A 48696-nucleotide genomic window follows, 5' to 3' on the forward strand; every position below is an offset into this window, starting at 1 on the left:
GGGGATAGGGGATATCCCCGGTATTGTGCTAACATGCTAACTATCTTATGTTTTTTCTCTTTTCTCTTTTCTCTTTTCTCTTTTCTCTTTTCTCTTTTCTCTTTTCTCTTTTCTTTTTTTTATTTCTTTATTCCTGTATTTCTTACGCTATTCCTCCCCTTTTCATCTCTTTGGCTTATGGGAAGCCATTAATACACCTTTATCGATGGTCGTGGTGAATGAAAATTCTGGATATAAAGTAGTAAGTAACAACTCACAGGCTCTTTTGTGGAAAAGAGAATTTTAAGAATATCACGTGAGTGTTGTGAACTGGGTGTTTTGCCATCACGGTGATGAATGACATCATTTGAGCCAAAGTAGTAAGTAACAACTCACTTGTTGAGATGGGACGGCGGCTGCTGACGATGGAGGTGGGGTGACGGGAGTTAGGAGGGGTAATGGAGGATAACTGGTTGTATTGGTGTGATGAATGGATGTTTTAGATGCAAAGTAGTGAGTAACAACTCACGTGTTTCTTAATTAAGTACAGGTAAGTCAATAAAATTAAATGGATATGGTTTTTTGATAATTATCTATTACTCCAGAGAATGTAATTACTTGAGTCAAAGTGGTAAGTAACAGCTCACGTGTTGAAGAGCGTGCGGAGACAAGTGATGGCTGTGGGGTAAAAAGAGCTAAGAGAGAGTTAGGCTAGGTAATCGATAGGTGACTCTTAGTGGCATTGGCTCTGTGAATGAAAACTTTGGATATAAAGTAGTGAGTAACAACTCACTTACTTCTTAATTAAGCGAAGTAAATCTAATAAAATCAAACGGATATGGTTTATTGATAATTATCTATTACTCCAGAGAATGTAATCACTTGAGCTAAAGTAGTAAGTAACAGCTCACATTTTTTAGTAGCAGAGGAATAGAGGGAGATAATATGGGAGAAAAATAGATAGGAGGATTGTATTTACCCCGGTTTATTTAGGTGGTGAATCCGATAGAAGGGAACAAAGTAGCAAGTAATTAACATGTTTATCATTTCAAAAGAAGAGTAAAAGAAGAACAGAACATTTTTGTGTAAAATTTAAAGACCTTATAGTTAAGATGGTGGTTATGCTAAATTTGATAAGCTATAACTACTCAAATTTGATATACTGCACACAGTAATTAATCAAAAATTATAAGATTTTCATTATTTCTCTGTGATATAGGGACTTCAAATTTGGCCAAAAGAACCTATTCTGTTCGGTATATTGCAGGTGAGCCCGCTAAACGTATTCAGCCCATGCCTGTACATATGTTAGGTGAATCACTTCCAATAGGTTTACCTCTATTCGCTGCGGGTGAAACCCTAGATGTGGTTACATGGAATATTTACAAACAGCAACGGCCAAATTGGAAGCACACTCTTAATGAGTTAGTAAAAGATAGAAAACTTATTTTGTTGCAAGAGGCTCAAATGTCACCTGAGCTAATATCTTTTGCTGCATCACACAAATTAATTGCTGATCAAGTACCTGCATTACCTTTTTCACCTCATCCAGCTGGAGTGATGACACTTGCGGCTTCACATCCGATATATTGCTGTCCTTTAAGAGAAAAAGAACCACTTTTACGACTGGCTAAATCTGCGCTGATTACAGTATACCCGTTACCAGATGGGAAGCACTTGATGGTCGTGAATGTTCATGCAATTAACTTCAGTTTTGGTGTGGATGTATATACGCGGCAACTAAATAAATTGGGTGTTCATATTGCTAAACATGTGGGGCCAGTGATCCTTGCGGGTGATTTTAATGCATGGAGTAGGCAACGGGTAAATGCACTAAAACGGTTTATTCGTAGTGTGGGTCTAAAAGAAATAGCATTTAGTGATGATTACCGTACTAAGGCTTTTGGCCGTCCTTTGGATTACGTGTTTTATCGTGGATTGAAAGTTAAAAATAGCACTGTACTACCGACAGATGCATCTGATCATAACCCTATTATGACCAAATTTACGCTTTCTAAGTAATTAAGATTATCTCCCTTATTTTCCCTCGCATTTAATTGTAGATTTGATGAGCTATTTTTATTGGGGACATCAGATTGAAATCATCGTTTTTATACATCCTTTTCTTTTTTGCACAAATAGCTAATGGATCTAGCTTATTGTTGGCAAAACATGCGGAACAGTTACCTCGTTTAGTTATTTATGACCCGTCTTATCGACAAATTTCTTATCCAAATGGTGATGTGCCCGAACACTACGGTGTCTGCTCTGATGTAGTTATACGAAGCTACCGAAAAATGGGGGTGGATTTACAAAAATTAGTACATGAAGACATGAAAGCAAACTTTCGCCAATATCCCAGCCAACGTATATGGGGATTACGTAAGCCAGATACAAATATTGATCATCGTCGCGTTCCTAATTTAGAGGCTTTTTTTTCGCGAAAAGGGAAAAATAAGTCTATCTCAAAGAATGCCAGTGATTATATTCCTGGTGATATTGTCTCTTGGCGTTTGGGTAATGGTCGGCCACATATCGGTGTTGTAACTTCGATAAAGTCATCAAGTACACAAAATTATTTAGTTATGCACAATATTGGATATGGCCAAGTAGCTGAGGATATTTTATTTCGTTGGGATATTGTTGGGCATTATTCTTATTAAGTGGGATAATTTTTATATAATATAATTACTATGGTTATAATATTTTAAATTAACTTCTTTGTGGGTTTTTATATATTTAAGTAATTAGTTTAATTTGTTGTTTTTTTGATTATATGCTAATTATTGTATTAGCATTAATTTCGCATGAACTATATTTATAAATGAATGGTTAAACATATAAAGTATAAAACATAAATAAATGGCGGTTAATTCTATGAAAAATATAGTTATTGTTGGTGGTGGGACGGGCGGGACGATGCTAGCAAATACACTTGCTAGAAAATTGAGTAAAGAAATTTTTTCAAAGAAAATAAAAATAACATTAATTACTGATAATCCAATCCATTATTATAAACCTGCATTTATGTATGTTGCTTTTAATTTATTTTTTAAGGATGAACTGAGTCGCCCTGAAAGAGAACTGTTAAGGCCTGAAATAGAGTTAGCCATTGATAAAATAGAATACTTTGATTTTAAAAATAAAGAGCTAAACTCAACACATGGAAAAAAATATAATTATGATTTTCTTGTGATAGCGACAGGTTGCGTACCTAAACCTGAGCGTATTGAAGGTTTAAAAGATATCGGTAACCACTTTTATGCTTATGAAGCATCAAGGAAGCTAGCTGACCAACTTGCTAAGATTGAAAAAGGTCGAATTTTTATTACAGTATCATTCCCTGAAACACCGAATGTGCCCCATCAGTGTGGTATTGCGCCGATGGAAACAACTTTAATGATTGATGAGTTTTTACGTAAACGTCGAGTTAGGGATAATATTGAAATCGTTTATACTTATCCAACAGTTTCACAATTATTGCGTAACTGTTTATTTATGCAACAACCTGTTTGTGAAGTTATTCCCGAGGTATTTACTGCTAAAAATATTAAAGCGCAGAGAGGGTTTACTTTAGATAAAGTTGATCCAGATAAAAAAATAGCTTATTCGAAAGAAGGTGATGAGCAAAATTTCGACTTACTGATTAGCACTCCACCGATTACCGCGGTTGAGGCAGTTATTAATACCGGATTAAGTGAGCATAATAATGGTGAAGGTTGGTTACCTACCGACCATGAAACTATGCAAGTTTATGGTGTTGATGGCGTTTATGTTATAGGTGATACCGTTGATTTACCAATCAGTAAAGCGGGAGGAAGCTGTCATAATCAGGCTGCCATTATAGCTGATAATATATGCGGAGAATTAATTTATGGTTATCCCGCAGCTATCTATGATGGGCGAGTTCAAGCTGTTGCTCAAATGGGATTAACTGCAGGGATGCCTTTACAATACGATTATAAACACGATGTTATTCCTACGCCTCCGACTAAATTAGGGGGATTACTAAGAAATGGCTTTAATAGAGGTATTTATTGGGCTGCTATTCGTGGCTTAGTTTAAGGAGGAAATCAAAATGTCTAATAATGAAAATCAAAGTAAACTAATTGAACTTCTTAATTCTGAGTCGGGTGATCATTTCGCAGACAAATTAGCACCGCTATTACAACTGAACCGTTTAGATAATATTGTTGATTTACTTTCTCTAATTTCTGACCTTATTGATATTACTGATAATAGCACAGTAGAAAAACTGGCGAACTCATTTGAGGATACTCTAGCGCCAGTCTGGGAATTCGGAACTGCATATAATATGGCTAAAATGGAGGAAATATATAATAGTAAAAATCCAAATTTTCGTTCGGTGTATGCTTTATTAAAAGATCCAAATACATTACGTGGAATTAGTACCGTTTTACGAACCTTGCAAATAATGGGTTCTCGATTGTCTTCCCCCCAAGAGGGGTAATATTTCGGAGGTGGTATGATATTAGATAGACTGTATTCTTTTGATACGCGTGTGATACATAATTACTATGATGCAGCCGAAAATTTAGGATCACTAGCTTCACCAATTTATCAAACGTCAACTTACGTATTTGATAGTGTTGAAGAAGGTGCCGCTTGTTTTAGCGGTGAATCGAACGGTTATATTTATACTCGAATAAATAACCCAACATTAAATTTGTTGGAAAAGCGGCTTGCTGATTTAGAAGAGGGGGACGCCGCAATTGCATTCTCTTCAGGGATGGGAGCAATAACATCGACTCTTTGGACATTACTGAACCCAGGTGATGAGCTGTTAGTTGACATGACGGTTTATGGCTGTACATATGCATTCTTTCACCATGGGTTAGCTCGATTTGGTATCAAAGTTCGTCACATTGATATGAGTGATCCAAATAATGTCGAACAGGCGCTCACTAAAAAAACAAGGATGATATTTTTCGAATCGCCTGCAAACCCAAACATGCGTTTAGTTGATATTAGCGCTGTGAGCCATATCGTTCGTCAATATAATCTTGCAAATAACCAAGAGATATTGGTGACCGTTGATAATACCTATTGCACTCCTTACATTCAAAAACCTCTTGAACTTGGGGCGGACATCGTCGTTCATTCATTGACTAAATATATGAATGGACATGGTGATGTGATGGCTGGGGCGGTTATTACATCTGAGGCGTTAGCTAAGCAAATCAGGTTGGTTGGACTGAAAGATATGACTGGAGCATGCCTATCCCCTCATGATGCAAACCTCATATTACGTGGAATGAAAACACTACCAATCAGAATGGAGAGGCTGGTTGAGAGTGCACAGAAAGTTGCAGAATATTTAGCCTCGCTATCTGAAGTTTCTCAAGTGATGTATCCGGGTTTACCGAGTTTTCCTCAATACTCATTAGCTCAAAGGCAGATGAAGCTACCCGGGGGCATGATTGCTTTTGAACTTAAAGGGGGACTTGAGGCGGGCAAGCAGTTTTTAAACCGCCTACAGTTATTTTCTTGTGCGGTTAGTCTTGGTGATTGTGAGTCATTGGCTCAACACCCAGCGAGTATGACCCATTCGACTTACACTGCTGAGGAACGGAAACAGTATGGGATTAGTGATGGGCTTATTCGTTTATCAGTCGGATTAGAAAGTGTTGATGATTTGATTGCGGATATTAAGCAAGCGCTCAGTTGATAACAAAAGGCCCTATATCATATAAAATATAGGGCCTTTATTTATTTTGTGGATGCGTTACTTAGTTAAGATTTTTGAAATTTACGCATAATGAAGAAGGTCACACTCAATATCGCGACCCAAGCAAACCCAACTAAAAGTGCAACTTGTGTGTCTTTAAAGAAGCCAAGTAGTGCGATGACAAAGACCATAAATGCAATAGTAACCGCAGGGCCAATTGGCCAAAATGGGACTGGGAATTTCAGGTTTTTAACTTCTTCAGGACTCATTTGGCGACGCATGGCGACTTGAGAAAGCAGGATCATTAACCACACCCAAACCGTTGCAAAGGTTGCGATTGAAGCAATAATCACAAAGATTTTTTCTGGAAGTAGGTAGTTCAAATACACACCGAGTAACATAATAACGGACATTACTAATACAGTGACCCATGGCACACCGCTTTTCGTTAACTTAGTAAAGACTTTTGGAGCTTGTCCATCTTGCGCCATTCCGTACATCATGCGTCCTGCACCAAAAATATCACTATTAATCGCTGAGATTGCCGCAGTGATGACCACGATATTTAAGATATTTGCCGCTGATTGAATGCCTAAACTATCAAAAATTTGGACGAATGGACTGCCATTTTGACCGACTTGATTCCACGGATAGATACACATCAAAATGAATAATGTTAACCCATAGAATAATAAAATACGGATTGGAACGGCATTAATTGCTTTTGGAATGGTTTTTTCTGGGTTTTGCGCTTCACTGGCAGTAATACCAATCACTTCAATACCGCCAAATGCGAACATGACTATGGCTAAAGAGGCAATAACGCCTTCAATGCCATTTGGCATAAAGCCACCGTGCTCCCATAGATTTTGGATACCCACCGCATGGTCAGTTTCTTGGCCGAAACCGTAGAACATTAAGAAAGTACCACCAACAATCATTGCGATGATGGCCGAGACTTTCACGATAGACAGCCAAAATTCCATTTCACCGAAAATTTTGACGTGACATAAATTGAGTGCGCTAATAAATAGCACGATACTTAATACCCACACCCATTGGTCGACATGTGGGAACCAGAACCCCATGTACATCCCGAAAGCGGTAATATCGGCCAAGCAAACGACCAGCATTTCAAATACGTAGTTCCAGCCAGTTAAAAAACCAGCGAGGGGGCCCATGTAATGGCTAGCGTAGTGAGAAAACGAACCGGGTACAGGATGATGCACTGCCATCTCGCCTAAGGCTCGCATAACCATAAATACAGCAGCACCACCGACCATATAAGCGAGGAGAACTGCAGGCCCTGCCGCTTGAATTGCGGAAGCAGAACCATAAAATAAGCCGGTACCAATCGCTGAGCCTAAAGCCATAAAGCGAATGTGCCGAACACTCAGTCCCTTTCTGAGTTGATTTTGTTCACTACTTTGCATGTCTTTTCCTGTCTTTTTCTTCGTTCGATATATTGTTCCGAATAGGCTTTCGGTATTGTTTATTAAGTCGGACGTACTTTATTGAACCCTAAGGTGGCTACATTATCACAAACTTCCTTGTTCGTGAGATAGATATCTGCAATATAATGCGTGCTCAGCTAACTATTTTAGGAGTGATATGAAATACCCAATTAATGAAATCTTCCAAACCATTCAGGGAGAGGGGGTTTTTACTGGTGTTCCTGCGGTGTTTATTCGTTTGCAGGGCTGCCCAGTTGGATGTAGTTGGTGTGATACCAAACAAACATGGGAAATAGAACAAGACAAAGAATCTACCCTAGGGGATATCGCACTTAAAACGATTGATTCAGATGCATGGGCGATGTCAGATAGTGAGGCATTGATTCAGTTAATGAAAGAAAAACACTTCAGCGCACAGCATATTGTTATTACAGGCGGAGAGCCTTGTATTTATGATTTACAGCCACTGACTGAGGCATTAGAACAGCATGGATATCAATGCCAAATTGAAACTAGCGGCACATATCCTATTCAATGCACAAATAAAACATGGGTTACGGTATCGCCAAAAGTGGGTATGAAAGGCGGGTTACAGGTGATTAGCCAAGCAGTAAACCGCGCTAATGAAATTAAACATCCTGTTGCTCGCGAAAAAGATATTGAGGCACTTGAGAAAATTTTAGCATTACGTACTGTCGAAATGCCGCCAGTAGTGGCATTACAGCCAATCAGCCAAAAGACGGCGGCAACAAAATTGTGTATTGAAACTTGCATTCAACGCAACTGGCGTTTATCGATTCAAACACATAAGTATTTGGATATTCAATAATAAAAAATAGCGATAAATTTTAGTAACCCCCAATAGTTGAAAAACACTCATTGGGGGCCTTTAAATTACCTAAATGGTTGGTTTAGTGGTACTTCAGGATCTGGCTCGTGAGTAATACGGTTGCGTAAGTCACGACGAATAATTTCAATAGACCAAAACCAAATTAAATGGCCAAATATTTCTGACACATTCTCATACCATGGCAGGTCGAAAAGTGGAGGGGTGAGCCCCATAAGAGGGAATGAAATCATATGGACAAATAATTGCGCCAGTGCACCCGCTAACAACCCTTGCCATAACTTAATTTTAGGAAATACTTCAGCAACGATGCAATACCCGACAGCAAACACGATAGAAAATATGATGTGAGTAACGCCCACAGAGTTAAAAACGTGCCCAGCAAAGGTGTACACTGCAGAGTTAGGATCAGCAATTCCTAACCAATCCCTTAAGAAAATATAAGGTGGATTGAGGAAGTTACGTGAGCAGTCAATTTGTTCCGCTGCACGGATCAGTGTTTCTGGCGAACAAGCTGCGTTGAACATATCCGTTGGGCTTCTTGGCGGTAATGGGACTTCAGCCCCCCATTTGACAAACGAAGAGACGATACCTGCGATTAGACCAATAAATGCTGCCAGTCCATAACGCCTTCTGGATTTTGGTGTTTGTTGAAATAAATGCATTTCCCCTGCCTTATTAAAAGTAAATAATGGTAAATAATAGATCAGGTTATAATTTAATGCACTATGTCAAATTAAAGTTTTTATATCCTTAATGTTAAAAGGGGAAATGTCAGTCACTGATTTATTTCTTGCCTTAGCCTCACCCTTGATAACGTATGTTTTTTTAGAATTTCGATTATTAAAGGTAATTAGGCAGCTTTCTATGCAGAGTTAGGCGTTGATATTGGTTTGGTCATTAGTCGAAGGTAAAGGATATAGGGATTTACCCCTCATTTATATTCAAAACCTATTAGGCTTGCCGCTAAGTCAGCGGCCTGAGGAGCGTGTATCCCTATATTATATGACTTTTTTAGCGCTTGTACTTTTAAGCTTCTCCGCGATAGACGCAACCTGCATTGCAGGTTTCTTTTACGGTAACCGCACTTAATAAGGGTAGTAAAGGTTTAGTTTGTTGCCAAATCCACTGGGCTAATACCTCACTGGTTGGGTTTTCTAACCCTTCGATATCATTTAAATAATGATGGTCTAAGCGTTCCCAGATAGGCTTAAAAGCGGCTTTTACATCAGAAAAATCAATAATCCAACCACTATGGGAGTCAACTTCACCTGTGATTTCTAAACGCACCATGAAAGAATGCCCATGGAGGCGACCACACTTATGACCCTCTGGGACGTGAGGAAGTTTGTGGGCGGCTTCGAAAGTGAAATCTTTATAGATTGTTGTACTCATATGTGGCTCCTTGTTGTGAATAAACAGCGCATTGTACTGCATTTTTAGGTGAAAATATCTTTAATTACTAAAATAGCGTTAACCGCTTTTATCAATATGATCCATCAGTTAATTGCTTTAGGCTTTTTAGTTATTAATTATGGCTATCGTTTCTTATCCCATTATCTATGGTTGTTATAACCTAACTGCATACCCTATATGTTTCAGGTACTGCGGTATTTTTTGCTTTATTACCTTAATTATTTGGGGGAATGAGCAGGTGTTAGGTTGTCGGTCTTTTTTGGGTAATGACATGGCATCGTTTTTTTAAATCAAAGATGAATAACGCTGGGGTTACAAGATAATGACAAAAAAACAGCCGCCATTAGCGGCGCTGCCAATATCTGTTGAGCAATTAGCACGTTTACAGACGGTCGTTGATGATTTTTCATCCCATCAACTCGCATGGCTTTCTGGTTATTTGTGGGGAGTGGTAAATCAAAATACGCAAGTTGATGCATCTGTCAGTGCGCCTGTGGTTACCCAAGATACGGTCACAATCATCTCTGCATCACAGACAGGAAATGCACGCCGCCTATCAGAGCAGCTTAGAGAGCGTTTAGTCGGTGAAAAAATTAGTGTGAACTTAGTGAATGCAGGGGATTATAAATTCAAACAAATCAACCAAGAGAAAGTGTTGGTTGTTGTAGCGTCAACCCAAGGTGAAGGGGAGCCAGCCGAAGAAGCGGTTGCATTGTACAAATACCTTCATTCTAAAAAAGCGCCTAATTTATCACAAACCAGCTATGCGGTTTTCGCGCTGGGAGATTCCTCTTACGAAAAATTTTGCCAAGCGGGTAAAGATTTTGATTCTCAGCTTGCATCATTAGGGGCGATATCATTAACGGAACGAATTGATGCAGATGTTGAATACCAAGCGGTTGCAGATGAATGGGTTGAAAACCTCACACAGATTTTAAAAGCTCGCGTTCCTGCTCAAAGTGATAGCCAATTATTGGCGACTCAAACAGGAAGTGTGAATGAAATTCATTCATCACCTTATAGTAAAACCGCACCATTAACTGCGTCGCTACTGAGTAATCAAAAGATCACCAGTCGCGACTCGCAAAAAGATGTTCGCCATATTGAAATTGACCTCGGTGACTCTGGTTTACGTTATCAACCGGGTGATGCGCTAGGAGTTTGGTTCGATAATGACCCTGCTTTAGTTGATGAGTTGGTGGCTTTATTGTGGCTACAAGGTGATGAAGAGGTCTTTATTGGCTCACAGCGGCATTCATTACGTGATGCGCTGATTTATCAATTAGAACTGACACAAAATACCCCAGTAATTGTCGAAAAATACGCTCAGCTATCAAAAGATGATGCACTATTGTCATTAATTAGTGATAAGCAAGCTATTTTGCACTACGCGCAAAATACGCCAATTGTCGATATGGTACGCCAAGCGGCATCTCAGCCTACTGCCCAAGAATTTGTTGAACTACTGCGCCCGTTAACCCCTCGTTTGTACTCGATTTCTTCTTCACAATCAGAGGTGGAAAATGAAGTTCACGCAACGGTTGGCGTTGTCCGCTATGAGATTGATGGTAAGGCTCGCACTGGCGGTGCTTCAGGTTTCTTAGCGGATCGCTTAAATGAGGATGATGAACTCCGCATATTCATTGAGCACAATGATAACTTCCGTCTGCCACAAGACCCAAATACGCCAGTGATCATGATTGGCCCAGGAACAGGGATAGCGCCATTTCGTGCTTTCTTACAGCAGCGTGACAATGACGGTGCGACAGGGAAAAACTGGTTATTTTTTGGTAATCCACACTTTGTTGATGACTTTCTCTACCAAGTGGAATGGCAGCGTTATGTCAAAGACGGTTTACTAACCCATATTTCATTAGCGTGGTCTCGCGACCAACAAGAAAAAATCTATGTACAAGATAAACTTCGCGAACAAGGCGAGGAAGTATGGCAATGGTTACAAGAAGGTGCGCACATCTATGTGTGTGGTGATGCAAACCGCATGGCCAAAGATGTCGAACAGGTATTATTAGATATCGTCAGTCAATACGGGAACATGGACAGTGAAGAAGCTGATGAATTTTTAAGTGAGCTGCGCGTAATGCGCCGTTATCAGAGGGATGTTTATTAATGAGCAATGAACAACAACAAAAGCCCTTAATTGTCGAAGGTAAACTCGCAGACAGTGAACGCATGAAGCAAGACAGCGATTACTTGCGTGGAACCATTAAGGACGACTTAAAAAATGGGTTAACGGGCGGTTTTGAAGGGGATAATTTCCTGTTGATACGCTTTCACGGCATGTATCAACAAGATGACCGTGATATTCGTTCTGAGCGTGCGGAACAAAAACTCGAGCCTCGCCATGCAATGATGCTGCGCTGTCGTTTACCGGGCGGCATTATTACACCCAAGCAATGGCTTGATATTGATAAGTTTGCCACAGAGCACACGCTGTATGGCAGCGTGCGCATTACGAATCGGCAAACATTTCAGTTCCATGGCATCTTAAAAGGGGATGTAAAGCCTGCCCATCAGATGCTAAGTCACGTTGGTTTAGATGCCCTTGCAACGGCGAATGACGTTAACCGTAACGTGTTATGTACCTCTAACCCAGTGCAGTCTGAATTGCACCAACAAGCTTATGAATGGGCAAAGAAAATATCTGAACACTTACTACCACGCACTAGTGCTTACGCGGAAATTTGGTTAGATAAAGAAAAGATAGTGACAACGGATGAAGAGCCTATTTTAGGGCAAACTTATCTGCCAAGAAAGTTTAAAACCACTGTTGTGATCCCACCATTAAATGATGTGGATTTGCATGCAAATGATATGAACTTTGTCGCGATTGCCCAAAATGGGGAATTGATCGGTTTTAACGTGCTGGTGGGTGGCGGCCTTGCAATGACACATGGTGATACAGCGACGTTTCCTCGCTTAGCCAGTGAGTTTGGTTTTATTCCATTAGACAAAACATTAGCCATTGCAGAAGCGATAGTGACTACCCAACGGGATTGGGGAAATCGTACTGAACGTAAAAATGCGAAAACCAAATATACTCTTGAGCGTGTGGGTATCGACACCTTCAAAGCTGAAGTCGAAAGGCGCTCAGGCGTAGTTTTCGAACCTATTCGTCCATATGAATTTACTGAACGCGGTGACAAGATTGGTTGGCTTAAAGGAATTGACAATCGCTGGCACCTAACATTGTTTATTGAAAATGGTCGATTAATTGATTTAGAAAATAAGCCATTAAAAACGGGTGTGGCTGAAATTGCGCGTATTCATCAAGGTGATTTTCGTTTAACCGCAAACCAAAATTTAATTGTTGCGGGTGTACCCGAAAGTGAAAAAGCGGCGATTGAAGCGATTGCCAGAGCTCATGGGTTAATGAGTGATGAAATTACAGCGCAACGTGAAAATTCCATGGCTTGTGTCTCATTTCCAACTTGCCCACTTGCGATGGCAGAAGCGGAACGTTTTTTACCTGAATTTGTTAGTCAGGTAGAAAATATTATGGCCGCTCATCAAGTCGCCAATGAACATATCGTTCTACGGATAACGGGTTGCCCTAATGGCTGTGGACGAGCGATGCTGGCGGAAGTAGGGCTGGTCGGTAAAGCGATTGATAGATATAACTTACATTTAGGTGGAAATCGCATTGGCACCCGTATTCCACGCATGTACCGTGAAAACATCACTAGTACAGAGATTTTAGCTATTTTGGATGAGTTAATCGGTGATTGGGCAAAAAAACGTCTACCTAATGAAGGATTTGGCGATTTTGTTATTCGCACCAATGTTGTGAAGCCCGTATTAAATTCTGCTGTTGATTTTTATGAGGTTAAGGAGGCAGTATGAGCCGACTTGAACTAGCAACGCTTATCGAACTCGATAAGCCTCAACAAATCGCTTATCTCGCTGAGTTTAATTCCCAGTTAGAAGCGATGAATGCATTACAGCGGGTTGAGTGGGCGGTTGAATATTTACCGGCAGAGTTTGTGGTGTCTTCCAGCTTTGGTATCCAAGCGGCACTAACGCTGCATATGGTGACGCAGGTTATGCCTAATATCCCAGTTATTTTAACGGATACTGGTTATTTGTTCCCAGAGACCTATCAATTTATTGAGGCGTTAACAGATAAATTGAATTTAAATTTACAGGTGTATCGCGCAAAGCAGTCACCTGCTTGGCAAGAAGCACTGTATGGCCAACTTTGGACACAAGGGCTTGATGGTATTGAGCGTTATAACCAATTGAATAAAGTTGAACCGATGGCGCGTGCGTTACATGAATTACAAGCACAAACCTGGTTTTCTGGTTTACGGCGAGAACAATCTGAGAGCCGCGCAAATTTGTCTGTGTTAGGTATCGGAAAAGGGATTTTTAAAGTTTTACCAGTGATTGATTGGAATAATAAGCAAGTTTATGAATATCTAACAAAATATGATTTACCTTATCACCCCCTGTGGGAACAAGGGTATTTATCAGTTGGTGATACCCATACAACTCGTAAATGGGAAGAGGGGATGAATGAAGAAGATACGCGTTTTTTTGGATTAAAGAGGGAGTGTGGGCTGCATGAAAACTAAATATTCGTCATAATTCAATCCGCAGCGTTGTTGGCTACGCTCACTCGCACTAGTCACATACTAGTGTATGCTCCTAGCGACTCATTTACTTGCCGCCTAGCTGCAACTTGAATTATTTAGAATATTGATTAGGTCATAATTCAATCTGCAGCGTTGTTGGCTACGCGCAATTTGAATAATTTAGAAGATTGATTTGTCATGTTCAAAGCCATGACTTGAGTTTAGAACATAAATAATTACGAATTTAATAAAATATTTGTTTAATTACAAAGGAATGCCCTTTGTTAAAAATAAGTATTTCTTATTTTTATATTATTTTTTGTTTTTCTCATAATTATTAGAAGTTTGCGTTAAGTCTTGTATTTTTGTTCGGTATTGGCTGGTTTTTAGTGTTTTTGTGCAAGAGCTCAGGCTTATGCTTTTAAGTTACAAGAAAGAGCTTTTTGTCATTTCAAACCTGTTGATTGAAGCCATATAGTCAATTGTCTATTTCTTATAATAAGTTTATATAACGATGGGTGAGCAAGATGGATTATTTACCATTATTTGTCGATGTCCGCACGCGCAAGGTCGTGTTAATTGGCGGCGGTGTGGTCGCAGCACGAAAAGCAGAGTTGCTAATAAAAGCACAAGCGAATTTAGTGGTCATCTCACCGACGTTATGTACTCAGTTACAAACTGAATATCAACAAAATAAATTTATTTGGTTAGCAGAAGATTATCAATCCATTCATTTAGATGATGCATTTCTGGTTATTGCTGCAACGGATGATGCATTATTGAATGAAACGGTTTTCTACGATGCTAATGAACGAAAAATATTCGTTAACGTAGTCGATGACCAGCCATTATGTTCATTTATTGTTCCTTCCATTATTGACCGCTCCCCGGTGATTGTGGCGATCTCTTCAGGGGGAACCGCACCCGTATTAGCACGTTTACTCAGAGAAAAATTGGAAACGATGCTGCCAACCTCTTTGGGGAAAATGGCGGATATAGCTGGTCGCTGGCGTCATAAAGTTAAAGAAACGCTAACTAATATGCGTGAAAGAAAACGTTTCTGGGAAAAAAGTTTTAGTGGTCGTTTTGCCTCTTTAGTTGAAAAAGGGCAATTCAGCGAAGCTGAACAACAGCTGGAACGACAGCTGTATGAGCCAAATAACCACGGTGAATTAACCCTAGTTGGTGCTGGGCCGGGGGATGCGGGGCTGCTTACATTAAAAGGACTGCGCGTTTTACAAAGTGCAGAAGTGGTTTTATATGACCATCTGGTGAGTGAGGAAATTCTCGAGTTAGTTCGCCGTGATGCAGACAAGATTTGTGTAGGTAAACGCGCAGGGGCCCACAGTGTTTCCCAAGAAGAAACCAATGCGCTGATCGTGAAATTTGCTCAACAAGGTAAAAAAGTCGTGCGCCTTAAAGGGGGGGATCCTTTCATTTTTGGGCGAGGGGGAGAAGAGCTACAAGTTGCAGCGCAAGCGGGGATCCCATTTCAAGTGGTTCCGGGTGTGACCGCGGCAATTGGTGCAGCCGCTTACGCGGGGGTTCCGCTGACTCACCGTGAACACTCACAAAGCATTACCTTTATTACGGGCCATTGCCGTGAAAATGGAACGGATCTCGATTGGCAGGCGCTTTCTCGAGGAAATCAAACCTTAGCTATCTATATGGGCACAGTGAAGGCCGCAAAAATCAGCGAGCAATTAATCCAATTCGGCCGAGCGAAAAATACCCCGGTAGCGGTTATCGGCTGTGGTACAAGGCGTGAACAAAAAGTAGTAACCGGAAAACTCGATGAGCTTGAAGTATTAGCACAGCAGGCACCCGCGCCTGCTTTGATAGTGGTTGGTGAAGTAGCTGCATTGCACCAACAACTCGCGTGGTTTGGTTCTCAAACTGAAGACATAAGATGGCGCAGTGCCGTATTGGAACTGGCTTAAGTAAGGGGCTATCGTGAACGACAAAAAATTGACTCATTTACAGCAGTTAGAGGCAGAAAGTATTCATATCATTCGTGAAGTTGCCGCCGAATTTGCTAACCCAGTGATGCTGTATTCTATTGGTAAAGATTCTTCTGTGATGCTGCATTTAGCACGCAAGGCATTTTATCCAGGAAAGCTCCCATTTCCTCTCTTACATGTTGATACAGGATGGAAATTTCGTGAAATGTACGAGTTTCGCGATGCAACTGCAGAAAAATACGGTTTTGAGCTACTTGTTCATCGTAACCCTGAAGGGGAAAAATTAGGGATCAACCCGTTTTTGCATGGCAGTGCTAAGCACACGGATATTATGAAAACGGAAGGCTTAAAGCAGGCTTTGGATAAGTACGGTTTTGATGCCGCATTTGGTGGCGCTCGTCGTGATGAAGAAAAATCACGTGCAAAAGAGCGGATCTACTCTTTTCGTGACCGATTTCATCGTTGGGATCCTAAAAACCAACGGCCTGAGCTATGGCATAACTACAATGGGCAGGTCAATAAAGGGGAAAGTATTCGTGTTTTCCCGCTATCAAATTGGACTGAACTTGATATCTGGCAATATATCTATTTGGAAAATATCGACATTGTTCCCCTGTACTTTGCAAAAGAACGACCAGTTATTCAGCGGGATGGGACTTTACTAATGGTGGATGATAACCGTATTGACCTACAACCTGGAGAAGTGGTTAGCCAGCAAAAAGTGCGTTTTAGAACATTAGGTTGTTGGCCATTGACGGGAGCTGTGCCATCTGAATCACAAACACTGCCTGAGATCATAGAAGAAATGTTGATTTCTACGACGAGTGAACGGCAGGGGAGGCTGATTGATAGCGACCAATCCGCTTCGATGGAGTTGAAAAAGCGCCAAGGTTATTTTTAGTGGGCAAGGTTAATACGCAAAGTCAGGAGAAAAATCATGGCACAAGCCGTTTATAATGAATCAATCGCTCATCAAATTGAACAGCAAGGTGGTGTAGAGCCTTATTTATTGGCGCAGCAACAAAAAGGATTATTGCGTTTTTTAACCTGTGGCAATGTGGATGATGGTAAAAGTACCTTAATCGGCCGTTTACTGCATGATACTCGCCAAATATACCAAGATCAGCTGTCAACCTTGCAAAGTGACAGTAAGCGGATAGGGACTCAAGGGGAAAAGCTTGACCTTGCTTTGCTGGTGGATGGCCTTGCTGCTGAACGTGAGCAGGGGATCACCATCGATGTGGCTTATCGTTATTTTTCAACAGAAAAACGCAAATTTATTATTGCGGACACCCCCGGTCATGAGCAATATACGCGCAATATGGCGACAGGGGCATCAACTTGCTCACTTTCTATTTTGTTGATCGATGCTCGAAAAGGAGTACAGGAACAAACACGTCGCCATAGTTTTATTAGTACATTGCTTGGGATCCGCCATCTTATTGTTGCCGTCAATAAAATGGATCTAGTGGATTACAGTGAAGCCATTTTTGAAAAAATAAAGCAGGATTACCAAAAGTTTGCGATGGAATTGCCGGTTGATTTAAAGGTATGGTTTGTACCTATCTCAGCCCTTGATGGCGATAACATTGTGAATGCTAGCGATAATTTTAAGTGGTATCAAGGTGATACGCTATTATCGATATTGGAAAATGTTCAAGTGGAACAAAAAGCCTCGGAGCAAGCTTTGCGTTTCCCTGTGCAATATGTGAACCGCCCAAATCTAGACTTTCGTGGATACAGTGGAACATTATCATCAGGGATTGTCGAAGTGGGGCAAAAGGTCAAAGTATTACCCTCTGGTGCGACCTCAGCAATCAAAGAAATTGTGACATTTTCAGGGTTACAAGATTTTGCAGTCCCGGGGGAAGCGATTACATTAGTGCTTGAAGATGAAATTGATATCAGTCGTGGCGACTTGATTGTTGCACAAGATGAAACCTTACAAAGCACACAGCATGCATCTGTCGATGTGGTATGGATGTCTGAACAGCCGTTAGTTCAAGGGCAACAACTTGATATTAAAATTGCGGGAAAACGCAGCCGGGCAAAAGTAGAAAATATTCAATATCAAGTAGATATCAATAATTTAACACAGAAAGTGGCTACGGAACTACCGTTGAATGGCATTGGTTTAGTGGAATTTTCCTTTGATGAACCATTGTTACTGGAAAACTATCAACGCAATGCAGACACTGGCGGAATGATTTTTATTGATAGGCTCACAAATGTGACTGTCGGGGCGGGTTTAGTCCGCGAAACACAAGCCCCTGTCTTTGAAAAAAACAGTGATTTTAGTGAATTTGAAATTGAGCTAAATAAATTAGTTCGCCGCCATTTCCCTCATTGGGGTGCACGCGATGTATTAGGTGGGAAATAATACGGATGACAAAAGAAAACCATATTGTTTGGCACCAACACGCAGTAACTCGCCAGCTACGTGAGAGTAATAATGGCCACAAAGGTGCTGTATTGTGGTTCACCGGGTTATCAGGTTCAGGAAAATCAACATTAGCGGGGGCAATAGAGCACCAACTTACGTCAATGGGAATGAAAACCTATTTGTTGGATGGCGATAATATCCGCCATGGTTTATGCCGTGATTTAGGATTTAATGAGGCTGATAGACAAGAAAATATCCGTCGAGTGGGTGAGGTGGCGAAGTTAATGGTCGATGCAGGGCTGATTGTTGCGACCGCCTTTATTTCACCTTTTCAAGCGGATAGGCAGAAAGTCCGTGACTTGTTTGAACCCGAACAATTTTTTGAGTTGTACGTGGATACCCCTGTAAGTGTTTGTGAACAGCGAGACCCTAAAGGGTTATATCAACAAGCGCGGGAAGGGAAAATTAAGCAATTCACAGGAATTGACTCCCCTTATGAAGAACCGCAACACCCAGAGCTACATCTGGATGGGCAACAACCGATTTCTGATTCCCTTTCCCAAATTATTGCGCTTTTATTACGCAATCATGTCATTCAGCTAGATTATTAATACAGCTTAAATACCTCCTTTATTTTATCCGATGGTAAAATAAGGTGGTATTTTGCGGATTCAAACCCGACTTAATCTGACTTTTTATCACAATTTCAGTATCACAGTAGCGTCAATCGTTGAGTTATGGGATGATTAGCAAATCATTTCAGGGGGCAAAATGGGTAAATTAACGCTACTATTAATTGCGATATTAGCTTGGTTACAGTATTCCTTATGGTTAGGCAAAAATGGCATACATGACTACGTACAAGTCAAAGATGATGTCGCTGCTCAGGAAATTGTAAATTCGCGCTTAAAAATGCGTAATGAACAGCTATTCGCTGAAATCAATGACTTAAATGATGGCCAAGATGCGATTGAAGAACGAGCTCGAACGGAGCTTGGGATGATCAAACCTGGAGAGTCATTTTATCGAATGGTTAAAGAAAGTAATAACCAGAAATAGACACAATAAAATGATATCAAAATAGTGTACCCATTAGCCTGATAATTTCTGATGTAAGAATTCAACAATGACAAATCCAAACCATGCCCCACAAAGCAATCTCCCGCAAATTGTTGCACTGATCCCTGCAGCAGGGATAGGTAGCCGTATGAATGCAGAGTGCCCAAAACAATACTTGCAGGTTGCAGGTAAAACGATCATTGAGCACACCATAAACGCATTGCTTGAAAATGATAAAGTGCAAGAGATTGTGGTTGCTTTGAGTGCGGAAGACGATTATTTTCAGCAGCTTGCAATTGCTAATGACCCTCGAGTGACGACGGTCATTGGTGGCAAAGAGCGTGCCGATTCAGTATTAGCAGGTCTGGATTTTTTAATCACTAACCCCAACTTTTCAGATTGCTGGGTATTAGTGCATGATGCGGCACGTCCTTGCCTCCATCAATCAGATTTAAATGAAATTATTCAATTAGCAGCGGAACAAAATTGTTGTGGTGGGATCCTCGCTGCCCCCGTACGCGATACCATGAAACGCAGCTCAACAGCGAGTCAATTAATTGACCACACGGTTGAACGTGAAGCGTTATGGCATGCGCTCACACCACAATTTTTTCCGTTAGCATTATTACGGGACTGTCTAAGTAAAGCCTTGAAAGAAAACGTGGTGATCACTGATGAAGCTTCTGCGCTAGAGTATTGCGGCCACCAACCGGTGTTAGTGGCTGGCCGCGCTGATAATTTAAAAGTGACGCGCCCAGAAGACCTCACTTTAGCGGAATTTTATCTTTCAAGAATGAATAACTAAGGAAAAAAAATGAGAATCGGACACGGTTTTGACGTACATAAATTTGGTGGTGAAGGCCCTATCATCATTGGTGGCGTGCGTATCCCTTATGAACAAGGTTTACTCGCGCACTCTGACGGTGATGTGGTATTGCATGCGTTAACTGATGCAATTCTTGGTGCTGCAGCATTAGGGGATATTGGTAAATTATTCCCCGATACTGATCCTGCCTATAAAGGGGCAGATAGCCGAGTCTTATTGAGAGATGCGTTTTGCCATGTACGTGCCAAAGGGTATCGCATTGGTAATATTGATATCACCATCATGGCTCAGGCACCAAAAATGTTGCCACACATCGCTCAAATGCGTGTGAATATCGCCGAAGATCTTGAGTGCCATATGGATGATGTCAATGCGAAAGCGACCACGACAGAACAATTAGGTTTTGTGGGGCGTAAAGAAGGCATTGCCTGTGCTGCGGTTGTTCTTTTAATAAAAGATAATAGTAATGAAAGTAATGAATGTTCAGTACCTGCATGGTAAGCCATTGTCTTCTGGCACATTAAAAAGTGTTCCAGAAGATTTTATCGTCAAAGAAGATTTAGGCTTTGAGCTAGATGGTGAAGGCGAACATGTTATGGTTCGCGTGGAAAAAACAGGCTGCAATACGGTATTTGTTGCCGAACAACTCGCCAAATTTGCTAAAATTTCAGCCAGAGCGGTCAGTTACGCAGGTTTAAAAGATAGACACGCAGTGACGGAGCAATGGTTCTGTCTGCAAATGCCAGGTAAAGAAACGCCTGTTTTTTCAACTTGGCAGCTAGAAGGCTGCCGAATACTGGCAGTCACCAGGCAAAAACGTAAATTACGTATTGGTTCCTTGAAAGGAAACCAGTTTGAAATAACCTTGCGTGATATTTCGGATGCGAAAGACGTTGAACAACGTTTACACAAAGTCGCATTAGCAGGTGTGCCTAATTACTTCGGTGAACAACGTTTTGGACGCGATGGCCAAAATTTATCGCAAGCGTTGCGTTGGGCAAACCAAGAAATCAACGTGCGTGAACGCAACAAGCGTAGCTTTTATCTTTCTGCTGCTCGTAGTGCAATGTTTAACCATGTAGCAAGCGAACGAATTGCAAATAATACCGCCCAACACGTGATGTTAGGTGATGCATTGCAATTAACGGGCAGAGGGAGTTGGTTTGTCGCGACACAAGATGAATTTGCTACATTACAACCTCGCTTGGAGTCCAACGAATTAAGCATCACAGCGCCATTACCCGGTGATGGGGAGCTGGGAACTCAGGATGAAGCACTGGCATTTGAAACTCAGTGTTTAGCGGATTACCAGCCCTTTATCTCTTTAATGCAGCGTGAACGAGTTTCTTCAGCTAGAAGGGCTATCGTTGTTAAACCCCAAAACTTACAGTGGGAATGGCTGGACGACTCGACGGTAAAACTGAATTTTTTCTTAAACTCAGGTTGTTTTGCAACCAGTGTTGTGAGAGAAATTATTAATCAAAATGGGCAGGATAATGTCGATGCTAAAGATTTTATTGAGTAATGACGACGGGGTAAATGCGCCGGGAATTCAAACCCTTGCAGCGGCGCTACGCCAATATTATCATGTTCAGGTGATTGCGCCTGATCGCAATCGTAGTGGGGCTTCGAACGCATTAACATTAGATAAACCACTTAAAATTCAAACACTAAGTAATGGTGACCTTGCTGTACAGGAAGGCACACCAACAGATTGCGTCTATATTGGGGTGAATAAAGTGGTGCGCCCACGTCCTGATATTGTTGTATCTGGTATCAACTGTGGCCCTAATTTAGGGGATGATGTTATTTACTCAGGCACGGTTGCAGCGGCAACAGAAGGCCGCCATTTAGGTTTACCTTCAATTGCGGTATCGTTAGATGGGGAAACGCATTATGAAAGTGCCGCTAAAGTGACATGCGAGATCCTTGCACTCTTACAGAAAAACCCATTGCGAGCTGGGAACATTTTAAATATAAATGTACCTGATATCCCGTATGAAGAAATTAAAGGTATCAAAGTCACTCGCTGTGGTAGCCGCCATGCCGCTTCTGAGGTATATAGCTTAGAGGACCCGAAAGGGAATACATTGTATTGGTTAGGTCCCGTTGGGGAAATTCGTGATGCCAGTCCTGGAACGGATTTTGAAGCAGTGCAAAATGGGTATGTTTCAATCACCCCATTACAAGTTGACCTAACCGCTTATAAAGCACACTCATTAGTGGAAGAGTGGCTAGAAAAATCAGGAGTGTCAGTAAAATGAATACAGGGCTCATGAAAGAACTTTTGGCTCAATTACGCCAACAGGGAATTCACGATGAGCGCCTATTAGATGCCATTTCACTCGTTCCTAGGGAACGGTTTGTGGATGAAGCGCTCTCCCATAAAGCCTATGACAATATCCCATTACCTATTGGTCATGGGCAAACTATTTCTCAGCCGTATATTGTAGCTAAAATGACGGCGCTATTGGCTTTAGCACCGGATGATCACGTTCTCGAGATAGGGACAGGCTCAGGGTATCAAACAGCAGTATTGGCACACTTGGTTAAGCATGTTTTTTCTGTTGAGCGGGTGAAAAGTTTGCAATGGGCTGCAAAGCGGCGCTTGAAACAGCTTGATTTACATAATGTTTCAACTCGTCATGGAGACGGCTGGGAAGGTTGGCAGTCAAAAGGACCTTTTGATGCCATTATCGTTACTGCGGCGCCAACAGAAATACCGGCTTTACTATTAGGGCAATTAAAAGATGGTGGTCGAATGGTTTTACCTGTCGGTGATAAAGAACAAGCTCTGAAGCTAATTACTCGACGTGGTAATGATTACCATACTAATGTTATTGAAAAAGTCCGTTTTGTTCCATTGATTGCCGGCGACCTCCTTTAACCTATTTGCAATGGTATTTAATCAAAGTCTGGTTATTTTTATAATCGATTTAAATAAAATATCATTGCAAAGGTTCTATTAACTCAAATAGCAGTAAAACTATTCCAAATATGATACTTTACCCAGCTGAATTTGTGGGAGTAGCTTAAACTGTTAGTCATTTTCTCAAATTGTTATATTTTTAATATATTTAACTTGTTCACTATTTTGTATTTCTGCTTTAATAAGTGAAATATTTTATGATAACTCTATTGCTGACATTATTTTGAATTGTCACGTCAGATTTTTCTTCACGGGAGAAGAAGCATGAAAATTGTTAGCCCTATAAGCAGAATTCGATGGGCCGTCATCTTTTCATTTAGCGGAGCGCTATTGGCAGGTTGTTCTACACCGTATCATACAGCGGCACCTATTTCGAGTGTGAATGATAGCCAGTCTAGCCAGCAAACGGTGCAAAGGACGACACCGGCCTCGTCACCAAATACGGGGATGAGCACGGCAATGCCATCGTCTCGTCCTAATTTATCAAGTAATACAAATACTCAGCCTGTAAGTCGTAGCTCAGGGCCTGTAACAACTAATGGTGAAGGGCGCATTGTATACAACCGTGATTATGGCAGTATTCCAAAAGGCAGTTATAACGGTAATAGCTATACGGTTCAGCGTGGTGACACGTTATTCTATATCGCATACTTAACAGGTAATGATTTCCGTGAGTTAGCATCGCGAAACAATATTCCAGAGCCCTACAGTCTCAATGTCGGGCAGGTTATTAATATTGGTAACACAAATGTGAACTCGAACACTCAATTAGCGGCAAATTCATCAAATAGTCATCAGCAAGCGGTTGATCTTCGAACAACTAATGAGTATCCTGCAAACAGTGGTGGTCAAAATTCAGGTAAGATGTTGCCTAATAATAAGAAACCTGCAACGCAGGCTTCAACGACGACAACAGCCTCGACAACAACCGCTTCTACCGCAGTCAGTAGTACGAATAATTCGTCAATAAAATGGCGTTGGCCAGCCGAAGGGAAAATGATTGAAGGTTTCTCTGATGCTCAAGGTGGGAACAAAGGGGTAGATATCGCCGGTTCTCGAGGCCAAGCTGTGCTTGCTGCTGCGCCAGGAAAAGTCGTTTACGCGGGTAATGCCTTGCGTGGATATGGAAATCTAATAATTATAAAACATAACGATGACTATCTAAGTGCTTATGCTCACAACGATACATTGCTTGTGCGTGATCAGCAGGACGTCACTGCGGGTCAAAAAATAGCCACTATGGGTAGTACTGGAACTAGTTCGGTTAGACTACACTTTGAAATTCGTTACAAGGGAAAATCAGTAAACCCGTTGCGTTATTTACCGCAACGATAAACTGGGCAGAGTGCTTTGACATTCTGTCCGCATTATCTAGGGTAGGAGTCACTGATGAGCCAAAGTTCGCTGAAAGTTAACGAGTTATATAATGACCTCGACGAAAGTAATTTAAATGACACTTTTGACGAGAGTCAGTTTAAAGAAGAGGATCTGGTTACTGAGCTAGATGACGAAATGGATTTACTCCAGAACACAAATCAACGTGTTCTGGATGCCACTCAAATTTATCTTAGTGAGATTGGGTTCTCACCACTCCTTACAGCAGAAGAAGAAGTTTTTTATGCAAGACGTGCATTGCGGGGTGATATCGCATCACGGCAGCGCATGATAGAAAGCAACCTTCGTCTCGTTGTAAAAATATCACGTCGTTATAATAATCGAGGTCTCGCATTACTCGATTTGATAGAAGAAGGAAATCTTGGGTTGATTCGTGCTGTTGAAAAGTTTGATCCTGAAAAAGGGTTCCGCTTCTCGACGTATGCAACGTGGTGGATCCGTCAAACGATCGAACGCGCGATCATGAACCAAACTCGAACTATTCGCCTTCCTATTCATATCGTTAAAGAACTCAATATTTACCTTCGTACTGCACGTGAATTAGCCCAGAAGTTGGACCATGAGCCAAGCCCTGAAGAGATCGCTGAGCAGCTAGATAAACCTGTCGAAGATGTTAGTAGGATGTTACGTTTAAATGAACGTATCACATCTGTTGATACGCCAATTGCAGGGGACTCAGAGAAATCTTTGCTTGAGGTATTGTCTGATGATAATGATTCAGGTCCAGAAAATACAATTCAAGATAATGACTTAAAAGATAATATTGTTAAGTGGTTATATGAATTGAACCCAAAACAAAGGGAGGTTTTAGCACGACGTTTTGGGCTTTTAGGCTATGAAGCTGAAACTCTGGAAGAAGTTGGCCGTGAAATTGGGTTAACAAGAGAACGTGTTCGTCAGATCCAAGTAGAAGGTTTAAAGCGATTAAAAGATATTTTACATGGCGAAGAGCTGACTCTGGAGTCGCTATTTAATATGTAGGGTGTTGATTCGGTAGTTAAAGCCCCTATAAGCTAAGGTTTATAGGGGCTTTTATATGTAAATAATAGAGAACAAGCTTAGTTAATGGGGACACCACTATGAAATTTAAAATCATCGTCAGGTGTCGAAATTAATTCAGCTTCAATAATACCAAAATAATTAACTCGCTCAGTAATATCTTGTTTACTAATTAATTGTGCTAAGTGCAAATAATCTTGATAGTGGCGAGCTTCTGAGCGTAATAATGAAATATAAAAATTTGCCAGCTGCTCATCAAGAAATGGGGCGAGTTTAGCAAAGCGTTCACAAGAACGCGCTTCGATATAAGCTCCAATTATTAGCTTATCAACTAAGGTTTTTGGATCGTGCGGGTCGATATGGTTCAACAACCCTTTGGCGTAACGGCTTGCAGTGACGCCATCATAGGGGATGTTACGTTCATGCATGATCTCTAGAACTTGGTAAAAATGATGAAGTTCTTCTTTGATAAGCAAGACCATTTTATCAATTAAGTCTTGGCTATAAGGTGATTGTTTTTTTGCCAATATCTGCTTAGAAACCTGATTTTTGTTTCTTAATGTATGGATGTCACCAACCCTATCATAAGCAAATGATTCATAAGGTTTAAACCATTCGAGTAGGACTGCCGCACTTTCTTTATCAACGGCATATTTGCGAATTAAAAACATCGCACTTTGCGCGGCTTTTAATTCACATAACAAATGGTCTTTTAAGATAATGGACAAGTTTTCAGGCAAACTCGCTTTTTTTACCCACGCATCAGGCGTTTCACATTGCAGAAACTGCCTGATTGGAGTGAGTAATTGCGCATACTCATCCATGTTAGTTATCCATATCCTTTAACCGATAAATCCAATCTAGGGCTTGGCGCGGAGTGAGTTTATCTGGATCAATTTCAGCGAGAGCAGTTAATACTGGTGATGGCTCGACATCTTCTGTGGTTAAAAAGCTAAGCTGGGCGCTATCCACATGGCTCGCATTGGCATTGTTTGAGATAACTTCGAGTTCTTTAAGTTTTTGTTTTGCCCGTTTAATCACTTCCTTTGGTACACCGGCAAGAGAAGCGACAGCAAGGCCATAGCTTTTGCTGGCGGCACCGTCTTGAACGTTATGCATAAAAGCAATGGTATCACCGTGTTCAATAGCATCGAGATGGATATTGACCGCGCCTTCGAGTTTTTCAGGCAGTGTTGTTAATTCAAAATAATGCGTTGCAAATAATGTCATTGCCTTGATTTTATTTACTAAATTCTCAGCACAAGCCCAAGCAAGAGAAAGACCGTCATAGGTTGAAGTCCCGCGACCAATTTCATCCATCAGTACTAAGCTATGCTCTGTCGCATTATGAAGAATATTAGCGGTTTCTGTCATTTCGACCATGAATGTTGAACGGCCAGATGCAAGGTCATCCAAGGCACCGACACGGGTGAAAATGCGATCGACTGGGCCTATCACCGCTTTGCTGGCAGGGACGAAACTACCGATATATGCTAACAGGGTAATCAATGCTGTTTGGCGCATATAGGTACTTTTACCGCCCATGTTTGGACCAGTAATAATTAATAAACGACGTTGCGGTGACAGTGATAACGGGTTGGAAATAAACGGCTCGCTAAGCACTTGTTCTACAACAGGGTGGCGACCCTCAGTAATTTGAATACCCGGTTTTTCAGTTAGTTGTGGGCAAGCGTAGCCTAGAGTTTGAGCTCTCTCCGCAAGGTTGGCTAGGACATCTAACTCAGCAAGTGCTTCAGCACTGGTTTGCAGCGCAGCAAGATGAGGCAATAGCATATCAAACAGCTCATCATACAGCGCTTTTTCAATAGCGAGTGCTTTTCCTTTTGATGTCAATACCTTATCTTCATACTCTTTGAGTTCAGGAATAATATAGCGTTCCGCATTTTTTAACGTTTGGCGACGGACGTAATGGATAGGCGTTAAATGGCTTTGACCGCGACTAACTTGAATATAGTAGCCATGAACCGCGTTATAACCGACTTTTAGGGTATCGATCCCCAGTTTTTCCCTTTCACGAATTTCGAGCCTATCGAGGTAGTCGGTTGCCCCATCAGCAAGGGCGCGCCATTCATCGAGTTCACTGTTATAACCCGGGGCGATAACTCCGCCATCACGTACCAATACAGGTGGCGCATCAATAATGGCTTTTTCAAGTAAGTCTTGTAACTCATCAAATTGACCAATACGATTTTGAAGGGCCTGTAAATACGAACAACTTGATTGGCTTAGTATTTGATGAATATCTTGGTATTGTTGGAATGCGTAACGCATACGGGTTAAGTCGCGTGGGCGTGCAGAACGTAGGGCTAGACGTGCTAATACGCGTTCTAAATCCCCTATTTGGCGCAAAAATGGTTGCAATTCAAAGCCGCATTCTTGCAATGCACTAATAGCTTGTTGGCGGTTATTTAATACTTGAATATTACGCAATGGGGTATGTAGCCAACGTTTTAGCATACGGCTGCCCATTGGGGTCACACACATATCTAAAATAGCGGCAAGTGTGTTTTCTGTACCACCTGCAAGGTTTTGGGTGATCTCTAAATTGCGACGAGTCGCTGCATCCAAAATGACATTATCATTTTGTTTTTCCATCACAATACTGCGAATATGGGGCAGTGAAGTACGCTGTGTGTCTTTTACATATTGCAATAGGCAGCCTGCGGCTCTGAGCGCTTTGTGTGCGTCTTCAACTCCAAAACCGATTAAATCTTTTGTGCCAAACTGTAAACCTAGCTGTTGTTTTGCTGTATCGAGTTCATATTCCCACAGTGGGCGACGACGTAGGCCTTTATTATGTTCAATTAATGCCATACTGGCGAAATCTTCGGGGTATAGAAGTTCAGCAGGGCGAGTGCGTTGCAGTTCGGCTTGTAATGCTTCTTCGTCGGCAATTTCACTTATAATAAAGCGGCCTGAGGTAATATCTAATGTTGCGAAACCAAAACCTTGTTGGTCTTGCCATACCGCGGCTAAAAGGTTGTCTTGCCTTTCATTTAATAGGGCTTCATCGGTAATTGTGCCTGGTGTCACAATGCGTACTACTTGGCGCTCAACTGGCCCTTTACTGGTCGCTGGGTCGCCAATTTGCTCACAAATGGCGACGGATTCACCCATTTGTACTAATTTAGCTAAGTAACCCTCTGCAGCATGGTGAGGGACACCCGCCATAGGGATCGGCTGCCCTGCGGATTGACCTCGCTTGGTGAGGGAAATATCTAACAGTTGAGACGCTTTTTTAGCATCATCAAAAAACAATTCGTAGAAGTCACCCATGCGATAAAACAGCAGTATGTCTGAATGTTGTGCTTTTAGTTTTAGATACTGCTGCATCATTGGTGTGTGGGATTCGAAACTTTGCTTATCAGTCATAATGTTGTCTGTTCTAACGTATTGAGTTAACTAAATTCTGTGAGGTGTTCAGAGACTAAAATACCACAGATCGTATCAAATGAGAGTAGGCAAACGTGTTAGCCATGGATTTCTTTATGGTATTACGTTGAGGTTATCGGGAGCAACGTGCATTTGGTGATAAAGTGTCTGAAATATGTATTAGTGATACAAAGGTAAAATTGATGACTAAAAATGAAATTTATGTAGGCATGTTGTTCTGGATTTTGCCTCATATTAGGAATATGCAAATTCAAGATAAAAATCTAGACTGTAGGATAAGTTTTATTACTATGAGTAAATACTAAGAATAGTCCATAAAGTTAGTGTGTTATATCGATTTTTTTATTCGTATAAGTTAAAAAGGCACTTCATATACAAATTGAGAGGTTTTTATGAAGTTAAGTACATCAAAAGCATTATTTATCGCTGCAGCAATGACTATGCCTGTGATGGTTTATGCTAGTAATGTCCCAGTACCTGGGTTAGCAACGGATCCTCTCAACGAATGCTATGAGCAGATTGCAGATGCTCCACGGACAGCAGTTCAAGCATGTTTACAAAGTAAGCTAGATAGAGCAGATGAGATGATGAGTAAATCAATTGCAGATAATGAAACTGAACTGAAAAAAATTGACTCTTCTGCAACAGCACAAGCGATTGCTTCTCTAAAAAAATCACAGGATGCTTTTCTGGCGTTCAGAACCAGTGAGTGTCAACGTCAAGGTGATGCTTTACTTGGTGGAAGCGGAATAGGGGATGTGATGTTAGCGTGTAAGGTTAAACTGACTTATTTCAGAATTGAAGCGCTGAGTCTTTAATCGTATTTTTCATTATGTATTTTGGCGCCTTTATGTATGTCATGATGCGCTATTATCTAATATAGAAAAACGTCTTTTCCCCTTAATTAACTTCTTAATTTTTAGTAAGGGGTTTTTAGTCATATCTTATGTCGTTATTATGAATACTCCTCTTTGAGCTAATATAAGTCGCCGAGGAGTATTTTAGTTACTGCGCTGCTTTTTTCAGTTTTTCAACTTGTTCGGCGGTGACGGGTTTACCTTGTCCACCCCACTCAGCACGTGCCCATGAAATTAAATCTGCCATTTCTTGAGGCGTTAAATCATCAGCAAAACTTGGCATGGCATACATACGCTGCCCGTTCGGGAAGGTGGTGGTTGGAATACCAGTTAGTACCACACTGATAAAGGTTTCAGGGCTGTCCATGGCTAGGATAGCATTACCTTTTAACGCTGGAATACCATTTGGCACACCTTCTCCGGTGATCCCGTGGCAGCCTGCGCAGGTAGACATATACATCAAGCGGCCCGTTTCCATGGTTTGACTGACATCACCCACTTCTGGTGAACTTGCTTCAGGTAATGGCGTTGGTGGAGCTTTGGCTCCGAGTATTTTTCCTTGTTTATCGGTCATCAAATAAATCGCCATGTCATCCACATCGCTCTTTTTCATCTGACTGGTGGAAAAATGGGTTACTGTGCTCATGTCTGCAAATGCAGAGCCTTGTGGGGCATTGCCTGTCAGTAAAAACTGGCTCAAAGAGGCGGTATCGTACCCATGTTTGGAAAGCGCTTCTGCCGTGATATCAGGGATCGCTAAACCGGCTTCTTCACCCCCTTGAAGTGACCGTGAAAACTCGACGCCCATCATTAGGTTACGTGGTGAGTGGCAAGCACCGCAGTGTGCCAAACCTTCGACAATATACGCGCCACGGTTCCACTCGGTAGAGCGTTGCGGGTCATGGGGCGCATTTTGTTTAGGAAAATTGAGTAAAGTCCAGAAGTTCATAAATGGGCGAACGGGTAGGATAAATACCCCGGTATTTTCTTTGTTTGGCACCGCCATTGGTGGAAGTGACATCACATAAGCATACAGGGCATCAATATCTTCCGATGTGGTCATATGGGTAAATACAAACGGCATCGCAGGGTAGAGATTACCTCTCTCTTTGCCAATTCCGTCTTTCAAAGCACGATGGAAATCAGCACGGGTATAGTTACCGATACCAAATTGCTTATCAGGCGTTATATTTGTGGAGTAAATGGTACCGAAAGGGGTTCCGATAGCACGACCACCCGCAGCCAATGGCCCTTCAGGTAATGAGTGGCAACCAAAGCAATCCCCAGCGGTTGCCAGTTCTTGTCCTCTAGGCAGTAACTTGGCGACTTCTTCTGAGGTCAGCGGTTTATCTAAATCAGGGCCGATACTGGAGGTACGAAAAGCGCCAAACAGGATCGCAAGCATTAATATTATGAATAATAAGATAATAATATAAATGCTCTTACGTAGAGAGCTGGATTTAGCCATGATGTTTCCCCCTAGTCGATCACGCAGCCAGGAGTGTCAAGAGCGACTTTCCTCACAGCTTCATAGTAGCGTACATAACCTGTACAACGGCAAATATGCTCATTGAGGGCTTCTTCAATGGCGTGTTCGAGTTGGTCACGTTTCACTGGGTTTTTCTTCAGTTTATCAAGAAATACCGTCGCGCCCGTGACAAAACCGGGCGCACAATAACCGCATTGGAACGAAAAGTTTTCGATAAAAGCTTGTTGAATTGGCGTTAATTCAACAACTTTGCCTTGTTCATCTAGTTTGGCTTGCCCTTCGATGGTCACAATATTTTTATTGTTGAAATAATGGGCACCAAAGATACAGGTGCGGCTTTCAACCGTTGAACCATCGGGCTGGATTTCCATAATGGTGCAAGCATGGCAGATCCCTTGTCCGCAACCAAAGTGGGTGCCAGTGAGGTCTAGGTATTCATGTAGAAACTCAATCATTGGCATCCCAACAGGGACATCAATAGGACCAACTTTTTGGCCGTTAATGGTCAGTGTTAGTGGCTTGCGCTCAATAATCGGAACGGCATTGTTGATTTTCATGAGAGTGCCTTTTTAATTTTATCTACCGTGATAGGAAATTCATAGAAACGCTTGCCTGTCGCATGGGTTAATGCATTACTCGTCGCAGGTAAGATTGGGATCATCCCCAGTTCAGCCATGCCTTTTGGTGGCGAAGTTTCTGAGAGAGGTGGTAAGTAATCAATGGTTTGCTGCCAAACCGCCACATCTTTTGCGCGCGGCAGGACATAACGATTAAAGTTCCATGTCCCGTTACCTGGCCCATCTTCATACAGTGGTAATTCTTCCATCAATGCATGGCCAATACCCATCGCGGTACCTCCTTGGATCTGGCCTGAAACTAATTCAGGGACAATCATCGTACCGGGGTCCATAATCATATGGTGGCGCATGACATCGACCTCACCTGTCATCGTGTTGACGTTGAGCTCGACTAGGCAAGAAGCGGGTGTGACCGTTGTGGGGTCTGCTTTTGCGCGTTGTGTGGGTGGGTAATAGGCAATTTTACGTTTAATAAAATGATAACCGCCAGTTGTCATCTGTTTTTTTAGTTCTTGTGGCGCACCCTCGCCATAACGAACGGATATCGCATCAAGAGGCAGATTTTTTAAGCCCACAGTTGGGATATCGAACTCTGCGCGAGCCCACTGCCAGCTGGAATAACCGTGAACAGCAACCCCGGTGATAAGCCCCATCTCATGGGCTCTTTTGGCTAAAATGTCAAAAGGAATGGGCTTCATTCCGCCACCGCCAATACCTTCTGGGCCAACGCGAATATCGGCAAATTCAACATTTAAGCCGTTGAACGCACCACCGCCGGGGCCTTCACTCCAAATGCTTTTGGCCGCAGGCCAGAGGGTATTTTCCAATAAAAAATGACCCGCTTGGCGCGTGCCGAACCCAATGTAATAAACACCGCTCGATGAACTCATGTCAGGGATCAGAGCCGGAGTCCAATAGGGATCAGTTTTGGACAATTCGTCTTGTTTTTTCTGGTCGGCCCAACTGGTTTTAAGCGGTAGTTCTTCAAACTCAGTCACCCCAAACTCAACTACATCAGGGGCTTTGCTGAGTGCTTGCCATACCATTACTTGCTGCGCGGTTGTACCACCTGTACCAATCTCTTGCATACAATGGCGCATTGTTAGCTTGCCATTGATATCAAATTCGAGGGAAAGAATGGTAGGGACACCACTAGAGCCATAAACTTGCTGCACTTGTGCGAAGCCAACACCGTATAGCTTACCGGGGTTTTTCGCTTCATAATTGGCTTTGTTTTTCTCACGATCGACCCAAATCGGGTGTTTTTCTGCGAGATTTAACATTTCGACATTGCGTGGGTCACCGGCGATAACACCACCTTGTGTATTCGGATAACCTTCTAAAATAGCATTACGGCGGCGCAGTTCAATCGGGTCAATATTGAGGTTGTGAGCGATTTCATCGACCATCAATTCAGTGACAGCCATCGATTGCAAGGAACCAAAGCCACACATTGAGCCCGCTTCGACAGCCGGAGTGGCCATGGCGAGAGCGGTGAGGTCAGATTTAGGGAAATAATAAATAGATTGGGCGCCGCGTACCGCAACGTGGGATACGGCAACGGAGAGGTTTTCACGGCCTCCACCATTACAGTTGTAAGTGCCTTTTAAAACATCAAATTTACCGGTTTTTTTATCACCAATAATGGTGACATCCATCTCGATGGAGTGGCGTTTCATCCCCATTTGGAATTGTTCATAGCGGTCATTTGCCATGCGAACAGGCAAGCCATCAGCGTAGAAACTGGCAACCATCGAATAGAAAGGGAAAACTGAATAGTCTTTTGAGCCGTAACCGACAGTCGAACCGGTTAATAATACAATGTTTTCGACGGAAAAATGTTTGTTGTGTTTAGATAGCTCAGCCGCGGCATTGACCACACCAGCAGGAGATTGCGTTGCTGTTAATATATGCAGCGTTTTGGTTTGTGCGTCATACCAAGTATTACAGTTATCAGGCTCCATCGCGCAAGGGTCGATGGATTGTGAAAAGCCATGGCGTTCAATCACAAACTTATCAGGGTTCTGGCGAGCGGCTGCGATTTCTTGCTCAATTTGCCGTGCATAATCCATCGCTTTTTCTTGTTTATCAGGGCTCTTTTCTGCCTGATGAAGGGCTTGAATAAAGCCGCCACCACGATCTTTACGGATTACGGGTGGAATTGAAATGGAGTGTTTGGGGTCATAAGGTGGCCAAATAGGCGTATTGCCATCGAACCCACCTTTAATACCCGAATCTTGATAAGGGGAAAAGATAGAAGGCGAAAGCGGGGTGTCACCACCGATACGCACGTACCGTGCTGCACCGTAGTTAGCGGGCGGTTTTGGCCCTGTCACCGTTCCGTATTTTACGGTGTTTGTGGCGAAGCGTAACATCCGCTGTGCTGCACTGTATTTATCGAAATCATGATAAATCAAGATAGCAACCGGGTGGCCAATAATCGGCGGGGTATCCCCTAGAGGAACTAAAATATTGGTGCCATAAAAGCCTTTCCCCATACTGGTGTCTTGAGGGATATTTAAGCCATCACGGATAAGGTCTTCTTGTAAAACAATTTTATCAGGCTGTAGATTTGGCCCTAACATTGAAATATCAATGCCTTCAAAGGTTTTATCTGCCTCTGTCGCTTTTAACATAAAGGCATAACTTTGTTTTTTTGGCCAGCCGGGGATGTCTTTGGCTCGATAATCACGAGCAAAATTTTTACGCCCAGTAACTTTTTCAACGCCATCCCAACGAAAACGTGCTTTACCGTTTTGACCAATCCAATCCGTTGATGGAGAGTCAGAATCGAGCTCCATTGCTATCGCAAAAGGGAGTTTGCCGACCATCACAGCAATGCCCGCAATAGTCCCCAGTTTGATGAAATTGCGTCTAGAAATATGTCCCGACATGGTGTGCTCCCTGATAATATTTTTAGGGGTTTTATTATGAGCAATGGAGAGAAATAATATTTCTTAGCCACTCATTATAAGACTATTTTATTTCGATTAAATCTGTTCGGAATTTGATGGCTAATATCAAATAGCTCAGTAAGTTACACAAATATTATGGGTATCTGTAATGATATATCAAGAATGAGTAAGGGGATTTATACAAGAAAGTGAATAATATTGTTGGAGTCATCTTAATATGACAGTATTGAATAAAATAACTGAGCTTTATTAGAATGTATTTTATTTAAATGATATTAATTCTTATTAATGAATAATTAAATCAATATGTATTCTATTATATAAAGTATATTCCTATAAGGGGATTAAATAGAGGCCAGTCGGGCTCATTAAATATTAACAAGCCCGACTGGTCATTTTTCGTCATTATTGACGTAAAGATTTAATATGCTCCGGGGTGACATCGGCAGGCTGTCCTCCCCATTGAACGCGAAGGAAGTTCACTAACTCACTAATTTGTTGGTCATTTAGCTTATTAGCAAACCCTGGCATACTTTGCATGTTTTGGTTATTAGGAAACGGCTGTTCAGGTAAACCATCTAAAATAGCGTTAATTAGGTTAGTGCTATCCGCATCACGTAATGTTGAATTCCCTTTCATTGCCACGGCAACATTCGGTTTGCCGCTACCATCATAGGAGTGGCAGCCGGAGCAGGTTTCTAAATAAATTTGGCGGCCTTGTGCGTTACCTTCCCCCATTCTTAATGGTGAAGTGGCTGGTGGGTTGTCGCCCATTAAATAGGTGGCTATGGCACTATTATCTTCTGGAGTTAAATGTTGTGAACTCAGGTAAATTACAGGGTGCATATCACTGTAGGCGGAACCTTGTGGCGTGAGCCCAGTCATGAAAAACTGCTGTAAATCTTCTTTTGTCCATCCTCGTTCTGCAAGCGCTTTCGGGGTAATATCTGGCGCCATAAAACGGCCTAATGCACCGCCTTTCATAAAGTTATCTAAATCCATTTCACCCAGTTTCCCTCTTGGCGTATGGCATTCGGCACAATGCTCTAATACATTAACTAAATACCGGCCACGTAGCCATTCAGAGGAGCTACCTTGTGAGCTATCTGGGAGCGGTTTGTCGTTAAAAAACAATAAATTCCAGCCAATCATTGCCATACGTTGGTTCAATGGGAATGGCAATGAATTTTCAGGTGGCGCGACATCAACTGCGGGTTGACTCATCAAATAACTGTAAATAGCGTCAGAATCTTCACGAGTGATCCCTTTGTAAGAGGTATAAGGCATGGCCGGATAAAGATTTTTACTCGGCGGTGAAATTCCTTGGGTCAGTGCTTTATAAAAATCATCTTTTGTCCAGCGGCCGATACCAAAGTCAGCTGAAGGGGTTAAGTTGCTGCTGTAGATTATCCCAAATGGAGTATCTAGAGGAAAACCACCGGCTAATGGCGCGCCATCAGTGCTGGTGTGGCATGCAGCGCAGTCACCAGCAAGGGCGAGATAACGGCCCCGCTCAATTTCTTGGGGAGTCGCGGTGACTTTTTGTACCGGGCCATCTAAGGTACGGCTTTCATACCAGTAGAGCACCGCCCAAACGATGATAGCGATGGCTATCAACCATAAAATAATTCGTTTGATCATTTTATTGCCTCCTTGATAAGACCAGGAGTCGCAAGAACCACATCGCGTACTGCTTCATAATAGCGGACATAGCCCGTACAACGGCAAATATGGTTATTTAGAGCTTGTTTGATAGCATCTTCTAGTTCTTCTTCTGCAATAGGGTTTCGCTGAAGTTCTTCAATAAATACGGTAGCGGCATTCACAAACCCTGGGGTGCAGTAGCCACACTGAAAACTGAAATGCTCAACAAAAGCTTGCTGAACCGGGGATAGTTTTACCTCTCCATTTTCTTCTTTAGTGGCCGCCCCTTCGATAGTCCGAATACTTTTATTATTGAAAAAATGGGCGCCAGTAATACAGGTGCGGATCTCTTCGCTGGTACCAGATGGATTATCTAAGATAACAACGCATGCATGGCAGATACCTTGACCACAGCCTAGGCGAGAACCTGTTAAGTCGACATATTCATGAAGAAAGTCGATCATCATGAGGCCTTCAGGTACGTCCATTGGTCCATACTGTTGGCCATTAATGGTTAAGGTAAGGGGAAGGAAATTTAGGCTCATGATATTACCTCTAAAATGTCTTTTGCGCGTACAGGCAAATGCAAGAAATGATGACCAGTTGCATCTGCAATGGCATTAACGATGGCTGAAACCACCGGGATCATAACAACCTCAGCAACGCCTTTCGGCGGGTCAGTGTCCGAAAGTCCTGGTAGGACTTCGTTGGTTTGTTGCCAAACAGCAACGTCACTGGCAAGAGGGAGATGATAACGGTTGAAGTTCCATGTCCCATTACCGGGGCCATCTTCGTAGAGAGGTAAATATTCATGGAGCGCATGGCCGATACCCATTGCTAATCCACCTTGAATTTGCCCTGAAACCAGCTGTGGAACAATGAGATTACCGCATTCCACCACGCTGTGATGGTTGAGTAATTCAACATGTCCCGTCGCTTTGTCGATGGAGAGCTCTGTCACCGTGGCAACGGCACTGTAGTATGTAACTCCGGCATTATTTCTTTGTGTATCAGGGTAATACGCTTTTTCGCGGTGGCAAACTTGGTATTCTTTATCGGCAAATCGTAGCGATAGCCCATCAATCGGTAAACGGCGGGTTTCTCCCTGAATAGGGAATTCCGCTTCAGCCCATTGCCAGCGGTTAAATACGTGGCACACTGCGCCGGTTACTCCGCCCATTGCAAAAGTGCGTTCAATTAAGCGCGATAAACTCAGCACCTCGAGCCCATCAGCGGTTAAGCCTTCAGCAACCCAACGTGCATCTTCACGACGAACAACGAGAGGAGCAGCTTGCCCGCCACCAATGCCTTCTTGCCAAATTGACATAGCCGCTGGCCATAACCCATGTTCAAAAATAAGGCGCGCTGCCGCTTCGGTGCTATGGGTGAAATAATAGGCGGAATTACTGGCACTCGCAGGTGAGCAGTAGTTCGGTGTCCATAATGGGTTTTTAGCTAGGTGGTTTTGCTCATCTTGTGACATGGCAAATGGGTTACCTGTCGATACCATCGGTAAAATTGACCAATCAACAACAGAAAAATGAGCTTGTTCCGCAGGCTTTCCTAACCATTTAGCGCAAACCACCGATTGGGACGTGGACATGCCTGTACCAATTTCTGCACCACTATGGTAAATGGCAATTTTCCCCTCGGGGGTGAGTTCCACGCGAGCAAAGGAGGATTCCGCGCCTGTTCCGAAGTCTTTTTGCACACAAGAAATCCCTGTGCCAAATAGTTTACCGCTATTTTTCGCTTCGAAGTCGGCTTTACGTTTGGCTCTATCTGTCCACATTGGATGCGCAGCACAGCGAGTTAACACTTCATCTGCACGAATAGCGCCACCAGGGATTGCCCCTTGGGTATTTTTCATCCCAGACTTGATGATATTTTTAAGGCGGAACTCGATGGGGTCGGCTTTGAGTAGTTTTGCGGCTTCTTCCATTAACATATCGGTTGCAGCCATGGCTTGTAATGTGCCATAACCGCGAGCTGAACCTGCATCTACTGCTCGTGATGCAATACCGACCGCAGATAAATCACTGCGGGGAATATAATAGATAGCTTGAGCACCTGTAGCCCCGACCATAACAACGGAAGGCGTAAAATTACAGCGACCACCGCCGTCACCGATAAAAGAAGCTGAAAGAGCTTCAATTTTATGCGTTTTTTTATTAACCGCTAGGGTGTAATCCATATCGAAAGCATGGCGTTTGATGGTGGATTGAAATTGTTCATAACGGTCATTAGCCAGACGAATAGGGACTCCGTCTCCATATAATGTTGCCATCGCCCCATAATAGGGGAATGGAGTGTGGTCTTTAGAACCATAACCAACGGTAAAACAAGGGTGTAGGAAAATTTGCTTAATTGGGAAATGTGATTTTGCCAACATCTCTGGTAATGATGCCGCAACCTCCTGAGGGGACTGTGTCGGAATAACAAGATGGAATGACTGTGTTTTGGCGTCGTACCAACCGTTAGCATTATCAGGCTCTAAGGCGGCAGTATCTATCGATTGAGAAAAGTATTTTCGTTTGATCACTAACCAGTCTTCTGGCGGGTTTTCCAGTTGTTTGGCGAGCTCATCAGCATATAGCATGCCTTGTTGGTCTAATTTTCCACCTTCGCGGCCTTCAGGCCAAACGGGTAAGTGTTTTTTCATGCCAATAGGGGAGATTGGCATGTCTTTTAGGCTTGAGTAAATATCGGGCTCATAAGGGTTTTCATTGCCAACTCGCACGCCACGGTAGCTTCCCCATGGGTCTCGTTCTAATGGGCCAGTTAATGCGCCATATTGGATAACATCGTCACGGAATTTTAAGGTTTCTTTGGCAAAACGGAATTTAGCAAAATCATGGTAAATCAATAATGCGATGGCTTGGCCGAGGTAGGCTGGTGTTTTTCCTTCAGGAAGCAATAGATCCTCGCCATAAAATTCAGGGAAAGCGACACCATCTTTTTCTAAATCACTTGCGGTTACGATGCGGTCAGGCATCAGGCCATCTTTTAGCAGATCAAGGTTAAAGCCTTGGTAAATTTTATCGGCTTGAGTCACGCGGAGTAAAAATGCATGGCCTTGTTGTTTTGGCCAGTGAGGGATATCACGTGCACGAATGTCTCTGGCGAAGACTTTCTCCCCTTGGACTTTGGCAAAACCATCAATACGGAATTTGATTTGTTTGTCGACCGGGTTCCAGTCAGGAGATTGAAGGATTTTTTCTTCGAATAGCACATCGAAAGCACGGCTATACAAAGGGGCTAAATAAACAGATATTCCCGCTATAACGGCACATTTTAGAAAGTGTCTGCGGGAGAGTTCGACATTGCTTTTGCTCATAATACACCCTTACACTTATTATTATTACATCAGTATTTTTATTTTTATAGTCACATAGAAAAATTACTTGTATCACATTTATATTATACTTCTCTTAATAATTTTCAAATTAATGATTAAGTAGTTCTTGTGATCTTACTGAATATACTTTATTTATTAGGTATGCAATCAGTATATCGATTTAAAATAAAAACTATGAATATTGGCATTTTAATATTGGCAGCAGGAAAAAGTGAACGTTTTCAAAATGCTGGAGGTAAAGGAAGTAAATTAAACTTTGTGTTAGAGGAAAACACAGTTTTTGAAAAAACACTATGTAATTCAATTGATAGTGGACTTCCTATGCATGTGGTAACGCGGCCTGAGAATGAAGGTGTCATTAATAATTGTTTACAATTTAATATTCCATACTCATTGATTAATAGTAATGGGTTAGGCGACTCAATCGCATTTGGTGTTAAAAACACTTCAAATTTAGATGGGTGGATAATTCATTTGGCGGATATGCCATACATCAATAGCCATTTATTTATCCGTGTAGCGAATAAATTAAAACAATATACATTAGTACGGCCAGTATATAATGGCTTGCCGGGACATCCTGTGGGAATATCTGCAAAATATTATTCAGATTTAATTAAATTGTCTGGAGATGAAGGGGCAAAATCAATATTACAGAATAATTTTGTCTATAAACTAGACATAAATGATGAAAATGTTGTGAAAGATATTGATTATCCAAGTGTTGATAACGAGTAAGGAACAAATATGTTGCGTGAAGATGTTTTTGTTATCTCCCAAGCTGTTGATTGGATAAAAGAGCAGCCAGTTTGGTTATGTACGGTATTGAATACTTATGGCTCTTCACCTAGAAGTCCTGGCTCCTTGCTGGTTGCAAAACAGAATGGCCAATATGTAGGCTCGCTTTCTGGTGGCTGCATTGAAGAGGATTTTATTCAACGAATCAAAAATATTGATTATGTTAGTCGCAGCCAAATTGTTCGCTATGGAAGAGGTGGGATTGAAACTAAAGTCAACTTGCCCTGTGATGGCAGCTTAGATGTTTTGATTGAATATTTACCCAATAATGAAAAATCGCTTCATTACCTTGTTGAGATCCAAAATGCGCTATTGGGTTATTCGGCGATTATCAAGAAAGTCACCTTGCCGCAGAGCGGTGAAATTCATATAGCTAATAAATCAGAGCAACCAACACAGATAGAACGTGATGGTGATAAAATTCAGCTATATATTGCGGCTCCTCCTCGGTTAATTATTGCAGGAATTTCTACCGCCGGAGCTTATTGCGCTAATTTTGCCTTAACATTAGGGTTTGAGGTCATTATTTGCGATCACCGAGAAGACGAACTAGCGCGGTTTGCACCACAAATTCCACCTCAAGTTGAGGTTGTTTCTTTATTTCCCGCTCGCTATTTAGAAGAACAAGGTTGTTCTCCAAATACTGCCATTGTTTCCTTAACCCATGATCCCCGAATTGATGATTTAACACTGATGGAGTCGGTTAATACAGATGCTTTTTACATTGGTGCAATGGGGTCAGTAAGAACGAGTGCTCGCCGTCGTGAACGGCTTATCGCATCCGGTGGGATGATGGAAGAGGAAATAGAGCGTATCCATGCCCCCATTGGTATTCCGATAGGTAGCAAAACACCACCTGAAATTGCTTTAGCGATAATGGCCGACATTGTTGCTTATAAAAATGGCGTGACCTCATCAGATACTGCATATAAAACTAAGAAATTGATGGGTATAAATTAAATATAACGTAATTGTATTTCTAATAGCTCACGCCATTTTAGATGGCGGAGCTAATTACAAATAATCTAGTTAATATATGGAGGTAATCGCTTCTCCCATTTTCACCAAATATTTTGATGCATCATACCGATCGGTAATTATTTCAATGTAAGCTGCGGTCTCTAGAGTTTCAATATGCAGTAAGGTGTCATTGAGTTCCTCGCAGGTTGTTACTTTTTTACAATACCAATCATCACACCCAAGTGCCGAAGGTAGTTGTGCATAATTCCATTTAGCAACATCGTTATAATAATATTCAGGTTCTCGACAAAATAGTCGCTCGATAAGGTAGCCATCGTTATTTAGAACAAAAATAATAGGTTTTAATCCGAATCGTGCAAATTGACTAATTTCTTGCATAGTTAATTGATGAGCACCTTCACCGGTTATTAAAATAATACGACGAGAGGGAGATGCTAAGGCTGCACCTAATGCAGCAGGAGTCGCCCAACCAATTGATCCCCACAAAGATTGAGTTTGAAAGGATGCACCTTTAGGTAAAAGTGCAAATGCTAAGCCCATGGTGAATGTGCCTGTATCACCAAATATCATATCGTTAGGTTTGAGCATTTTTTCTAATCGAGGGTATAAGAATGTTTCCGTTATTTCTTTTGTGGCTGAAACGATTGGCTCCCCAAGTGATTGTGCTCTTGGGAATGAATTTTGACTAAAAGGATAATGAGTAGGAGATATTAAATTATTCTTTAAGGCTAAAAGAATATCCTTCATATAAATATTATTGTAGCATTGGCCATCTATAATTACGTAGTTATCCATAATATGGATGATGTTTTCAGTTTTAATATTTGAGGTATAACAAGCCGTATTAAAATCTGACATAATTGTGCCGAAATTTAAAATACAATCACAGCTTTCTACAAATGAAGTCACTTGTGGATTGATGAAATCACCTGCATACATTCCCATATATTGTGTGTTAGTTTCATCTAACACGCTCTTATCCATAAAGAGGGTTGCATAGGGAATTTTGGTATGTTCAATAATATCTTGTAACTCTTTTTCTAGCCCTAAACGTAAAGATATAGAGCCAGCCAATAGACAGGCTTGTTTACTATTAATTAATTTATTAATTATCTGATTAACGGTGATTTTTAGCGTTTTTGAACAGCTTTTTGGCTCTAATGATAAGGGGGTATTAGTTTGTTTGATAATAGGCTGCATTGCAAAATCAGCAGGTAATCCAAAATAAACTGGGCGTCGTTCATGTAATGCACAAGCTATTAGTCGCTTTGTTTCTTCAATACAATTCTCAGGGGTAATGATGGCATGAGCACAGACAATATGCTGGCTCATTTTATAAAATGCATCATAGTTTCCATTTCCTAATGTATGATGAGCAATGCGTTGGTTTTGCTGTGATTGGCTTGGTGGCATCCCAACTAAGTGAAATATTGGTAATCGTTCTGCAAAAGAACCCGCTATCGCATTTAGTGCACTTAGTTCGCCAACGCCAAATGTTGTTGATAATGCGGCCATTCCTTTAACTCTAGCATACCCATCAGCAGCATAGGCTGCATTGAGTTCATTGCAGTTACCAACCCAACGTAAATAAGGCATTGTACAAACCGTATCATTAGTAGGAAAGGAATAATCACCCGGTACACCAAAAATATCTTCAATTCCTAAGTCATATAGTTTAGATAAAATATATTCAATCACAGTTTCGTTCATTTTATTTCTCCAATTATTAATTAATAATAGTCTTGTGATTTTTATTTTTATAAAATTAATACTAATTAATGTGGTAAATAATAAAATATTATTATTCGTAATGGGATTGAGTATATTTGTTAAATTGAAAAATAGTCATTTTCTATCTGATAGAATGAATTGAAAAATAATGAATAAAAAGCAGCAGATCTTTATTATAAGATCTCGCTGCTATTATTAAATGTAATATTAAAATTTAGCGGCTGTTACCATTATTTCAACAAGCACTTGGTCTCGAGCCATATTGGCTTCAACAGCAGCACGGGCTGGGCTGCTTTCAACTGGCATCCATTTTTCCCACACAGCGTTAAACGCTGAAAAATCCCTTGCCATATCTTTAATCCAAACTTGAGCAGATAAAATTCGAGTTTTATCACTGTCGCTTGTAGCGAGTAAGGCATCAATTTTCGCTAAAACCTCAGTTGTTTGTTGAATTATGTCGCCAGTTAGATCATTAGGTACTTGCCCTGATAAATAAACTATCCCTGCATATTCAACGCTGTCTGCTAAGCGTGGTTTCGGGTTGTTCCGTTTAATTGACATGATTACCTCGTTAATCCAGTTAAAGAAATGGGGGATGTTTGTTCTGTTATAAGCTGAGTCAATATTTCCGCGCTGCCTGCGGCAAGAGTAAACCCTAAACTACCGTGTCCAATATTAAGCCATAAATTTTTATAGGCAGTTTTTCCTAATAAAGGAGGGCCTTTGGGTGTTGAAGGGCGTAAGCCACACCAACTTTCAGCATCGTTAATTTTGGGTAATTCAGGGAAGGTATTTTTTATAATATTTTTGAGCGCTTGTATTCTATTTTCACGTAAACCTTGATTGTCATAGCCAATATCAACCATTGCAGCAATGCGTAATTGGTCATTCAGTTTGGCATAGACAATTTTATTGGCGTAGTCGGTAACATTAATTTTCGGAACAATATGTTCAGTTTGCGGGTATTCGACACTTAGGCTATACCCCTTTAACCCTAAAATAGGAACATTAATATTCAGTGGTTTTAATAATTCGTGGCTACCATTTCCTGCACAAACAATAAAATCATCAGCTTGGATCGTTCCCTGGTGAGTGGCTATTCCAGTGACTTCGTTATTTTGAGTAATGAAAGATTTAACACTGTGCTGCAAACAAAGTTTAAATTTAGGTTGTGTGAGTAAATATTGCAGTAGATTTTTACAGAATAAATAACAATCAGCGCTCTCATCATCAGGGGCATATATTGCACCTACTAGCTGAGACTGTATCTTTTTTAAAGAAGGCTCTAGTTCAACAATTTCAGCGGGTGTTAATACTTTTTGAAATTGTTTATCAACCGTTTCACTGGCTTTTTGGAAACTTTTATTATCACGGTGGATAATTAATTTCCCTGATTTTTCCCAAGCAAAATCAGCGATATCACCATTGCTACGCCATTTATTCATTATTTCTTGGCTCAGGAGTGATAAACGTAAAAGATGGGCACCATTAACTTTATTGGTTTTACGGTTACAAGCTAATGTGAATTGCGCTAACCAAGACCATTGTTGTAATGAAGGCATTATTTTTAAATTTAAAGGTGAGTCACTTTTCCCCATCCAACGTAAGCCTTGTAAAGGAACACCTGCATCAGCAAGGGGAGATACATAGCGATAGCTGAGCTGCCCACCGTTAGCAAAACTGGTTTGCATACCGACATCGGTATCTGATTCAACTAATGTTACGGTTTGGCCTGCTTTAATTAATGAATAGGCGGTGCTTAAACCAATAACACCAGCTCCAATTACCACCACATGTTTAGTCATAATAATCCGTAACCCATAATAACCAAGATGTTATTATTTAACGGCGAATAAGCTAACTAAACAATTGAGTTTTCATTACTAGAGTATAACTTTTGGTTAACTACTTTGTTTCTTTTTTCGAGTGTGGATGCCAAGGTGTTAACATAATTCTGTGCGGCTTTGGTTAATGGCTTATCTGCTCGATGAAAAACAGATACGGCAAGATGTAAACCTTCCTGTAATGGGTAAATCATCGATTCAGGTAATGTGTGTTCGGCTGAAAAAATATCGGTAATACTGCAGCCTAATCCAGCTTGGACAAATTCTGCTGCCATATGGTAGGTGTGCACACTAATATTTGATTCTGCAAACTCGTGACGCTTTTGTAATAGCTGAGATAAGGAATCAGAACCAGGGTGGATCCAACGCTCTTGGTCGATATCAGTGAGTGATACAGGGGAGTGTAATGGTAATTTGCTATCTACATAAACTAATGGGATATCAGCAATGGGGAGAACAGTAATCCCCCCTTCAATTTCAAGATTAAAGCCAATACCAATATCGAGATCTTGTTGGGTTAATAGCTGCAGAATATCCGTTGTATGATGTGTACCGATCGTGAGTTTGATATTGGGGTGCTTTTTTATAAATTGCGCGGTTACTTCAGGCACTAAGTTTAGCCCTAAGCTAGGTAAGCAGCCAATGGCTAATTTACCTTGTGGATCACGTGATAAGTTTTGCGCTAAAATTCTGAGCTTATCTAAATTATGATAAACTTCTTTAGCTTCCTCAAATAGTAGGTTTGCCTCTGCAGTCGGAATTAATTTTCCTCTTATTCTCTGGAATAAGACTAAGCCAAGTTGTTGTTCTGCATGTTTTAAGGCCTTACTTGCTGCGGGTTGTGAGATATGTAAAACCTCCGCTGCACGGGTTAAAGAACCACAGGTCATGACCGCATAAAAAATATCGAGATGCCTTAATTTCATTTTCAGAAACCTATTATTTGTCTTTACTCACAGAAACCGACTGTTGGTATTAATTCGCATATTCTACCGAATTAATACAAATTAATCTGAATAACTCTTCATTTAGTACTGAAAATGGTGAAGGAAATTAGGCGGTATAAATTAAAAAGAGATAAAAAAGTGAAGGCCAGGCTATATACATAAGTTATAGCCTGGCCTTTATGATTGTGTGCTAGGTAAAGTACGTACCAATTTCGAGAAAGATTTTAATTAAGATACTATTTGAAATATCGACAATAAATGCACCTACCATTGGCACCACTAAGAAGGCTTTATGAGAAGGACTGAATGCTTTAGTGACTGTTTGCATATTTGCTATTGCGGTTGGTGTTGCTCCCATTCCAAACCCACAGTGCCCAGCACTAATAACAACTGCGTCATAATCTTTGCCCATCATTCTAAAGGTAACAAACGTTGCAAATAGAACCATAACCACCGTTTGTACGGCAATAATAATTAGAACAGGACCTGCCATACTGGCGAGCTGACCGAATTTTAAAGACATTAGCGCCATTGCTAAGAATAAGGACAAGGCAACGCTACCTAAAACATCAACCGTTGGCTCGAAAACTTCGTGTTTAAATACATGCGTTAAGACATTACGAATTATAATGCCAACAAACAAACACCAAACAAAGGTTGGTAATTGCATGACGGTATCTTTAAAAAACTCGCTAATATAGCCGCCCACGACAATACAGATAATTAGCATTGAGATGGTTTCAATAACATTATTAGCATTAATTTTTCGTTTAACACTCGGTTGTTCGAAAGCTTCGACGATCGTTTCTTTTTCGAGCTCAGTGCTTTTAGGGATTGATACTTTTTTCAATAAATGGCGAGCAACAGGGCCGCCAATTAACCCACCGAGTACTAAACCTAAGGTTGCACATGCCATGGCTAATTCAACGGCACCTGTCACTCCATATTTATCAGCCAGTATTGGTCCCCAAGCCCCTGCGTTGCCGTGGCCACCGGTTAGTGTGATTGAACCCGCAATTAAACCAATAAATGGGCTTTCATTAAGCATGACAGCCATTCCCATACCAACGGTATTTTGAATAGCAATTAAGATAGTCACCGCGATAGTTAATAAGACAAGTGGCTTACCACCTTTTATTAATCGCGAAAAATCTGAGCTCAATCCAATTGATGAAAAGAAGGTAATCATTAAAATGCTTTGTAGCGAGGCATCAAAAGTAAATGAGTATCCTGCTGTTTTATCAACAATTAGTAGAATGATAGCAACAATGAAACCGCCAACAACGGCTTCAGGAATATGGTTTTTTTGTAGAAAAGGTGTGTATTTTACAACAAACATACCAATCAATAGCGCCAAACAAGCGACTAATAAAGTGTAGCTGGCATCTAGGATCATTATTTTACCTCAAGTTAGTTTACCAGAACTTTCACTGTTGTTATTTAACATTAGCGATAAATTAAGTTACTTTGCGTAACTTTTATTTAACAATGAGTTTTGTTTGGGTATCTATAACTTTTAGTTAACCGCGATATTTTTACTTTTTCATTTATTGAGTCATTAAATTCTGCAATAGATTATTCATTTTTAACTTAACCAATTGTTAATTATGATTTTTATATCTGATGTGTATTTGGGGAACATTTATGTAGTGACTAATATTTGCACTGGCTTTATCTCGTGGTAATAAAACCGTATTCAATATGAATGATGAGAAGTGTGATGTGCCGCATGTAAGACGCTTAGCAAATATAGGAGAAGAGGGGGGAATGCTACATGATGTAGAATGCGCTTAATAATTCAAATGAAAAGTGATGTCTTGGACATGCCGTTTGGGCTCAGTATCTGAACGATTAATTGCTTTTAACCTCAGTGGAATGAATGTGAATATTATTGATTAAAATAATAGTATGATTTTATTTGTGCCATAAATGTAACTTATTGATTTATTGGCTTACTTTGTTGATTGGATTACTGTTTATATGGGTATTGGCATGGTTAAATATCATAGGGCGCGACATTAATGATGACTCCACCCGGAGCAGAACAAGCACTGGTTATTTTGCAAAAATATTTTTTGATTCATTATACTAATCAAATAACGTTTGCCTGATATTTAATGAATTGAAAAGAAAAAGTCTTATACTGCCTCACTGTTTTATTCAAGATGGAACAAAAATGACTAAAAAATTGATAAATCCAACGTCTGTCTTCAATTCTTTGCAGTATGGCTTTAGCCAAGCCGTAGAAACAACGGGAACCCGACAATTATTTCTATCAGGCCAGGTTGGTGTGAATGCTGCGGAAGAAACTGTTGCTGGGGGAATTTACGAACAAACCGTGCAATCATTAATTAATATTGAACATGTACTGCATGAGGCCGGTGGCGACTTATCTCATGTGGCTATGTTACGTATTTATATCAAAGAGGGCTTTAATAGCCATGAGGAACAAGCTGATATTGCGAAAGCATTAAAAGAAAAATTTCCCAATATGCCACCTGCATCTTCTTGGGTTATTGTTTCAGGGCTTTCCTTGCCGGAATGGTTAATAGAAATAGAAGCTCATGCAGTTTTGAACTAAATTTATTCGAATAGAAAAGCCGACAACAGA

At 41.2% G+C, this 48696-nt stretch carries 41 protein-coding genes; 25 read left to right on the forward strand and 16 right to left on the reverse strand.

Features of this window, described 5'->3' with window-relative positions; translation table 11 throughout:
* Positions 1-1209: 1209 nt before the first annotated feature.
* From PR809_RS18325 to megL, 5 genes are all read left to right on the forward strand, one after another.
* On the forward strand, positions 1210-2001 hold the full coding sequence (locus PR809_RS18325; RefSeq protein ID WP_166265850.1) for an endonuclease/exonuclease/phosphatase family protein: 792 nt from the start codon (positions 1210-1212) through the stop codon (positions 1999-2001).
* 95 nt (positions 2002-2096) lie between these two features.
* A complete protein-coding gene (locus tag PR809_RS18330) occupies positions 2097-2642 on the forward strand; it encodes a DUF1287 domain-containing protein (RefSeq protein WP_375373126.1) in 546 nt (181 codons plus the stop codon).
* A gap of 214 nt (positions 2643-2856) precedes the next feature.
* The gene (locus PR809_RS18335) at positions 2857-4044 is read left to right on the forward strand and encodes an NAD(P)/FAD-dependent oxidoreductase (protein WP_102140122.1); all 1188 of its coding nucleotides are present in this window, start codon (positions 2857-2859) and stop codon (positions 4042-4044) included.
* A gap of 13 nt (positions 4045-4057) precedes the next feature.
* Positions 4058-4450, forward strand: a complete 393-nt coding sequence (locus PR809_RS18340) for a hypothetical protein (protein WP_094960905.1) — start codon at positions 4058-4060, stop codon at positions 4448-4450.
* Positions 4451-4465: 15 nt separating this feature from the next.
* Positions 4466-5668, forward strand: a complete 1203-nt coding sequence (gene megL / locus PR809_RS18345) for a methionine gamma-lyase (protein ID WP_206276319.1) — start codon at positions 4466-4468, stop codon at positions 5666-5668.
* Positions 5669-5733: 65 nt separating this feature from the next.
* Here megL and PR809_RS18350 read toward each other — a convergent pair whose 3' ends face one another.
* Positions 5734-7101, reverse strand: coding sequence for an amino acid permease (locus tag PR809_RS18350; protein WP_102140118.1), 1368 nt, complete (start codon positions 7099-7101; stop codon positions 5734-5736).
* 178 nt (positions 7102-7279) lie between these two features.
* Between PR809_RS18350 and queE the strand changes: the two genes are divergently transcribed.
* On the forward strand, positions 7280-7951 hold the full coding sequence (gene queE / locus PR809_RS18355) for a 7-carboxy-7-deazaguanine synthase QueE (protein ID WP_102140117.1): 672 nt from the start codon (positions 7280-7282) through the stop codon (positions 7949-7951).
* A gap of 65 nt (positions 7952-8016) precedes the next feature.
* Here queE and PR809_RS18360 read toward each other — a convergent pair whose 3' ends face one another.
* Positions 8017-8634 (reverse strand): YagU family protein, encoded by a 618-nt coding sequence (locus tag PR809_RS18360; protein WP_004260761.1) that lies wholly within the window; start codon positions 8632-8634, stop codon positions 8017-8019.
* A gap of 364 nt (positions 8635-8998) precedes the next feature.
* Positions 8999-9364, reverse strand: coding sequence for a 6-carboxytetrahydropterin synthase QueD (queD, locus tag PR809_RS18365; RefSeq protein WP_004913900.1), 366 nt, complete (start codon positions 9362-9364; stop codon positions 8999-9001).
* A gap of 343 nt (positions 9365-9707) precedes the next feature.
* Between queD and cysJ the strand changes: the two genes are divergently transcribed.
* The 15 genes from cysJ (at position 9708) to rpoS (ending at position 25511) form a co-directional block, all read left to right on the forward strand.
* The gene (cysJ, locus tag PR809_RS18370) at positions 9708-11513 is read left to right on the forward strand and encodes an NADPH-dependent assimilatory sulfite reductase flavoprotein subunit (RefSeq protein WP_206276318.1); all 1806 of its coding nucleotides are present in this window, start codon (positions 9708-9710) and stop codon (positions 11511-11513) included.
* Positions 11513-13246 carry an assimilatory sulfite reductase (NADPH) hemoprotein subunit gene (gene cysI / locus PR809_RS18375; protein WP_166265835.1) on the forward strand — a complete coding sequence of 578 codons (1734 nt, stop codon included), beginning with the start codon at positions 11513-11515 and terminating at the stop codon, positions 13244-13246. The genes cysJ and cysI overlap by 1 nt, the downstream gene beginning before the upstream one ends.
* Positions 13243-13977: a phosphoadenosine phosphosulfate reductase gene (cysH, locus tag PR809_RS18380; protein WP_206276317.1), complete on the forward strand. Its 735-nt coding sequence runs from the start codon at positions 13243-13245 to the stop codon at positions 13975-13977. Before cysI ends, cysH begins: the two co-directional genes overlap by 4 nt.
* A 527-nt stretch (positions 13978-14504) precedes the next feature.
* Positions 14505-15917, forward strand: coding sequence for a siroheme synthase CysG (gene cysG / locus PR809_RS18385; protein ID WP_206276316.1), 1413 nt, complete (start codon positions 14505-14507; stop codon positions 15915-15917).
* Positions 15918-15930: 13 nt separating this feature from the next.
* Positions 15931-16839: a sulfate adenylyltransferase subunit CysD gene (gene cysD, locus PR809_RS18390; protein WP_206276315.1), complete on the forward strand. Its 909-nt coding sequence runs from the start codon at positions 15931-15933 to the stop codon at positions 16837-16839.
* Positions 16840-16875: 36 nt separating this feature from the next.
* Positions 16876-18318, forward strand: coding sequence for a sulfate adenylyltransferase subunit CysN (gene cysN / locus PR809_RS18395; protein ID WP_102140111.1), 1443 nt, complete (start codon positions 16876-16878; stop codon positions 18316-18318).
* A 5-nt stretch (positions 18319-18323) separates the two neighbouring features.
* A complete protein-coding gene (gene cysC / locus PR809_RS18400; RefSeq protein WP_206276314.1) occupies positions 18324-18932 on the forward strand; it encodes an adenylyl-sulfate kinase in 609 nt (202 codons plus the stop codon).
* Positions 18933-19092: 160 nt separating this feature from the next.
* Positions 19093-19380, forward strand: coding sequence for a cell division protein FtsB (gene ftsB, locus PR809_RS18405; protein ID WP_004260736.1), 288 nt, complete (start codon positions 19093-19095; stop codon positions 19378-19380).
* Between the two features lie 67 nt (positions 19381-19447).
* The gene (gene ispD, locus PR809_RS18410; RefSeq protein WP_206276313.1) at positions 19448-20185 is read left to right on the forward strand and encodes a 2-C-methyl-D-erythritol 4-phosphate cytidylyltransferase; all 738 of its coding nucleotides are present in this window, start codon (positions 19448-19450) and stop codon (positions 20183-20185) included.
* Between the two features lie 9 nt (positions 20186-20194).
* Positions 20195-20707, forward strand: coding sequence for a 2-C-methyl-D-erythritol 2,4-cyclodiphosphate synthase (gene ispF / locus PR809_RS18415; protein ID WP_004260732.1), 513 nt, complete (start codon positions 20195-20197; stop codon positions 20705-20707).
* Entirely contained in the window at positions 20673-21731 is a 1059-nt protein-coding gene (gene truD / locus PR809_RS18420) for a tRNA pseudouridine(13) synthase TruD (RefSeq protein WP_102140108.1), read from the forward strand. The genes ispF and truD overlap by 35 nt, the downstream gene beginning before the upstream one ends.
* On the forward strand, positions 21709-22470 hold the full coding sequence (gene surE / locus PR809_RS18425; protein WP_206276312.1) for a 5'/3'-nucleotidase SurE: 762 nt from the start codon (positions 21709-21711) through the stop codon (positions 22468-22470). Before truD ends, surE begins: the two co-directional genes overlap by 23 nt.
* Complete coding sequence (locus PR809_RS18430; RefSeq protein ID WP_102140106.1) at positions 22467-23093, forward strand: protein-L-isoaspartate(D-aspartate) O-methyltransferase; 627 nt, start codon at positions 22467-22469, stop codon at positions 23091-23093. The genes surE and PR809_RS18430 overlap by 4 nt, the downstream gene beginning before the upstream one ends.
* A gap of 306 nt (positions 23094-23399) precedes the next feature.
* Positions 23400-24470: a murein hydrolase activator NlpD gene (gene nlpD / locus PR809_RS18435; protein WP_166265820.1), complete on the forward strand. Its 1071-nt coding sequence runs from the start codon at positions 23400-23402 to the stop codon at positions 24468-24470.
* 54 nt (positions 24471-24524) lie between these two features.
* Entirely contained in the window at positions 24525-25511 is a 987-nt protein-coding gene (gene rpoS / locus PR809_RS18440) for an RNA polymerase sigma factor RpoS (RefSeq protein WP_102140104.1), read from the forward strand.
* 77 nt (positions 25512-25588) lie between these two features.
* Here rpoS and miaE read toward each other — a convergent pair whose 3' ends face one another.
* Together miaE and mutS are read right to left on the reverse strand one after the other, a co-directional pair.
* Positions 25589-26353: a tRNA isopentenyl-2-thiomethyl-A-37 hydroxylase MiaE gene (gene miaE / locus PR809_RS18445; protein WP_206276311.1), complete on the reverse strand. Its 765-nt coding sequence runs from the start codon at positions 26351-26353 to the stop codon at positions 25589-25591.
* A gap of 1 nt (position 26354) precedes the next feature.
* Positions 26355-28922, reverse strand: a complete 2568-nt coding sequence (gene mutS / locus PR809_RS18450) for a DNA mismatch repair protein MutS (RefSeq protein WP_206276310.1) — start codon at positions 28920-28922, stop codon at positions 26355-26357.
* A gap of 413 nt (positions 28923-29335) precedes the next feature.
* Between mutS and umoC the strand changes: the two genes are divergently transcribed.
* Positions 29336-29761, forward strand: a complete 426-nt coding sequence (umoC, locus tag PR809_RS18455; protein WP_206276309.1) for a lysozyme inhibitor LprI family protein — start codon at positions 29336-29338, stop codon at positions 29759-29761.
* 187 nt (positions 29762-29948) lie between these two features.
* On the opposite strand, the gene PR809_RS18460 is transcribed toward umoC, so the two are convergent.
* The 6 genes from PR809_RS18460 to PR809_RS18485 all read right to left on the reverse strand — a co-directional run bounded on the left by PR809_RS18460 (position 29949) and on the right by PR809_RS18485 (position 39763).
* On the reverse strand, positions 29949-31268 hold the full coding sequence (locus PR809_RS18460) for a cytochrome c (RefSeq protein WP_241098676.1): 1320 nt from the start codon (positions 31266-31268) through the stop codon (positions 29949-29951).
* 11 nt (positions 31269-31279) lie between these two features.
* Entirely contained in the window at positions 31280-31846 is a 567-nt protein-coding gene (locus PR809_RS18465) for a (2Fe-2S)-binding protein (RefSeq protein WP_102140099.1), read from the reverse strand.
* Positions 31843-34761 (reverse strand): xanthine dehydrogenase family protein molybdopterin-binding subunit, encoded by a 2919-nt coding sequence (locus tag PR809_RS18470; protein WP_272524611.1) that lies wholly within the window; start codon positions 34759-34761, stop codon positions 31843-31845. Before PR809_RS18470 ends, PR809_RS18465 begins: the two co-directional genes overlap by 4 nt.
* A gap of 426 nt (positions 34762-35187) precedes the next feature.
* Positions 35188-36423, reverse strand: coding sequence for a c-type cytochrome (locus PR809_RS18475; protein ID WP_206276307.1), 1236 nt, complete (start codon positions 36421-36423; stop codon positions 35188-35190).
* On the reverse strand, positions 36420-36971 hold the full coding sequence (locus PR809_RS18480; RefSeq protein WP_102140096.1) for a (2Fe-2S)-binding protein: 552 nt from the start codon (positions 36969-36971) through the stop codon (positions 36420-36422). Before PR809_RS18480 ends, PR809_RS18475 begins: the two co-directional genes overlap by 4 nt.
* Entirely contained in the window at positions 36968-39763 is a 2796-nt protein-coding gene (locus PR809_RS18485; RefSeq protein ID WP_206276306.1) for a xanthine dehydrogenase family protein molybdopterin-binding subunit, read from the reverse strand. Before PR809_RS18485 ends, PR809_RS18480 begins: the two co-directional genes overlap by 4 nt.
* A gap of 129 nt (positions 39764-39892) precedes the next feature.
* On the opposite strand from PR809_RS18485, the gene PR809_RS18490 reads away from it, so the two are divergent.
* Entirely contained in the window at positions 39893-40522 is a 630-nt protein-coding gene (locus PR809_RS18490) for a nucleotidyltransferase family protein (RefSeq protein WP_272524613.1), read from the forward strand.
* A 9-nt stretch (positions 40523-40531) separates the two neighbouring features.
* Complete coding sequence (locus PR809_RS18495; RefSeq protein ID WP_272524615.1) at positions 40532-41542, forward strand: XdhC family protein; 1011 nt, start codon at positions 40532-40534, stop codon at positions 41540-41542.
* Between the two features lie 69 nt (positions 41543-41611).
* Here the strand turns inward: PR809_RS18495 and PR809_RS18500 are convergent, their stop codons facing one another.
* From PR809_RS18500 to gltS, 5 genes are all read right to left on the reverse strand, one after another.
* Positions 41612-43273, reverse strand: a complete 1662-nt coding sequence (locus PR809_RS18500; RefSeq protein ID WP_206276320.1) for an alpha-keto acid decarboxylase family protein — start codon at positions 43271-43273, stop codon at positions 41612-41614.
* Positions 43274-43501: 228 nt separating this feature from the next.
* On the reverse strand, positions 43502-43855 hold the full coding sequence (locus tag PR809_RS18505) for a RidA family protein (RefSeq protein ID WP_166265790.1): 354 nt from the start codon (positions 43853-43855) through the stop codon (positions 43502-43504).
* 2 nt (positions 43856-43857) lie between these two features.
* Positions 43858-45099: a D-amino acid dehydrogenase gene (locus PR809_RS18510; protein ID WP_206277092.1), complete on the reverse strand. Its 1242-nt coding sequence runs from the start codon at positions 45097-45099 to the stop codon at positions 43858-43860.
* Between the two features lie 56 nt (positions 45100-45155).
* A complete protein-coding gene (locus PR809_RS18515; protein ID WP_102140089.1) occupies positions 45156-46064 on the reverse strand; it encodes a LysR family transcriptional regulator in 909 nt (302 codons plus the stop codon).
* A 211-nt stretch (positions 46065-46275) separates the two neighbouring features.
* The gene (gltS, locus tag PR809_RS18520; RefSeq protein ID WP_102140088.1) at positions 46276-47481 is read right to left on the reverse strand and encodes a sodium/glutamate symporter; all 1206 of its coding nucleotides are present in this window, start codon (positions 47479-47481) and stop codon (positions 46276-46278) included.
* Positions 47482-48261: 780 nt separating this feature from the next.
* Here gltS and PR809_RS18525 point away from each other — a divergent pair.
* Complete coding sequence (locus tag PR809_RS18525) at positions 48262-48666, forward strand: RidA family protein (protein WP_166265784.1); 405 nt, start codon at positions 48262-48264, stop codon at positions 48664-48666.
* The last annotated feature ends 30 nt before the right edge of the window (positions 48667-48696 follow it).

Source organism: Providencia sp. PROV201, from assembly GCF_028479545.1.
GTDB classification, from domain to species: Bacteria; Pseudomonadota; Gammaproteobacteria; order Enterobacterales; family Enterobacteriaceae; genus Providencia; species Providencia huaxiensis.

What these genes read in the sequence shown, in the direction of transcription:
- PR809_RS18335 (WP_102140122.1), top strand. Translation starts at nt 2,857, where the DNA reads ATGAAAAATATAGTTATTGTTGGTGGTGGGACGGGCGGGACGATGCTA.
- PR809_RS18340 (WP_094960905.1), top strand. Translation starts at nt 4,058, where the DNA reads ATGTCTAATAATGAAAATCAAAGTAAACTAATTGAACTTCTTAATTCT.
- megL (WP_206276319.1), top strand. Translation starts at nt 4,466, where the DNA reads ATGATATTAGATAGACTGTATTCTTTTGATACGCGTGTGATACATAAT.
- PR809_RS18350 (WP_102140118.1), bottom strand. Translation starts at nt 7,101, where the DNA reads ATGCAAAGTAGTGAACAAAATCAACTCAGAAAGGGACTGAGTGTTCGG.
- queE (WP_102140117.1), top strand. Translation starts at nt 7,280, where the DNA reads ATGAAATACCCAATTAATGAAATCTTCCAAACCATTCAGGGAGAGGGG.
- PR809_RS18360 (WP_004260761.1), bottom strand. Translation starts at nt 8,634, where the DNA reads ATGCATTTATTTCAACAAACACCAAAATCCAGAAGGCGTTATGGACTG.
- queD (WP_004913900.1), bottom strand. Translation starts at nt 9,364, where the DNA reads ATGAGTACAACAATCTATAAAGATTTCACTTTCGAAGCCGCCCACAAA.
- cysJ (WP_206276318.1), top strand. Translation starts at nt 9,708, where the DNA reads ATGACAAAAAAACAGCCGCCATTAGCGGCGCTGCCAATATCTGTTGAG.
- cysI (WP_166265835.1), top strand. Translation starts at nt 11,513, where the DNA reads ATGAGCAATGAACAACAACAAAAGCCCTTAATTGTCGAAGGTAAACTC.
- cysH (WP_206276317.1), top strand. Translation starts at nt 13,243, where the DNA reads ATGAGCCGACTTGAACTAGCAACGCTTATCGAACTCGATAAGCCTCAA.
- cysG (WP_206276316.1), top strand. Translation starts at nt 14,505, where the DNA reads ATGGATTATTTACCATTATTTGTCGATGTCCGCACGCGCAAGGTCGTG.
- cysN (WP_102140111.1), top strand. Translation starts at nt 16,876, where the DNA reads ATGGCACAAGCCGTTTATAATGAATCAATCGCTCATCAAATTGAACAG.
- cysC (WP_206276314.1), top strand. Translation starts at nt 18,324, where the DNA reads ATGACAAAAGAAAACCATATTGTTTGGCACCAACACGCAGTAACTCGC.
- ftsB (WP_004260736.1), top strand. Translation starts at nt 19,093, where the DNA reads ATGGGTAAATTAACGCTACTATTAATTGCGATATTAGCTTGGTTACAG.
- ispD (WP_206276313.1), top strand. Translation starts at nt 19,448, where the DNA reads ATGACAAATCCAAACCATGCCCCACAAAGCAATCTCCCGCAAATTGTT.
- ispF (WP_004260732.1), top strand. Translation starts at nt 20,195, where the DNA reads ATGAGAATCGGACACGGTTTTGACGTACATAAATTTGGTGGTGAAGGC.
- truD (WP_102140108.1), top strand. Translation starts at nt 20,673, where the DNA reads ATGAAAGTAATGAATGTTCAGTACCTGCATGGTAAGCCATTGTCTTCT.
- surE (WP_206276312.1), top strand. Translation starts at nt 21,709, where the DNA reads ATGCTAAAGATTTTATTGAGTAATGACGACGGGGTAAATGCGCCGGGA.
- PR809_RS18430 (WP_102140106.1), top strand. Translation starts at nt 22,467, where the DNA reads ATGAATACAGGGCTCATGAAAGAACTTTTGGCTCAATTACGCCAACAG.
- nlpD (WP_166265820.1), top strand. Translation starts at nt 23,400, where the DNA reads ATGAAAATTGTTAGCCCTATAAGCAGAATTCGATGGGCCGTCATCTTT.
- rpoS (WP_102140104.1), top strand. Translation starts at nt 24,525, where the DNA reads ATGAGCCAAAGTTCGCTGAAAGTTAACGAGTTATATAATGACCTCGAC.
- miaE (WP_206276311.1), bottom strand. Translation starts at nt 26,353, where the DNA reads ATGGATGAGTATGCGCAATTACTCACTCCAATCAGGCAGTTTCTGCAA.
- mutS (WP_206276310.1), bottom strand. Translation starts at nt 28,922, where the DNA reads ATGACTGATAAGCAAAGTTTCGAATCCCACACACCAATGATGCAGCAG.
- umoC (WP_206276309.1), top strand. Translation starts at nt 29,336, where the DNA reads ATGAAGTTAAGTACATCAAAAGCATTATTTATCGCTGCAGCAATGACT.
- PR809_RS18460 (WP_241098676.1), bottom strand. Translation starts at nt 31,268, where the DNA reads ATGGCTAAATCCAGCTCTCTACGTAAGAGCATTTATATTATTATCTTA.
- PR809_RS18465 (WP_102140099.1), bottom strand. Translation starts at nt 31,846, where the DNA reads ATGAAAATCAACAATGCCGTTCCGATTATTGAGCGCAAGCCACTAACA.
- PR809_RS18470 (WP_272524611.1), bottom strand. Translation starts at nt 34,761, where the DNA reads ATGTCGGGACATATTTCTAGACGCAATTTCATCAAACTGGGGACTATT.
- PR809_RS18475 (WP_206276307.1), bottom strand. Translation starts at nt 36,423, where the DNA reads ATGATCAAACGAATTATTTTATGGTTGATAGCCATCGCTATCATCGTT.
- PR809_RS18480 (WP_102140096.1), bottom strand. Translation starts at nt 36,971, where the DNA reads ATGAGCCTAAATTTCCTTCCCCTTACCTTAACCATTAATGGCCAACAG.
- PR809_RS18485 (WP_206276306.1), bottom strand. Translation starts at nt 39,763, where the DNA reads ATGAGCAAAAGCAATGTCGAACTCTCCCGCAGACACTTTCTAAAATGT.
- PR809_RS18495 (WP_272524615.1), top strand. Translation starts at nt 40,532, where the DNA reads ATGTTGCGTGAAGATGTTTTTGTTATCTCCCAAGCTGTTGATTGGATA.
- PR809_RS18500 (WP_206276320.1), bottom strand. Translation starts at nt 43,273, where the DNA reads ATGAACGAAACTGTGATTGAATATATTTTATCTAAACTATATGACTTA.
- PR809_RS18505 (WP_166265790.1), bottom strand. Translation starts at nt 43,855, where the DNA reads ATGTCAATTAAACGGAACAACCCGAAACCACGCTTAGCAGACAGCGTT.
- PR809_RS18510 (WP_206277092.1), bottom strand. Translation starts at nt 45,099, where the DNA reads ATGACTAAACATGTGGTGGTAATTGGAGCTGGTGTTATTGGTTTAAGC.
- PR809_RS18515 (WP_102140089.1), bottom strand. Translation starts at nt 46,064, where the DNA reads ATGAAATTAAGGCATCTCGATATTTTTTATGCGGTCATGACCTGTGGT.
- gltS (WP_102140088.1), bottom strand. Translation starts at nt 47,481, where the DNA reads ATGATCCTAGATGCCAGCTACACTTTATTAGTCGCTTGTTTGGCGCTA.
- PR809_RS18525 (WP_166265784.1), top strand. Translation starts at nt 48,262, where the DNA reads ATGACTAAAAAATTGATAAATCCAACGTCTGTCTTCAATTCTTTGCAG.